The 57,671-nt window shown below is 43.6% G+C and carries 41 protein-coding genes and 5 pseudogenes (1 of these 46 running past the window's edge); 22 read left to right on the top strand and 24 right to left on the bottom strand.

Annotation, left to right across the window (positions count from 1 at the left end):
- From RIG27_RS28815 to RIG27_RS28785, 7 genes are all read left to right on the top strand, one after another.
- Window positions 1-207, top strand: partial view of a glycosyltransferase family 4 protein gene (locus RIG27_RS28815; RefSeq protein WP_446350559.1) — the final stretch only. It extends 1,059 nt beyond the left edge of the window; 207 of the gene's 1,266 nt are visible here — the last part of the coding sequence; the start codon falls outside the window, past its left edge; its stop codon occupies window positions 205-207.
- 94 nt (window positions 208-301) lie between these two features.
- Complete coding sequence (locus RIG27_RS28810) at window positions 302-1,498, top strand: O-antigen ligase family protein (protein WP_446350558.1); 1,197 nt, start codon at window positions 302-304, stop codon at window positions 1,496-1,498.
- Window positions 1,495-2,550, top strand: coding sequence for an NAD-dependent epimerase/dehydratase family protein (locus RIG27_RS28805; protein ID WP_446350557.1), 1,056 nt, complete (start codon window positions 1,495-1,497; stop codon window positions 2,548-2,550). The genes RIG27_RS28810 and RIG27_RS28805 overlap by 4 nt, the downstream gene beginning before the upstream one ends.
- Window positions 2,551-2,555: 5 nt before the next feature.
- Window positions 2,556-3,269: a glycosyltransferase family 2 protein gene (locus tag RIG27_RS28800; RefSeq protein ID WP_446350556.1), complete on the top strand. Its 714-nt coding sequence runs from the start codon at window positions 2,556-2,558 to the stop codon at window positions 3,267-3,269.
- Between the two features lie 308 nt (window positions 3,270-3,577).
- Window positions 3,578-4,879, top strand: a complete 1,302-nt coding sequence (locus tag RIG27_RS28795) for a glycosyltransferase (protein WP_446350555.1) — start codon at window positions 3,578-3,580, stop codon at window positions 4,877-4,879.
- A gap of 185 nt (window positions 4,880-5,064) precedes the next feature.
- The gene (locus RIG27_RS28790) at window positions 5,065-6,228 is read left to right on the top strand and encodes a glycosyltransferase (protein WP_446350554.1); all 1,164 of its coding nucleotides are present in this window, start codon (window positions 5,065-5,067) and stop codon (window positions 6,226-6,228) included.
- 17 nt (window positions 6,229-6,245) lie between these two features.
- Window positions 6,246-7,007 carry a WecB/TagA/CpsF family glycosyltransferase gene (locus tag RIG27_RS28785; protein WP_446350553.1) on the top strand — a complete coding sequence of 254 codons (762 nt, stop codon included), beginning with the start codon at window positions 6,246-6,248 and terminating at the stop codon, window positions 7,005-7,007.
- 19 nt (window positions 7,008-7,026) lie between these two features.
- Here the strand turns inward: RIG27_RS28785 and RIG27_RS28780 are convergent, their stop codons facing one another.
- From RIG27_RS28780 to RIG27_RS28770, 3 genes and pseudogenes are all read right to left on the bottom strand, one after another.
- A complete protein-coding gene (locus RIG27_RS28780; protein ID WP_446350552.1) occupies window positions 7,027-7,320 on the bottom strand; it encodes a hypothetical protein in 294 nt (97 codons plus the stop codon).
- Between the two features lie 267 nt (window positions 7,321-7,587).
- The gene (locus RIG27_RS28775; RefSeq protein WP_446350551.1) at window positions 7,588-7,749 is read right to left on the bottom strand and encodes a hypothetical protein; all 162 of its coding nucleotides are present in this window, start codon (window positions 7,747-7,749) and stop codon (window positions 7,588-7,590) included.
- Between the two features lie 7 nt (window positions 7,750-7,756).
- Window positions 7,757-8,323 (bottom strand): annotated as a pseudogene (locus RIG27_RS28770) (hypothetical protein); the annotation flags it as partial.
- A 366-nt stretch (window positions 8,324-8,689) separates the two neighbouring features.
- On the opposite strand from RIG27_RS28770, the gene RIG27_RS28765 reads away from it, so the two are divergent.
- The 3 genes and pseudogenes from RIG27_RS28765 (at window position 8,690) to RIG27_RS28755 (ending at window position 13,252) form a co-directional block, all read left to right on the top strand.
- Window positions 8,690-11,290 (top strand): DUF4114 domain-containing protein, encoded by a 2,601-nt coding sequence (locus RIG27_RS28765; protein ID WP_446350550.1) that lies wholly within the window; start codon window positions 8,690-8,692, stop codon window positions 11,288-11,290.
- A gap of 109 nt (window positions 11,291-11,399) precedes the next feature.
- Window positions 11,400-11,549 (top strand): annotated as a pseudogene (locus tag RIG27_RS28760) (IS5/IS1182 family transposase); the annotation flags it as partial.
- A 56-nt stretch (window positions 11,550-11,605) separates the two neighbouring features.
- The gene (locus RIG27_RS28755) at window positions 11,606-13,252 is read left to right on the top strand and encodes a glycosyltransferase family 39 protein (protein WP_446350549.1); all 1,647 of its coding nucleotides are present in this window, start codon (window positions 11,606-11,608) and stop codon (window positions 13,250-13,252) included.
- Window positions 13,253-13,465: 213 nt separating this feature from the next.
- Here the strand turns inward: RIG27_RS28755 and RIG27_RS28750 are convergent, their stop codons facing one another.
- From RIG27_RS28750 to RIG27_RS28725, 6 genes are all read right to left on the bottom strand, one after another.
- A complete protein-coding gene (locus tag RIG27_RS28750; RefSeq protein ID WP_446350548.1) occupies window positions 13,466-14,962 on the bottom strand; it encodes a sugar transferase in 1,497 nt (498 codons plus the stop codon).
- A gap of 154 nt (window positions 14,963-15,116) precedes the next feature.
- Window positions 15,117-15,341 (bottom strand): tetratricopeptide repeat protein, encoded by a 225-nt coding sequence (locus tag RIG27_RS28745; RefSeq protein ID WP_446350547.1) that lies wholly within the window; start codon window positions 15,339-15,341, stop codon window positions 15,117-15,119.
- A gap of 59 nt (window positions 15,342-15,400) precedes the next feature.
- Complete coding sequence (locus RIG27_RS28740) at window positions 15,401-16,192, bottom strand: DUF928 domain-containing protein (protein ID WP_446350546.1); 792 nt, start codon at window positions 16,190-16,192, stop codon at window positions 15,401-15,403.
- Window positions 16,189-18,567, bottom strand: coding sequence for a CHASE2 domain-containing protein (locus RIG27_RS28735; protein WP_446350545.1), 2,379 nt, complete (start codon window positions 18,565-18,567; stop codon window positions 16,189-16,191). The genes RIG27_RS28740 and RIG27_RS28735 overlap by 4 nt, the downstream gene beginning before the upstream one ends.
- Before the next feature lie 93 nt (window positions 18,568-18,660).
- On the bottom strand, window positions 18,661-19,929 hold the full coding sequence (locus RIG27_RS28730) for a DUF1822 family protein (protein WP_446350544.1): 1,269 nt from the start codon (window positions 19,927-19,929) through the stop codon (window positions 18,661-18,663).
- Window positions 19,922-21,766, bottom strand: coding sequence for an XRE family transcriptional regulator (locus tag RIG27_RS28725; RefSeq protein WP_446350543.1), 1,845 nt, complete (start codon window positions 21,764-21,766; stop codon window positions 19,922-19,924). The genes RIG27_RS28730 and RIG27_RS28725 overlap by 8 nt, the downstream gene beginning before the upstream one ends.
- 197 nt (window positions 21,767-21,963) lie before the next feature.
- Between RIG27_RS28725 and RIG27_RS28720 the strand changes: the two genes are divergently transcribed.
- Window positions 21,964-22,344 (top strand): hypothetical protein, encoded by a 381-nt coding sequence (locus RIG27_RS28720; RefSeq protein ID WP_446350542.1) that lies wholly within the window; start codon window positions 21,964-21,966, stop codon window positions 22,342-22,344.
- Window positions 22,345-22,666: 322 nt separating this feature from the next.
- On the opposite strand, the gene RIG27_RS28715 is transcribed toward RIG27_RS28720, so the two are convergent.
- Entirely contained in the window at window positions 22,667-26,515 is a 3,849-nt protein-coding gene (locus RIG27_RS28715) for a tetratricopeptide repeat protein (protein WP_446350541.1), read from the bottom strand.
- A 427-nt stretch (window positions 26,516-26,942) separates the two neighbouring features.
- On the opposite strand from RIG27_RS28715, the gene RIG27_RS28710 reads away from it, so the two are divergent.
- The 5 genes from RIG27_RS28710 (at window position 26,943) to RIG27_RS28690 (ending at window position 36,048) form a co-directional block, all read left to right on the top strand.
- Complete coding sequence (locus RIG27_RS28710) at window positions 26,943-27,215, top strand: mersacidin/lichenicidin family type 2 lantibiotic (RefSeq protein WP_446350540.1); 273 nt, start codon at window positions 26,943-26,945, stop codon at window positions 27,213-27,215.
- Between the two features lie 82 nt (window positions 27,216-27,297).
- Entirely contained in the window at window positions 27,298-30,681 is a 3,384-nt protein-coding gene (locus RIG27_RS28705) for a type 2 lanthipeptide synthetase LanM family protein (protein WP_446350539.1), read from the top strand.
- A 241-nt stretch (window positions 30,682-30,922) separates the two neighbouring features.
- Window positions 30,923-33,070, top strand: coding sequence for a peptidase domain-containing ABC transporter (locus RIG27_RS28700; RefSeq protein ID WP_446350538.1), 2,148 nt, complete (start codon window positions 30,923-30,925; stop codon window positions 33,068-33,070).
- 120 nt (window positions 33,071-33,190) lie between these two features.
- Window positions 33,191-34,699 carry an HlyD family efflux transporter periplasmic adaptor subunit gene (locus RIG27_RS28695; protein WP_446350537.1) on the top strand — a complete coding sequence of 503 codons (1,509 nt, stop codon included), beginning with the start codon at window positions 33,191-33,193 and terminating at the stop codon, window positions 34,697-34,699.
- A gap of 179 nt (window positions 34,700-34,878) precedes the next feature.
- Window positions 34,879-36,048, top strand: a complete 1,170-nt coding sequence (locus tag RIG27_RS28690) for a serine hydrolase domain-containing protein (RefSeq protein WP_446350536.1) — start codon at window positions 34,879-34,881, stop codon at window positions 36,046-36,048.
- Between the two features lie 129 nt (window positions 36,049-36,177).
- On the opposite strand, the gene RIG27_RS28685 is transcribed toward RIG27_RS28690, so the two are convergent.
- Window positions 36,178-37,743: a leucine-rich repeat domain-containing protein gene (locus tag RIG27_RS28685; protein ID WP_446350535.1), complete on the bottom strand. Its 1,566-nt coding sequence runs from the start codon at window positions 37,741-37,743 to the stop codon at window positions 36,178-36,180.
- 218 nt (window positions 37,744-37,961) lie between these two features.
- On the opposite strand from RIG27_RS28685, the gene RIG27_RS28680 reads away from it, so the two are divergent.
- A complete protein-coding gene (locus RIG27_RS28680) occupies window positions 37,962-40,820 on the top strand; it encodes a CHAT domain-containing protein (RefSeq protein ID WP_446350534.1) in 2,859 nt (952 codons plus the stop codon).
- A 234-nt stretch (window positions 40,821-41,054) separates the two neighbouring features.
- Here RIG27_RS28680 and RIG27_RS28675 read toward each other — a convergent pair whose 3' ends face one another.
- Window positions 41,055-42,110, bottom strand: a complete 1,056-nt coding sequence (locus tag RIG27_RS28675; RefSeq protein ID WP_446350533.1) for a tetratricopeptide repeat protein — start codon at window positions 42,108-42,110, stop codon at window positions 41,055-41,057.
- Between the two features lie 400 nt (window positions 42,111-42,510).
- On the opposite strand from RIG27_RS28675, the gene RIG27_RS28670 reads away from it, so the two are divergent.
- A complete protein-coding gene (locus RIG27_RS28670) occupies window positions 42,511-44,571 on the top strand; it encodes an elongation factor G (protein ID WP_446350532.1) in 2,061 nt (686 codons plus the stop codon).
- Between the two features lie 152 nt (window positions 44,572-44,723).
- The gene (locus RIG27_RS28665) at window positions 44,724-44,903 is read left to right on the top strand and encodes a hypothetical protein (protein ID WP_446350531.1); all 180 of its coding nucleotides are present in this window, start codon (window positions 44,724-44,726) and stop codon (window positions 44,901-44,903) included.
- A gap of 187 nt (window positions 44,904-45,090) precedes the next feature.
- Here the strand turns inward: RIG27_RS28665 and ctpC are convergent, their stop codons facing one another.
- The 6 genes and pseudogenes from ctpC to RIG27_RS28635 all read right to left on the bottom strand — a co-directional run bounded on the left by ctpC (window position 45,091) and on the right by RIG27_RS28635 (window position 49,916).
- Window positions 45,091-46,383 carry a carboxyl-terminal processing protease CtpC gene (ctpC, locus tag RIG27_RS28660; RefSeq protein WP_446350530.1) on the bottom strand — a complete coding sequence of 431 codons (1,293 nt, stop codon included), beginning with the start codon at window positions 46,381-46,383 and terminating at the stop codon, window positions 45,091-45,093.
- A 460-nt stretch (window positions 46,384-46,843) separates the two neighbouring features.
- Window positions 46,844-47,074, bottom strand: a pseudogene (locus RIG27_RS28655) (ABC transporter permease); the annotation flags it as partial.
- Between the two features lie 179 nt (window positions 47,075-47,253).
- Window positions 47,254-48,179 (bottom strand): annotated as a pseudogene (locus RIG27_RS28650) (ABC transporter ATP-binding protein).
- Window positions 48,180-48,306: 127 nt separating this feature from the next.
- Window positions 48,307-48,516, bottom strand: a pseudogene (locus RIG27_RS28645) (restriction endonuclease); the annotation flags it as partial.
- 126 nt (window positions 48,517-48,642) lie between these two features.
- Window positions 48,643-48,972, bottom strand: a complete 330-nt coding sequence (locus RIG27_RS28640; RefSeq protein ID WP_446350529.1) for a hypothetical protein — start codon at window positions 48,970-48,972, stop codon at window positions 48,643-48,645.
- Window positions 48,969-49,916 carry a GNAT family N-acetyltransferase gene (locus RIG27_RS28635; RefSeq protein ID WP_446350528.1) on the bottom strand — a complete coding sequence of 316 codons (948 nt, stop codon included), beginning with the start codon at window positions 49,914-49,916 and terminating at the stop codon, window positions 48,969-48,971. The genes RIG27_RS28640 and RIG27_RS28635 overlap by 4 nt, the downstream gene beginning before the upstream one ends.
- A 953-nt stretch (window positions 49,917-50,869) precedes the next feature.
- Between RIG27_RS28635 and RIG27_RS28630 the strand changes: the two genes are divergently transcribed.
- Window positions 50,870-51,229: a hypothetical protein gene (locus RIG27_RS28630; RefSeq protein ID WP_446350527.1), complete on the top strand. Its 360-nt coding sequence runs from the start codon at window positions 50,870-50,872 to the stop codon at window positions 51,227-51,229.
- Between the two features lie 427 nt (window positions 51,230-51,656).
- Complete coding sequence (gene hcp, locus RIG27_RS28625; protein ID WP_446350526.1) at window positions 51,657-53,306, top strand: hydroxylamine reductase; 1,650 nt, start codon at window positions 51,657-51,659, stop codon at window positions 53,304-53,306.
- 109 nt (window positions 53,307-53,415) lie between these two features.
- Here hcp and RIG27_RS28620 read toward each other — a convergent pair whose 3' ends face one another.
- From RIG27_RS28620 to RIG27_RS28595, 6 genes are all read right to left on the bottom strand, one after another.
- Window positions 53,416-54,075, bottom strand: coding sequence for a dual OB domain-containing protein (locus RIG27_RS28620; RefSeq protein WP_446350525.1), 660 nt, complete (start codon window positions 54,073-54,075; stop codon window positions 53,416-53,418).
- Window positions 54,063-54,509 carry a DUF488 domain-containing protein gene (locus RIG27_RS28615; protein ID WP_446350524.1) on the bottom strand — a complete coding sequence of 149 codons (447 nt, stop codon included), beginning with the start codon at window positions 54,507-54,509 and terminating at the stop codon, window positions 54,063-54,065. The genes RIG27_RS28620 and RIG27_RS28615 overlap by 13 nt, the downstream gene beginning before the upstream one ends.
- The gene (locus RIG27_RS28610; RefSeq protein ID WP_446350523.1) at window positions 54,445-55,134 is read right to left on the bottom strand and encodes a DUF488 domain-containing protein; all 690 of its coding nucleotides are present in this window, start codon (window positions 55,132-55,134) and stop codon (window positions 54,445-54,447) included. Before RIG27_RS28610 ends, RIG27_RS28615 begins: the two co-directional genes overlap by 65 nt.
- A 497-nt stretch (window positions 55,135-55,631) precedes the next feature.
- Complete coding sequence (locus RIG27_RS28605; RefSeq protein ID WP_446350522.1) at window positions 55,632-55,802, bottom strand: hypothetical protein; 171 nt, start codon at window positions 55,800-55,802, stop codon at window positions 55,632-55,634.
- A 158-nt stretch (window positions 55,803-55,960) separates the two neighbouring features.
- On the bottom strand, window positions 55,961-56,479 hold the full coding sequence (locus RIG27_RS28600; RefSeq protein WP_446350521.1) for a hypothetical protein: 519 nt from the start codon (window positions 56,477-56,479) through the stop codon (window positions 55,961-55,963).
- On the bottom strand, window positions 56,476-56,931 hold the full coding sequence (locus RIG27_RS28595; protein WP_446350520.1) for a type II toxin-antitoxin system antitoxin SocA domain-containing protein: 456 nt from the start codon (window positions 56,929-56,931) through the stop codon (window positions 56,476-56,478). The genes RIG27_RS28600 and RIG27_RS28595 overlap by 4 nt, the downstream gene beginning before the upstream one ends.
- A gap of 98 nt (window positions 56,932-57,029) precedes the next feature.
- On the opposite strand from RIG27_RS28595, the gene RIG27_RS28590 reads away from it, so the two are divergent.
- Entirely contained in the window at window positions 57,030-57,266 is a 237-nt protein-coding gene (locus RIG27_RS28590) for a hypothetical protein (protein ID WP_446350519.1), read from the top strand.
- Window positions 57,267-57,671: the final 405 nt, after the last annotated feature.

Here is a 57,671-nt window from a genome sequence, read left to right as displayed (position 1 = left end):
CAAAATGGCTACTTAGCCCAACCGGATAACGTAAAAGACTTAGCTCAGGGAATTGTCTGGGTCCTGGAAAACCAAGAGCGCCATCAGAAACTCTCCCAACGTGCCCGTGAGAAAGCCGAACGAGAATTTACCATGGAACTCCAAGCCAATCGCTATTTATCGCTGTTTACCGAACTTTTAGAAAGAGGTGATTATCTGACACACTGAACAGCTAGGAGTTTAACATTAATTTTTATTAACTGGAGGTTTACAATTGTCCCTTCGCATTTTCCGACGTTGGGCAGCCAAGTTAGAACCTTGGGTGGTTATTTTAATCCTTCTGGGTTTATTAGGGGTAAACGCTCACCCACTCATTGACAAAGCTCTTAAAGCTGGGAGTTATGCTATCTTACCCGTATTGATGATTGGGCGGTGGAAAAAATGGATTTATGTCGCGACTCTAGACATCCCTGTACTCCTCTTGTCATTGATGCCTGGGGTTTCAGCGATATGGTCTACCTCTGCAGATTATAGTATAGATGACTTTAAAGGGGTGCTACGGGCTACTCTTTTTGGCATATATTTGGCAGTTGGCTACAGCCTGAAAGGGCAGATGCAAGTTTTTAGTTGGGTGTTTGGCATCGGAACAGTCCTCAGTTTGGTACTTACTCTAGGGTTACCGGGTTACGGAGTAAGTGGGGATTTTTGGATAGGTATATATGAGTATAAAAACCAGGCATCTTTAATGATGGCTCTAGCTGCCATTCTTTTTCTCATCAAAGCCCTCAATCAGAAGCAAAAACCTTGGATATTTTGGATTTTGTTTAGCATGGCGCTGGTTCAGCTTGTGTTAACCCAGGGCAAAACTTGTTACGCCATATTTGCCAACTCGCTATGCTTGTTACCTCTCTATAATTCGGCGAAACAAAAGCACTATAAAATGCGAATGTTCTTCATTCTGATCATCTCTCTAGCACTTGGAATTTCAACTGTTCTACTCATTAATAACCTAGAGTTCATCATTGTGGATACTTTAGGAAAAAGTATGGACTTTAATGGACGCACAGAAATATGGACTTTAGTTATGGATAAGGTATATGAACGACCGTGGCTTGGTTATGGAGCTGGCGGTTTTTGGACGTCTAAGCATGCTTTGTACGTTATTCATAATACCTGGGCAGGAGGCGATGGAGAAATTGGCATTAGTCCAGGAAAAGCTCTCTTTAATGCTCATAGCGGTTATTTAGATCTTTTAGCTCAATATGGATTCATTGGATGTGGTTTACTTCTAGTTAGTTTGGTAACGATTCTCTTAAGAATAGTGGCTGTCTCAGCCTCAACCGCAGCCATCGAAACCTTTTGGATGCTCCAAACCTTAATTGCTCTATTTTCTGTTAATGTGACGGAAAGATTGGGACTTATCCACTATAATACATTATGGACTATCTATGTAGCCATTGCTCTATCAACGGCTCTTGAACACAAACGAATTGCCAACACAGTTAAAGGAAATCAATGAAAGTATTAGTTACAGGGTCAAGTGGCTTAATTGGATCGGAAGCGGTTGAGTACTACGATCGCGCAGGTAATCAGGTGATTGGTGTTGATAACAATATGCGGGCAGAGTTCTTTGGTTCTCCAGGCGATACCACTTGGAACCTCAGCCGCCTAAAGGAGATTACCAGCAACTTCCAGCATCATCACCTAGATATCCGCGATCGCTCCGGTGTGTTCAACCTGTTCCAAACTCACCCCTTTGACTTAATTATCCACTGCGCCGCGCAGCCTTCCCACGACAAAGCTTGTCAAATTCCTCTGTTGGACTTTGAAGTCAACGCTTTGGGGACAGTAAATCTCCTGGAAGCAACCCGCCAGTTTTGCCCGGAATCCGTGTTTATCCACATGAGTACCAACAAGGTTTATGGGGATGCGCCCAATGAATTACCGTTGATTGAGCAGGAAAAACGGTATGATTACGCCAAACCAGAAGATTATCATGGTATTTCTGAAGAATGCCGGATTGACCGTTGCCTCCACTCTCTGTTTGGTGCATCCAAAACATCTGCTGATGTCGTGGCACAAGAATATGGTCGCTACTTTGGCATAAATGTGGGTATCTTTCGCGGCGGTTGTCTCACGGGTCCCTCCCACTCTGGGGTAGAACTCCATGGTTTCCTTTCCTACTTAGTCAAAGTCGCTGTGACAGGGGGTACATATAAAGTTTTTGGTTACAAAGGCAAGCAAGTGCGGGATAATATCCATAGCTTTGATGTGATCCAATGCTTTGAGGCATTTCGTCGTAATCCTCGACCCGGAGAGGTGTACAATCTGGGAGGGGGGCGAGACAATAGTGTCTCTGTTCTGGAAGCCTTTGATATCGTTGAAAGTCTGACAGGGAAAACTATGAACTGGACTTATGTAGACCAAAACCGGATTGGGGATCACATCTGTTATATCTCCGATCTAGGCAAACTCAAAGCACACTTTCCGGAATGGAGGATTACTCGCAGTATAACCCAGATTTTTGAAGAAATCGTTGCCGCTGAGGCGGAAAAATATACAACTCAGTAATTAATATGATTGTATTTGTCGTCCCACTCAAAAGTGCAAAAGTTTCAAAATCATGGGATTATGTATCTTCGTTATTTGAAAGATGTTTAAAATCTCTATGTAATCAAACTTTGTCTAGTTTTAAGGTTATAGTTGTTTGTCACGAAAAGCCTAATATAAAATTTAATCATCCCTATGTTACTTACGTTGAAGTTAAATTTACTTCACCTAAGCCAACTGATTATGATGAAAAAAGACTTGACAAGATAAAAAAAGCGGTAAAGGGATTGACTTTAGCTGATGAATTACAGCCATCTCACACAATGGTTGTTGATGCCGATGATTGTGTTAGCAAGCGCTTAGCAGAATTTGTTCATCATAATTCTCAGTGTAACGGCTGGTTTATAGATAAGGGCTATCGATATGATGATGGCAGTGAACATATACTAACTGTCAATAAAAATTTTTACAAACTTTGTGCTACATCCATCATCGTTAGGCGCAATTTGTTGGAGCCGTCTCAGACTTCTAACTTTGAATCGCTGCTTAAACACCAAATAGACCATAGTAAGGCAACAGAAAACCTGGCAAGCCGTGGAAAACCCCTTGAAAGATTACCTTTTACTGGTGCCGTTTACATCAATGTTTCCAATGGAGACAATCTCATGTCTCAAAGGAGTTTTTATAATAAATTAAGTGAAAATCCTAGAATATTTTTGAGCCCTATAAAAAAAAAGTGATCCAAATAATCCAAAATAAACCGATTACAAAAAATATTCGTGATGAATTTAGCCTCTACAATTTAAATTGAATTTAATTCGTAGTAACTTTTCATAAATTAAACACTTAAACTTAAAGTTAGAGTGTAAAGCTATAGTGAGGTTGTTTAACCGGATTTGATATGAGGCAGTGAAATGATTATTCGGAACAGGATTAGGACTCTATAACATGAGTTTCTATCATTTGTTTGGCGGTGGTGATTTGTTTGACGGTGGTAATTTTGACTATAATGATCGGGTTATGCCATTTAATTTCACTTGAATAGACTATGTTCACATTTCGTCAAAGTACACAGGCTTCCTCAGACGATAAGAGAGATGGTGAAGATCAAAAGATTATGCTGTTTGAACTTGACACCAGAGGTCATCACCCAGGCTACGTTCAACATTTGGTTAAATATTGGTGCGAACAAAACTTACCTGGGCATTTGGATGTCCTTGTATCACAAAAGTTTATGCGGCAGCACTTCAATATTGTAGATATAGCTTTGCGTTGCCCTCAGAAGACTATTAAATTTGTGGCAATTACCCCCGAAGAAGAAGCTATGCTTTTTGATAGTGCGAAACTAGAAAATTCATTCACTGGTCGTATTCAGCGTGCCTTTCAAGAGTGGGACTTGCTCCGTAAATATGCAGTAGCATTAGGAACTACCCACTGCCTAATTATGTACCTCGACACTATCCTATTACGCTTTGCGTTAGGAACAAGATTTCCTTGCTCATTTTATGGCATTTATTTCCGACCCATATTTCATTACAATAATTTTGCCAATTATGTGCCTCATAGGAGAGAACGTATTTGGCAATTACGGGATAAAGTTTGCCTATCTCGCATCCTCTCCTATGCCAATTTCAAAACACTTTTTTGCCTAGATTCTTTTGCAGTAGAACATATTAATAAATTGGATAATTATTCTAGATCTGTATATTTGCCTGACCCAGTGCAAATTTATACTTACACTGAATCTCAAGTAGAAGAACTGAAAACTAATTTGGATATTGCTTCCGGCAGAAAAGTCTTTATCTTATTCGGAGTTCTAGGGAGACGTAAAGGAATTTCTCAGCTATTAGAAGCTGTTCAGATGTTACCCCCTAACCTTGCCCATAAATTTTGTATTTTACTAATAGGTCCCATAGGGCTTGAGGAAAAAGAACTGCTTCATACTCGAATTGCAGAGATTTCTCAGTCTCTGCCTGTGCAAATCATTTGTCGTCATGAGTTTGTTACCGATCAGGAAATTCAACCTTATTTCCAAATAGCAGATGTTGTCTTAGCCCCATACCAGCGTCATATTGGCATGAGTGCAATTTTGGTGCGTGCCGCTGCCGCACAAAAACCTGTGTTAGTCTCAGATTTTGGACTGATGGGAGAAATGGTTCGTCGCTACAAGCTAGGTTTAGCCGTTGACTCAACTGTACCCAGTGAAATTACTAAAGGATTCGAGCGGTTTATGCTTGAATCATCAGAAACTTTGTGCGATTATATTAAAATGAAACAGTTTGCCGAGCAAAATACGGCTGAGCAATATGCAAAGATAATCTTTTGTCATCTACAAGCTCAGTCTCTTTAATTAATGGGAGCATCCCATTTTGGAAACACCATTCCCAAAAGCAACGATATTTCAATGGTTTCAACCCTCTAGAAAGAGCTGACGCGCAAAATTGCGATGCTCCCTAATTAATGCCTTGGAGCAAGACATAAAAGTTAATTAATATCTTTTGATGAATTAGATTTATGGAGTATATGTAAACAATTATGAAAATTCTTTTTTTAACTACAGTTTTGCCGCGAAAGAAACGCATGGGTAGCGAGGTTGCCTCACAGTGCTTTATTGAGGGTCTCAACCAAAACGGCTATCAAGTTTCGGTCGTCGGATATATGCGAAAAGATGATGTCTTTGAGCTTACCCCAAAAGAAGTATTAGTAGGTCAACGATATATAGAGACAAAAAAAGCGAAATATTACCCACTTATTTGGTTAATCATAAGTTTTTTTAAAAGACTTCCCTATTCATCAGCAAAATATTATTCTAACTCCTATATAAGACTATTAAAAACGTTATTAAATTCTGATGAATATGATGTTGTTATCATCGATCATCCTCAAATCGGTTGGCTAGAGCATTTTCTAAACAATCCTGTAAAAATTATAATGATTGCTCACAACATTGAACAGGAAATTTATTTGCATAGCTTTAAAAATGCCAGCAACTTTATCTCAAAGTTGATTTATAGACGAGAAGCTTATTTAATCAAGGAAATGGAAGATAAACTTGCAACTACAGCTAAGCAAGTTTGGGTTCTAACACAACATGATGCAAAGTATTTTTCTAAGATTGAGGGAGTCGGTGCAGTTAAACTATTTGACTTACCTCCTGGCTTAGAAAAATTCCCCGAAAAACCGATAAAAAAAGACTTTGATATTGCCATCATCGGTAGCTGGGCATGGAAGGCGAATGAAGAGGGACTTCGATGGTTTCTGCAAAGTGTTTATCCTGACTTGCCTGTTCACTTGTCAATTCATGTTGCTGGTAGGGGTGCTGAGTGGATAACTGAAAAATACCCCAACATTCATTATCGGGGCTTTGTCCCGAATGCACAGGAGTTCCTGGCACAAGCAAAAGTTGTAGCAATTCCCATCCTCAATGGTGGTGGCATACAGATTAAAACCCTAGATGCCATTGCCTCAGGCTCAGAAATTGTCGCCACTCCAGTGGCTCTACGGGGAATTTCTCACCCTCCAAAAACAGTGCATTTTGCTGAAGAGCCCAAGGATTTCGCGAATCTATTAGTTTCTGCGATCGCTTCTCCATTTATTCAGCAAGCTTTTGACGAGGCACGAACTTGGTATGAGGATCGGCGAAATAAATTTATCAATGATATAGCGTTTTCGTTTGAGATGTGGAAATCACAGGGGTAAACAAAGGAGTTTTTTATATGAATGTAAAAAGTTTTGATGAAGTTGTTCTACTTCAAACCAGATTTCACAAGGTAACCGTTCAAGAGTTAATAGAGTATGTAGTTAAAAATGCCAAAATTGAAAAAAAGACAATTGTCGGCAATGTCAACGTCCGGGCGATGAACTTTGCTTATGAGTTGCCTTGGTATCGAGATTTTTTAAATAACGCTGACCTAGTTTTCTGCGATGGATTTGGCGTTTTATTGGGGGCAAACCTACAGGGTTACTCTCTTCAATCCATACATCGCATGACTTGTCCTGACTACATTGAAAACTTAGCATTGGCTTGTGAACAACAAGATGTCTCTATGTTTCTGCTTGCAGGCAAACCCGGTGTAGTAGATCAAGCTATAGCGAAATTAACAGCGATTGCACCTAATTTAAAAATACAAGGACACCATGGTTATTTTGATAAATCTGGTGCAGAAAACGATTCTGTGATTAGCCAAATTAATAAATTTAAACCAGGAATTTTGTATGTAGGTTTTGGAATGCCATCCCAGGAACGTTGGATTTTGGACAATATAAATCAGATAGAAGCTCGCGTGTTTTTACCTCTAGGTGCATGTCTTGATTTTTACACAGGCAGCGTATATCGGGGATCGCTTTGGCTGACTGATCGGGGCCTGGAATGGTTATCGCGATTAATTACTGAACCAAGACGTTTATGGAAACGTTATTTAATTGGAAACTCGCTGTTTTTTTATCGTGTTTTTGCCCAAACAAAACCTGACAAATGACAAATGACGCTCTCTGCACTTAACTGTTATTGTCCTTACCTACTGTTCTGTGTTCTCTAATGTAATCTATTAACAACCTTGTCCTATAATTAACACCTTCTTTAGTTAATTGATACGAAGTATTAAACATTAAAACATTTGACATGACAAATTCCTCAGGTGTCCCCAATAACACAAATTTTTTTTTCTTTAAATCAGTTTCAACTCTTGAAATTTGTTGCCTATTTTTTTCAAATGCGGATAATTGGTAACCCGGAAATGAAACCCACATTATGGCTCCTTTTTTTAATAGCTTTTGTTCAAATTCATACAATTCATTTACGACCGACATATTAAATGGCTGTAAGGATTCAGGTCTGTTTTTAGCTCATCAATCAGCCTGGGTGTACGAGCCTTTCCAAAGTAACGTGGGAAAGGAAATTCAGTCACATCGGCGAGTGCGCCCAGGCTCTTTTCCCCAAATAGGTCTTGCCTGAGACAGTTTGATGGATGATGGGTCGGAATGGAGCCTGGGCTTGCCAGTGTCCAACCTAGTCGAGTTTAATCGGGAACACAGACAACTGGGTTTCAAGGGACAGGTTCAGGCAATAATGATAGAGATTGCCCCGACTCGGTTTGAGCAATCAAAGAAAGAGGTAGAGTCTTGAGTGTGACGCCATTGTCGATGCTGGGCAAAGGCTTCCTCAATCAGTTCAATGAACCCTTGCCCTAAAGCTGGATTATTGCCATGGCTCAATTTCACGACACACCAGTAATGCTTGCAATTTCACACTCAAGTCTTGTCCGGGCACGATGTCTTTTGACCAAGCTGCCCCTGTGAGCTGACCACAACAGGCACAACGGCAGGTTTGCCTCTGGTATTCCACTATTTCAATCGGACGCGCTACCAGTTGGGCCACCTGCTGGCGCTGCACTGATACTGGATTTTCCTCAAATTCTACACAGCCACAGCTCGTACATTTTTGGGGTTTGAGAATGGAGTATCTATCGACTCGCCCAAAACCTTTCCGGGTCTTACCTGGGTGACCTGGTTGTCCTCCTGGCTTTCGTTTCGGTTTGTCGCTCTTTGCGCCAGCACTGTTGTCCCCACTACTGTTACTCTTGTCGCCAGCGCTCTTGTCCCTCGGCTGTTTTGGTTTTTCCGGTTTGAGAAGCAAGTCCGTTGAAGGGGGCTTTGAACTTGCTTGACTATCAAGTTTCTGGATAGCTTTGAGCCTATATATCTCTTGTTGCAATTTCTCAATTACGAGCTGTTGCGGCACGCCTTTAACCAACGAGTTCTTCGGTGGGCAACTGTTTGAGTTGGTTTGGGTCAAGCCATTACTCTGACAAGCATAAGTAGTCGGACATAAATACCATTATATTAGAATATGTAAAATCATTGTAACTTTATGACCATAATAGTTTGCAAAACCTTACAAAACCTTACATATCATCAAAAACTTTTTAGTACGGTGTAGTACAGTGACAATGAGATAGTGCTTTTCTCCTCTTGAAAAGGGTGTATCACATTGAGTCTGAAAACGCTGTCATTCTAGCCTAAATGTCAATCTCATGAAGTTTCCATAAAGTTATGGTAAAGTTTACCTAGCTTTTATGTAAAAACTTCATGAACTTCTCAACTTAGCATAGATCTGTTATTTATAGTTGTATTGGATAACTCGCAAAATTGGAGTAAAACTTTGAGTCAAACTATCACAGTTACCAATCTTGCCGACAGCTACTATCACGAGCCATTAGTTCCTGGGTCTTTGAGAGACGCGATAGAGACGGCTAATCCAGGTGATACGATTCAATTCTCTCCAAGTCTTGCCCAGGAAACGATTATCCTGGAGCGGCGGCTAGAGATTGAAAAAGACTTAACCATTGATGGTGCTGATGCTCCAGGGTTAAGGATTAGCGGCAATCGCAAACCTCACATTTTCCTATTATCTGAAGCCGCGACAGATGTGACGTTCCGGAATCTCACCTTAGTCGATGCCAAATCCGAAGTTGCCGGTGGAGCCATTTGGTCAGTCATTCCCAATGTCAAAATTACCGTAGAAAATAGTCAGTTTTACAACAACATTGCGGGACAAGGACCTGCCATTTGGGCAAAAGAAGGCGCTGATGTCACAGTTATTAACAGCAAATTTGAAGGGAATCAGGCAACTACTGATGTCGATAGTGCTGGTGGCGCAATTAGTGTATTTGACAAAAGTAAACTAACCGTTAAAGGCAGTGAGTTTACCAACAACAAGGGATTTGCGGGTGGGGCAATTACCACCATTTTTACTCCTCTAACCATAGAAGACTCCATTTTCCGTAATAATGAGAGCCGCAGTTGGGGTGGGGCGGTGAACAACGATGGTGCCAGTGTTCCATTTCAAGAGCGGTATTACGGTGGCGATTTACCCAGGGACAGGGAGGGTGGTGAAACGATTATTCGCAACACCGTTTTTGACGGCAACCGATCTGTTTTTGAAGGAGGTGGATTAGCTTTATATGGTTATGACCAAGACTACATAACGATTGAAGATAGCACATTTATTAATAACGAGGTCATTCAGAACCAAGAGGGAAAAGCCAATGGGGGTGGGCTGCGAGTTGGTGGTTTTGTAACAATTAAAAACACAACCGTTGCCAACAATCGCTCTCACGAAGAGGGAGGTGGCTTATGGTATCAAGGAGAAGTGCCAGTCTCGATTACGAACAGTACCTTTTCCGGGAACCAGGCAAAGGATGAAAATGGCGAAGGATTGGGCGGTGGGATTTATAGTGGACAATGGGGTTCACAGACTAATATTATTAACACCACGTTTGCGAATAATTACGCTGGCACTGAGGCGGGGGCAATTTATGCGACTAGCAAACTTCACACCCTGACGAATACGATTTTTTATAATAATACTGCCGGGAATAAGTCTCAGATTAAGCAACAGACTAACATTGAATTAATCGATGGCGGGAACAATCTCCAATATCCTGGTATTCTCACCGATAATCCCGATGACGTCAACGTAACCGCAGATATTCAAATCGCTGATCCCCGTCTGGGAGATTTACAAGAGATTGATGGTCGCTTAGTCCATCCTTTACTGGAAGGGAGTCCGGCGATTAATGCAGGGACTAAAAAGAATGCCCCCAAAACAGATCAACGGGGTTTACCACGGGATGACCAGTATGATATTGGCGCTTTTGAATTTGCCCCAACTCCAGTTCCTTCACGGGATGAGGATACCGCGACTGATGGTTCAAATAGCGGCGAGGATAATACCACTGAACCTACTCCTGTCACACCAGTGCTTAATCAGACTGCCAATGATACCCTCCAGATTACAGGTAACTCTGAATCAGCCCAATTGCAATTTACTTTAACTGATAACCGCTCGAATTTTGTTAATGAAATTGGTATTTTTTACCTAGATGATGAACAAGGTCGAGTCAATGGCATTGCACCTGGAGAGGATGGCTATCTCAACGCTGTCTTTTCCCAACCACAAGTTATTGTCTCCACGCTTCCCGACAGCCCCTTTCCAGAACTCAATCTCACTCGTCAATTGACCGTTGACGTGGGTTCACGCATTGGCTTTTACTTTGTCAGAAACAGCACCACTGATACAGTTCTGGCAGATTTAGCCACAGGACAAACACCGTCCAATGTGTTCTTTGCTTTCCCAGAAGCTAATCCAGATGGTTTTGACTATGGACAGGTATCCCAACAGGATGATGGCAGGTTTATCCTGCAATGGCAAGAGGTGCAGGGTGGAGGCAATACTGATTTTAATGACCTAGTTTTAGCCGTTGAACTATCCGACACCCTTCCCTCCCTAGGAACGACGTTCCAAGGACAGCCAGAAGGGGAACTGATTGACTTGACCGGAGTAACCAATACTGTATCGGCTGAATTTGTGGTTAATCGGGAAGCGGCTTATGATAATTCTTTTGGCTTGTATATTGTTGATGATGTTACAGGTTACATTGGCAATCTCGCTCCCGGTGACCCCGGTTATGCAGAGGCGGCGATTAGTCAGCGATTAGATATTGAGGCAAATACGTTGCCCGGAGATGTCATTGTCGCTCCCTTTCTGATTGCCCGTGGAACCCCAGAGGAGTTTCTGGCAGAGAATCCGGACAATCAGCCCAATGCAGACCCCTTAGCCTATTTTACCTATTCCAGCGCAAATCCGGATCGGATTGACCACGTCCGTTTGCTGGGAGACAACACCTTTGCGTTTGAAGATTTATTCGGCGGTGGTGATTTTGACTATAATGATCTAGTTGTGCAGGTTAATTTTACTTAACAAATCCGAAACCTTATATCAATCAATCTTTTTAGGCGTATTGACAGTTGCTTAATTTCAAGTCAATCTGGCAAAATTACTTAAAACCCTTGCACACCAGATCAGGTAGATGTACCGAAAAGTTGAGAATGCCCCCAGGCAAGGGTAAGATTGTGAACAGCCATTTGAGGGAAAGTTAGCACAGGAGAACCATTTTGTAATCATTGCGGCTTTGGTTCCTTGGGATGAATTTCAGCAGGAATATGCCCAAAACTTTTCTATTTTATAGGAAAATGGCTGCGCCAGACCTACAGACTGTTGAAATATAATTTTGCCATGACTAAAAATGCGAATAAAAAACATATAAAAAACAGAGGTATTTATAATAATTTGTTAAAATCATTAATCATTATTTTGTTGCTTTTAGGTGTATTTTTTCGTTTAGTGAATCTTGATCGCAAAATATATTATGGTGACGAAATATATACATCATTACGAATTTCTGGCTACACCTATTTAGAAATGAACCAGGAACTCCGGAATGGTTCTGTCGTTAGCCCCAAAGATTTGCAAAAGTACCAATTCCCTAATCGAGAAAAAAATGTTGTAAATACCATCAATGGTTTAGCCCTGGAAGAATCTCAGGTTACACCACTCTATTTTATACTCGCACGGTTTTGGGTACAGTGGTTTGGTAATTCCATAACTGTGACGAGAAGTTTCTCAGCCTTCATCAGTCTTCTAGCATTTCCAGGTATATATTTGCTCTGCAAAGAATTGTTTGCGTCGCCGCTAATCGGATGGATTGCTATGGCACTGATTGCGGTTTCACCTGCTCATGTAATCTATGCACAAGTCGCCCGATTTTACAGTTTATGGATTTTACTCATCTTACTATCAAGCGTTGCTCTACTAAGATCGATACGAGTGAAAACCAAGATTAGTTGGGGTATTTATTCAGTAACCGTAGCATTAGGACTTTACACTCAATTATTCTTTGGCTTAGTTGCAATTGGACAGGGAATTTATGTCGCAGTAATCGAACATTTCCGGTTCAGTCGAACATTAATCTCTTACCTACTCGCATCTCTGGTAGGACTGATAACGTTCTTTCCCTGGATCTTACTCATATTTACCAGTCCTAATCCGGAAACAGTCAGTTGGACACAGACTCAGCAAACACGATTAACAATAGCAATCAGATGGGCTGGTATTGTCAGTCGTACTTTTCTAGATATAGGAATGAGTCCAAGTAGTACATTGATACTTAAGCTGGCATTAGCTCCTTTGATTTTAATTGTGTTAGCTTTAATTGTTTACTCGATTTATTTTATTTGTCGAAGTAATCCCAAGCGGGTTTGGTTATTTATTTTAACATTAATTAGTTCGGTAGGACTTCCATTAATTCTAGAAGATTTGATTTTTCAAAAACGCTACGGTACGACCAGATATATCCTGCCCTCCATCTTAGGTATCCATCTAGCTGTGGCTTACTTAATTTCTACGAAACTCAAAGATAATTCTAGTCAATTACGGCAGAAAAATCCGTGGATAATTTTAGCCTCAATGCTAACGTTGATGGGAGTAATATCTTGTACAATTAGCTCTCAATCCGAAATTTGGTGGAATAATAGTCCAGAAAAAAACCAATATATTCTCCCAGCCTCTAGTTTAGTGAATAAATCTCCTCAACCACTGGTGATCAGCGATGAGGAACTGATAGATATCCAAATACTTGGTTATCGACTGGAACCAAAAGTACGACTTTTGTTGGTAGAAAAACCAAACATACCAGATATTCCCAGAGGTTTTAATGATGTGTTTTTATTCGAAGCCTCTGAATCATTAAGAGCTGGACTAAGTAAAAAATATAATACACAGATCAAACAGATTTACCCCCCTCTCTGGAAACTACAACATCATACTATAGCAGGTCGCGCTGGTGTATTTACAAATCCCGTACCTGAAACTGAGTCCAGATGAGATGTTCGTAAAAACAAAGTGTAACTAGACCAGCGCGAAGCGCTATATCTATTAATATTTCGCTCTTTATCAGGACTTTGCTAGTGAACGTTACAAAAGAACGCTCAAAGCAAATAAAAGCGTTAGCGTATCCAAAGTATTTCGGTCAATAAGAGAGCAAAATATTAAATTCGCCAGCAGTATCCTGATCAGGAGCTGTTGGCGATGGAAAACTTAATAAGCTCCCTCATGGAAAAACACGACTCTCACCGTCTCAAACAAAATCCGAATATCCAGCGACAGTGACCAATTCTGAATATACGTCATATCAAACCGAAACACATCCTCAGAATCCTTCACATTGGACCGACCTGAAATCTGCCACAACCCAGTGATTCCGGGCAACACCTCATGGCGTATCTGATGATGTTCCTCAAACCGTTCCACATCCCGTAACGGTAATGGACGTGGACCAACCAAACTCATTTGCCCGAACAACACATTAAATAACTGAGGTAACTCATCCAAGCTATACCGCCGCAAAAACAGACCTACGCGAGTAATCCGGGGATCATCTTTCAGCTTAAACAACACCCCTCCAGGCATCTCATTTTTTGCTTCTAACTCCCGTTGCAATTCTGCCGCATTGGCAACCATGGTGCGGAACTTCCACACCTTGAAGTGTTCTCCTTTCAACCCTCCCCGTTCTTGCTGATAAAATACAGATCCTGGAGAATCTAACTTAATTGCCAGCGCTATCCCTAACATCAGTGGACTAATGAGCAGCAAAATCACCACTGACGCTATCAAATCAAAACAACGCTTAATCCAAAAATCCCCACCAATAATCGGCGGAGTCCGAAATCGAATCGTGGTCAATCCATCAATCATTTTAATTTCCGACCACTGGCTGGGAAGCTCTAACCGAATTGGTAGAACTCGTAAATCAATCCCCGCATCTCTCAATTGCCAAAACAGAAAAATGGGGTTTGTAACCGATTGCCAGGAACAAATAAACACTTCATCAATTCCTGAATTTTGCAGCATTTTCAACGTCTGTTGCCATTGTTCAGGATTGTTCCTTACGGATAGATCAGCTTCTCCCTGAATCTTGAATTGATCAAATTGCTCGAGCCGCTGTCGTGCTTTTTCCAGATCCTCTGGATTTCCCAGCAAGAAAACCGTTTGACGTAATTTGCCACCGCGACGTAAGGAGACAATGATGCTATGAATCAGAAATCGTTCGCTAAAGACCAAAATGAGAGAAAAAATCCAAGCCAGCAAAAATGTGGAGCGGTGTAGGACTAATTCCGGTTCATAGATAAACGCGACATTCAAAATAATAATTTGACCCAGAGTTAGCGCTTTGATCAAATTCAAGAAACTACGCCGTCTATCATCGGTACTATAGAGTCCTGATGCAGCTAAAATTCCCAGGTATAAGGTAACTATTAGTAATAGTAAGCCCTGTGACTGGTGAAAGATATCCCCTAGCTGATTAAAAGCATGAATCGGTTGCCCTAAGTAATCAGCTAAGAGCCATGCCAAACATAGCATAGTACTATCCAGAAAAACTAAGACGAGTACTCGTAACCAGTTAATGTAAATACCTTGTCGTAGCTTGGCAATTAGAGGTGCACGGAGATCGAAATGCCTCATTTGAGGAGCTTGTAGAAGTTTAGGCTCCTCTAAACATTTCATTTTCTGATTTTGATTCATGGTGTTTACCATGATTACGATACCTCTCTTATTTGGAAACACACTATAGCAACCCTAAAGAGGATGGAACCAATGAAAATCCTGAAGCCTAGGTATAGCAAGGATTTCATTTAAAAAAATTGCCACACCCCATACCAATTTAGAATCGCTATATAACTGTCTTGTATCATGGAAATTTTACGATAGGAGTATTCGTGACAATTTTTAACGAAATGAGTGGGGGTTTGGTTACCAAACCCCTACGGCGTGGTATTGACCCTAGATTATAATAAGCTTCTGGATATTGGGGGCTGATTGTGATGGCTTGCTCAAATGCGGCTTTCGCCTGATCAAGCTGCCCCTGTCGCAGATAAACCAGTCCCAAATGATACGCAGGTTGGTTCTGGTGCATTGCTGCTCAACTGCATCGCTTTCTGGAACGCCGCGATCGCAACTATTATGGTGTGGGGTTTACAGCTCCCCCAAACTCCTCGGTTCGTTAAAGATAACATAACCCATGTTTAATTCTTGGCTGGGCAGTTCTAAGTTAACCCCTTTCCCTTGCAAGAGGTTGCGCCAGTCTTTATCCGTAACCTGGGGTGAGTTAGCCAAACGAAGATTAGCTACATGAGTTAACGCATCAAACCAAATTCGATTGGCGACATAAACCTGATCTTCGCGGGGTTTAGCAGTATTGAGTTGACGTTCTAGAGTGGGAGTTAAAGGAATTCGCTGTATCCATCCTTGGGCAAAAACTGGACTAGCAGATTTGTCGCGATCGCAATACAGTGTAAAGTACCAGCGATACCAGTTACCAATTTTGAGCGGTGCTTGAGTATCCGGAATGCTGAGGCGAACCAAACCCGGTGTTTGGGGTAACTGAAACGGAAGTCGATAGACATCATTACCCGCTTCATCCTGCAATACAAATTCTCCCACAGGAGCTTGTTCAGGAGAATAAGGAACATAAAACCACAATGTCGGGTGTGCTTCAAGAGTCTTTCCCCAGTTCGATTCAGGCACTAAAGCGGTTAGGGGAAAATCCATCGGGGGACACTTGCTACGACTTCCGCCTCCGCTGCGATTTCCACTTCTACCATCAGATTGAAAGTCCACATTATCGTCATTCTGATTATTCTCCTGGGCAAACACACCAGCCATGAGTAGTGCCGGAATGCGAGGAGACTCGGAGGTTAAACTGGAGGGAATATAGTTCCAACTTATACTGTAGGCTAATGGAATTAACCAGTGTTTAATATTCATACAGATCGGCAGAAATAAAATATCCCGACAATGGCGAAAGCAACTATCGACGGCACCAACGGTAACCAAAGTCCGGTTTGCCACAGGAAAACAAAGCCGCATCCCCCCAGTGCGGCTAACGTCACACCCCCAGCTGCGATGAGATAGAGTCGCCCCTGATGCCATCCTCCCATGCATACACCTGGGATTCCAGACCAAGCCCAAACCCAAAGCACATCACCCCACTGTGGAAACCACCATACCACAGGTCGCTGATTTAATACCGCACTGATGATGTGACTCACCATCTGCGCCTGGATTTCCACCCCGGAGAGTTCTTGAATCGGCTCAAACGCGGCACTGTAGGGAGTAAGATGATAGTCTCCATAGCTGTTATCGATTGTACCAATTAGTACAATGCGATCGCGGATTAAGGTTGCCAATTCCCCATCTTTTGACCCGTTTAAAATCTGCTGTAGAGGTACTTTTGGGGCAATTCTCTGTGTTGCACGGTAATTCAGCAACACTTCAAAGCCACCGGAATCCAGATTATGATAGCCTCCCCTGTGGCGTTCCGATTTGGGGAAGATACGGGTGCCGATTTGAAACCGGGTGCGGGAAAGCCGTTTAAATTCTATATCCTGTGACCCTAAATAGTGACGGGCAATCTGAAAACTAAAGGATTGCTGAGTCTGACAGTGGGTTCCCGCCGCCATGCCAAAAATTTGGCGTCGGATGACTAAATCTGGATCATTGGGTAAATCACTAAACCCTACCTGCTGCACCCGAACGCCTGATGGCGGGGGGATTTCCGGGGATGTTCTTACACCTCCCCCGATTTGGCAAATGTCGATAAATCGCTGATCTCGCTCACGAATTGCTTGTTTGGCGGCGTCAGGATCTAATCTGAACGCCACCGGATCACGATAAATGTCTAAACCAATGACGGCGGGTTGGTGGGGTTTAATTTTGTCCAAGAGGTTGACTAACGCCCGATCCGCCAGTGATCCTTGGCGTTTCATTCCCTGTTGATCTTGATATTGAATATCGGCGGCGTCTATGGTAATAATCAGTAGGCGCTCATCGGGTAGTTCTGTCGGGCGCATTCGCATTAGAGCATCAAACACCCACAGTTCTGAAGATTGCAGGAACCCCAGCCACCGCACTCCCATCACCAACCCTGTCGCGATCGCACTGCTTAAGAGGAGAGTTTGCCAATGGGGGCGTCTGGCTCCCATGATAGAAGGTTTAGGGGCAGGTTTTGGCTGTTGCCGCCAATTCTGCCAAGTGGGTGCGATCGGTGTCGGCGTTTGCACAATGATCGGTAACCAGCTTGCACCGGGAAATTCCCCCTCTAATCCTTGCAATCGTTCCCGCGCTTTCCGTACCGCTAAATCGAAGCATCGCCCCCCAGCAAACTCGATCAGAAAGTATTTCAGGAAGGCTTGAGCTACATTATCCGGCACCGGTTCGCGCATGACAATAATGTGGGGAATCTGTAGATCCGACAGTTGTCGCGCTAATCCCAACCCATCACAGGAATTAAAAATTGCTAATTGTAACCCCCCCGCGATCGCTTCATTGAGGGCGTATTTTAATTGAGGAATAGTTAAACGCTCATGGGGGTTAATATAAATCTCCCCGGAATCGCCATCCCCTTGGCTAGAACTATGTCCGGCAAAAAATAGAATTGTCCATCCCTGGTGATGCCAAAGCTGTTCATTTAACTCCTGTCGGCGGGGTTCCACTAAAAAGACGGTTTCGGCACCATCCAGACTGGCAAGGTATTGCCGATCCACGTCAATATCAAGTCCCGTTGCATCGCCGAGAATTGCCAATATTCTCACAGTTTTAGTTGGCGTTTGAGTCGTTTTTATCGGTTCAACGTTGAGAGGACTCAATGATACTTCGGCGTGGGGATAATCCCGAAAAAATCGCCAGGTATACCAGGGTAATTTTCTCAGGTTACTGTCTTCGGTTTGAATAATGACGCGAATGTCTTGATTCGGGGTAAATTGCTGATAAAGTTGACGGCATATCGGACTAAAGTCTGGGGAATCGAGCCAGGTATCTATCTGCTGTTGTAATTCCTGACAAACCTCAGCAAAATCCGTTTCGCCAACGTGAGTTACATCAGTATCATCAATTTGGATATCTTCATCGATATCAATGGGTTGAGGATGAGAGCGATGGATAATGAACGAACGAGCCTGATAGAGTAAATCGTAGAGTAATTGCCAGTGGCGGTAAAGTTCCACCAGATGAGGTGCGGCGGGTAAACTGCCGATTACCTGCCGATTTTGGGGTTGATCTTGTACCTGTAACTGAGCCGTTACCCAGGCAAAGCCATTGTACAAGTCTCCTCGTCCTAGGTTCAAGATCACGAAATTATTCATCAGTAGCAAATGATGCGATCTCGTTGCCTCTAATCGGTGATTCTGTGGACAAAGGTTGAAAACTAGGCATCTCTAAAGTGTTGGTATTGGTTGTCAATTACTGTCCACTGTTCGACGGATCGCAAAATCTTCGGTAATGCTAAATTCACCCAGCGCCACCCGAATGCTGAACTGTTTCCCGACGGGACAGGTGAATCGTTTGAGTTGAATTAAATTATCGTGTATTCGGGCTTGGTATTCCTGAAGTATAGCACCCGATTGAGAGAGTAAGGCAACGCGAATATTAGGTGGCAAGATAGGGGTTTCTCCCACCGGATACAGTTGTACCCGAACACCGACTCGTTCGTCTGTTTCTCGGGCTAAACCCACCAGCAACGCCACGGATTGATTGTTGAGTTCTATACCCAAATCGATTACCTTAATCCCTTCTACATAAACCTGTCTCTCTTGGTTTTGTTGAGATCGTCTATGTCTAAAACTAACGGCAACTTGAACTGAATCTCGGCTTAAAAAGGCGTCCAGGGATTGCCAACCCGACTCAAAGATATTTTGCCACCATTGTCCTAGATTAATCCGAGGTGGATCAGATTCTGCCACTCTTTTAAATTGTCTTAACCGTCTTTCATATAAGTCTTGACGCCATTGTTCGTTTGTGACAAATGCAGCCCATTGCTCATAAGGAACCGCAAGACGTGGGGCGGAAACGGAGGATTGACTCAGTTGTGCCAATAACCGTTCAGCGGTTTCTTGGGTTAAAGACGGTACTGATTTAACTTGTACATCTTTCGGGAAAACGGGTTCAGGTTGAAGTAACATCAGAGTCAGATCTGGAGTTAAATGTTGTCCTGAAATGTAGTAGGCGCGATCGCTTTCTTCGTATATCCCTCTTTGCTGCAAATTTTGATAGCTAATATATCCCCACAGCCGCATCCAGGATGTATCTGGATTATCCAGGTTTATCTGTACAGCCAGATAATAATCGGCTCTCCAACTGGTAATATCTACCCACTCTTGAGGAACACAAACCTCATCTACATCGGTGCTATCTGTAGGAATAAGCGCCAGTCGAATGTCGCCGAAGTTAATTATAGTACCATTAATGAATTCCCAGAGACTGGGTAAGGATGATTCTATAAAACTATTAATTCGAGTCGATTTGTCGTTCTCTTGTCCTTCTTGACACCATCCCTCCAGCCAAGGAATAAATGCCGTTAAACAGAGTTCATTCAGGTAGGCATTACAACGAGTCATCGCATTAGCATGATTTTGCGATCGCTGCCAAGCTTCTTGTTGTTGTTTCTCTGAAAGATTTAACCAAATCTGATTGGGATACGTCCGAGATAATTCCAGTAAATTAAACATTATACTGCTCTCCACTATGAAGTTCATTTAAATCTAAACAATACAACTGGTTTAGCCAAGTTTCAACAGCTTGACTAATCTGGTCTTTTTCCGGATCTAGAGAAATCCCATACGTTCCATAACTCCACTGGAGTAAAGCCTGCTGTAATTGCTGCTTGGCTTGGTTAATGGCTTGACTTACGTTTTCTTTAGGCAGAAGTCGAGCAATTTTTTCTTCAGGCATTCTATGAGCATACCGCATTTTCATAATTTTTCGGGATTTAATTTCCGAGAAAGCCGTCACGAGTTGGTCAGATATAACTTGCTTATAGTGGTTTTTGATTAATTGCTCAATATAACTTATCTTGAGTTGATTGAGTGTTTCAATAGCAGCTATTTCTAAATTATGCCGAATGAGGTTTAATTTTTTCTCAATTGTATCGCTGGACTCATTCTCTAAATAATCAACAATAGTATCAATGCTATATTTTTGACCATAGCGCAGTTTAAGAAGCAATTGTAAATGGGGAGCTAGAGATTCAATCGCAACCATTAAAGCTTTATCAACTTCCTGACTTTGATTAGGATTAGCAAATCTCTTGGACAAAAACTCTGTTACATAGTTTTGACTCCAAACATCCAAATCATTATCTAACTGAGTCCGAATCAGACTATCCATTTGAGTTAACAGGGGAGATTTGTAAGTGTTGGCGATATAACGAGCCACTGTTCCCTGATTGACTCCCACTTTCTTAGCAAACTGAGCTTGAACTAACAGGGAAAGTTCGTGAGGATAGCACAAAGGCATAACCGCCTTACGGAATTGCAGAGGAATTTTACTCCGAATTTTGTCTAGATTTTGCTCAATACGCTGAAGTTGTGCCTGTAAACTGGGAGTAATTTGATTAATAAATTCAGCAGAATATTGGGCAGACTCCAACGTTTGCCAAGGATTAACCGACTGATCATAGTGTTTTTCATAGCTATCGGCATCCCTAGACAGTTCCACCAGTTTTTGAGAGTTGCGTAACGCCTGGATACAGGTATTCATCCACTGTTGAATCATCTGTGCCGTTACGTTTGAGCCAGACGAAACTTGTAAAGGAGCATCAGCAAGGAATCGATTAATATTATACTCTCTAGCCGTTTCCTCAAAATCCGTCTGTTCAGGTTGAACCCACGTTCTGCTTTTTCTTTGACTCGGATGATAAAGCCGATTATTTTTATAGATAGGAACGAAATAGTGCCAAGCAAAGCAATAGTGAGACACCAGGGGTTCAGTTATCCCTTGTCGGAATAAAGCCTCTCTCAATTTTTGCGCGGCATTATTAAATTTGCGGCGACTGGTGAGATCCACATTGCATAAGAGATGCCAGTCGGATTCCCAATTGATTTGCTCTAGAATAATATTCTTGAGTGCGCCTTCACAATAGGTTTTTAAATTAGCGGCATTGCTCGTATTTGCATTATGTCCATGAATAATTTTTTTTAACTGATCGCGATTATAGAGAACGTCAGTCGTCAGGTCAAAAAAATGGAGACACGTCGCTAAAGGAAAGGGAAATTTTCGAGCAAACTGGCGGATAAAATGACAGCGAGAGGCATCCAAATAAGCAACCAGATGGAGATGGGCGAATTGTTGTTCCGATTCAGGTAATGATTCCTGGTTGATGAGACTCCAAAAATAGTCAACATAATCGGAACTGTGCCACTCTGGATGTAACTGAACCAGTTTTTCCATGCGGCGTTTCAGACGCGGCTGAAGCGAGGGTTTGAAGCCGGGATAACCATGGCGGCTGGTTCTCTCGTATAAAATACAGAATTGATTAATAATCTCCTGAGGTTGTCCATTTGACATGGTTACTGGCTCGTGTAGAACGTATAATTATGATAAGCTAGTGTTGCACTAATTTAACTGTATCAGAAATTGCTCCGAGAGAACTTACGCAGCGACTCCAGGTTAGATCGTGCCATGTTTTCCCGTTAACTGCATAAACCGAAAAACTCAACCCTAATAAGGAAGGTGCATCGTTTTAAATCATTAAAGGAGACAAAATGGATCAAAATAATTCTTCGGAAAGCATCATCAGTCTCAAGTTTGAGGCAACTCGACTGGCAGTAATTTCTAAAATTATTGTCTTGATACTTTGGGGAGGTGTATTCGGATACGTTTTCTCAAAAGAGGCGGTCAGAGACTTGGAACAAGCGGAGGCAATTTCAATTGAAAAATGTTCTAAGGAAATATGTATTGAAGAGGTTTTAGCCTATAAAGAGAGCTTATCGGATAACTCCAATAAGCTGGCTGTGAAGCCTGCTTATGCTATTCCGCTCATGACCGTTTCCTTCAGTATTCTATTTGGATCGTATGAGTTACTCGCCCTAATAATCAGACTGGTGCTCAAAAAAATGATTACAGGATTTTCTAATCATTCATAAAACCCAACCCCTAGTCAACACCTTGTGCTTTCACACGCCAGGGTTCTGTGCGATCGCCTGTGAAGTGGGTTAAGCTAAAACGCATTTAAATTGTGTATTCAGGCGTTGCCTGTTGCCTGTTGCCTGTTGCCTTTCAGGGTTTTAGGTATCCTAATTTAAATGCCGAACAGCTTAATAGGAGGAATCGCACGCTCAGATGAGGCTGGTGGGCAGTGCCCACCCTACGGTATATCAAGGGTGGAGGCGATCCCCAAATGCACGCTTTTCAGTGCCATTCAACTTAATAGGGTTGAGTTTATTTCCACTAACCGACTGAACCTTCCTACAACCCATTTCCAATCAGGATAAACGGTGCCCAGTAGTAAGGGTGAGAAAAGCGATTAAAACCCTTTGGTGTGATAGTATCGCTAACGGCTTCTATCCCACTCATCCCCGTGTCTCCACCTTGCGTTCCCATCGCTTTATCGTCACCAGTAATGAGAGCCAGTTGCGCCTGTCGCAGGGCTTCAACTTTGGTGAGATTGTCACTTTGCCAGACTGAATAAAAGGCATTCATCAACCATTGAGTACCGCCATCATCCACCACCCACAACGACGCGATCGCAGCCCTTGCTCCTGCTCGTTCAAGCTGGTATCCTAAACCGAGAATCTCTGCTCCTGTACCTAATTGGTAATCCACTCCCGTTTCACAAGCTGACAGAACCACCAAATCAACACCATTGAGGTTTAAGGTTCGCATCTGTGATACCGTTAGGGGAGTGCCATCACCAAAGAGAATAAATGACTCTTCCGGTGTGCCGACGACAAACGCGCCATGGGTGGCAAAATGAATCACAGTATAATTTCCTAGTTTGGGTATTGTCTCCTCAGGATTGAACGCCGCATCAAAAAGTGTGGTTGTACCGGGAACAGTTTTGGCTAAGGTTTCCACTTCAACGCCAGCATAAGGTAAACCCCCTAATTGAAACCGTTGTCCAGCAACGTTAACATTGTAAAATCCATTGGCAAAAGCAGCGGCTAATAGCTGAATTTTGGGTTGGGGTTTGCGGTTGAGATTCGTTAGGGAAAACGCCGTAATATTATTGATACTATAGCGCTGCACTAGCCATTGTTCTCCGTCGTGTAATGCTGCCAAAGGAATGTAGCGCAGTTGTCCATCGGCAGCATAGATAATGGTTTCGGCGGCGGCAGTAGTTAGGTCATTTTCTAAGGGTTTAATTAGCCAATTGTAGAGTTGCTGGGCTGGAATTTTGGCATTTAATGTCGGATTTTTTAAGGCTCTGCGGAAGTCAAGAATTGTCTGATTGAGTTGCGCTTTAGTGACGGATACGGTGCGGCGAATCGGGGGAGAGTCAGGAGTGGTGAGGATGAGTTCAAGGCGATCCTCAAGAATCAGAGGGTAGAAAAGGACGGCATTTTGGGGCAAATTTCTCAGATTTTCTGGTAAGCCGAGGAGTTTGTCGAGTTCGTCTACTAAATCCGGGGTTCGGGTTCGGGGACTCAGTTGGTCAACCAGTGCCAAGACATCCTCACTATAAATAAAGGTATCAAAATCATCAATAATTTGAGCTTGGGCGTTTACCAGTTGGGTGATGCGCTGTTCATCTTGAGGAGTGAGATTGTTTTTTTGTCGCAGTTTGCTGAGTTCTTGACCCAGGGAAATAGCTTGATCCAGAATCCTTTGGTAGCCATTTTCAATCTGCTGTTCTGGCGGCAAATGTGGCACACCTTGGGCAGTTTCTTCATTTCCGCGTACATTACGGAAATAATCGTCAAGTTCTTGAACTTTGAGTAAATCAAGAACCCGTTGCGCTTCCAGAATACGGTTTTGTTGTAATAATAAATCGGCTAAATGACGATAATCTTCAGTAATAGTTTCAGTGTAGGATTGCTGTTGGTCTTGAGGAAGTCCCTTGATGCTTTCCCGAATGGCTTCTCTAAGGTTAACAGATTGTTTGAAGAAAATAATGGCTAATTCAGGCTGGTTTTGTTTTTCCAGTAAGTAACCTATATTACTCAGCGTTTCTCCAGAGTTCGCTCGCTCACCGATGTCTTGGCTGATGGTTAAAGCTTGCTGGTAATAAGCTAAGGCAGTTTTATCCTCTCCTAACTGAACGTAAGCTTCTCCCATATTGTCGAGAATTACGCCTTTTCCACCCGGAGAGCCTAATTGTTTTTGGATGGCTAAGGCTTGCTGATATAAATCTAGAGCAAATTCGTATTTTCCCTGGTGGCGGTAAACTTGTCCAATATTATTGAGTGTTGCTCCTTCCAGCAATTTTTTCTCAAATTCAACGGTGTTGAGAACGGCTAAGGCTTGCTGATAGAACTCCAACGCTAAGTCGTACTGTCCAAGTTTGGAGTGAACATTACCGATGGCGTTAATAATTCTCACTTCGCCTGATTTGTAGCTACGTTCTTGGGCGATGGCTGAAGCTTTTTGATAGAAGTCTAAGGCTTGGTTGTAGTCGCCTAATTGACTGTAAACTCGCCCAATGTTGTAGTGAATTGCCCCGGTGTTACCCACAACTTGTTCGGGAATGGCTAAGGCTTGCTGATAGAAGTCTAACGCTTTGGCGTACTCTCCCACGTTGCTATAGACTAACCCGATTTGGTTCAGAGTAGTCCCTTCCTCTGCTTTATTGCCATTTTCTTGATGAATAACCAAGACTTGCTGAAATTTTCCCAAGGCTTCTTGATAGTCACCTTTTTGGGAAAGTTGCCTCCCTTCTTGATACAGTCGCACTTCTCGCTTGACGGGGAGTGGCGCTTTATAGAGCAGCGGATCAAGATTTAAAGTAACGGGGAAATTTGGTGTTTTTTCAGTTAATCTATCGCCATTACCCAGGTCATAATCGAAGGCTTGACCCGATTTTATCCGAGTTAATTTAATATTGTTGAACGTTAATCGTACCCAATCTTTTGCGCCCAGTTCTCGGAAAATTGCCAAAGCTTGTTGGTAGTATGGCAATGCGTTATCAATTTTCCCCAAATCGTGATATAGTGCTGCCAAATTATTCAGAGTGACGCCTTCTCCTTTAAGGTTATCCTCGTTCTGAAAAATAGCTCTAGCTTTTTGATAATAGTCTAAGGCTGGCTGATAGTCTTTGAGTTCGTGGTAAAGTGTGCCAAAATTATTCAGAGTAATGCCTTCTTGGTTCCCTAATCCTTGGGAACTGGCTAACGCTTGTTGGTAGTAATCAATTGCTTGCTCATACTCTCCTAGCTTGTGGTAAACGATGCCGAGATTATGGATATGTCCGGCGTGATGAAAACCGCCCATTGGCAGATTCAGTCTCTGTGCTTGCTGGAAGAAATTCAGCGCTTGTTGATACTCCCCTAGCTGGCGATAAACGACTCCCATCCGGTTTAAGGTTGCCCATTGGGACTCCAGTTCGTCAAGTTCTTGAAAAATGGCTAAAGCTTGCTGGAAATAATCGAGTGCTTGCTGATACTGTCCCAGATGATAAGACACTAACCCTGTATTGAATAAGATAGTTGCTCCTTGATTTCGGAAGAGGCTTAAGGATTCATCACCACAATCGCTGATTTCCCCGCGAATTGTTAAAGCTTGTTGGTAGGAATCCAACGCCTGCGAATAGTTTTCTTCGGTTTGGTAGAGTCTTCCTATTGCGTTGAACGCGACACCTTGCCAACTGCGATCGCGACAAGCACTGCTTCCCTGTTTCCCCTCACCGACGTCAGGTGGAATTGCCGCCGCTTGCTGGTAGTAATCCAATGCCAGTTGTTCCTCTCCAAACCTGTCGTAAATTTTGCCGATCTGAAAGAGAGTTAGTCTAGCGCCTGCTCCATCACGAATATCTCGTTGAATTACCAAAGCTCGCTGGTAGGAATCCAACGCCTTTTGATACTCACCCATACTTTGATAGACTAAACCAATTTTTTGCCGACTTGTGCCAACACCGGCTTGGTCGTTAATATCTTGATAAATTAACAATGCTTCCTCAAAGCTGACTAGAGCTTTTCCCAATTGAAAATCGTCATACAGTTCGATACCAGCTTCTAGCCGTTGATCCGCTTCAGCTTTCTGAGTTTCATTAGAAAACGTCTGGGCAACCAACGGCGAGAGTGTGAAGCTAGGGGGTAAGAATAGAGTCGGCAGCGAAAGCAGAAAAATAACAAAGCTGAAGCTAACTAAACCCATGTTCATGGATACGTTCTCGACTAAGGGGAAGTGCAGATTCCATTATTGTAGCTAGATTTTTAGTTGCCCTGTCTTCGCTATAAGCGGAGGGCGATCCGAGCAAATTGAGTGGACGGGTATTGTTCATTAGTGCAAATGGGTTGCCCCTACACGGAGACTACAGGTGTTTCGGCTCATCCATGACGGGTGCGATCGCAGAATTTTTGCCAGTTAACTGCATAAATCGCCAAACTCGATCCTAATAAGCCAGTTATAGGGTTTGAGGCGTTAGACGCACAGCACTTTTATTGGAGTGAGCTGCTTTTGGGTTGTATTACAACACCTTTTCCCAGATAGCTCTGCCAAAGTGCATAAATCAGAAAACGCCACCCTAATAAGCCCAACTGTAAGGGGTCAAACCCGAATACACCAATAAAACTTAAGGAGAAAAAGCATGTCAAACATTGACATCATTCGCGCTTGGAAAGATGAAGAGTATCGCCAGAGCCTGAGTGAAGAGCAGCGATCGCAGTTGCCGGAGAATCCCGCAGGTTCCCTAGAATTGGCGGAGCAGGATATGCAAAACCTTGTTGGTGGTGCATCAACATCTTTGAAGAATGGCTCCCAACCTCTTCAGTTAAGCTTATGGTCGTGGCTTTCCAATTGTAAGAACATTAGCAACGCCATGTCATCAACCTCAACCTGTTGCTGTTACAGCATTCCCTAATTTCACACATCTTCATCCATGCCATTACATGGGTGAGATCATTGAAGCTTAGGGTATTTTGCCATCAGCGGAGCCTTCGCTCATGACATTGGGTGAGCGCTCATTGCTCACCCAACTTGACCAGAAATTACTGTCGCCATGGAGGTATACTATGACGCCATCAGAGGATACAAGCAACTCGACAATCAAAGAAAATCCATTTCCAAAAGTCCCTGTACCTCGCTCCTCAAGTCCATCCACCGCTTGGTATTACGCCCTAACGTTAACAGAACGGATAGTATCGCTGCGTACTTGTGCTGATCATAAACCCAAACATAACATAGATTGGAAATTGGCTGAACGTCGTCTAGAACGCTGGCGTTCCCAATTTTCAGAAAAAACGTTTTTTGAGCAACGTCTAGCACTCGATGGTATTAATGAAAAAGAGTTTTTGCAGTTACTCGGTGAGCCGATAAATGCCGTTCAGTATCGCTGCTCTATCCCTCCCAAATGGGTCAAACATCTTACCCAAGCCTTTGCTCGTCCCATGTCTTTCGATGCAGTAGCGCTACTCAAACAATGGAACAAAAAACCCGAAGTCGGATTTCTTTATGTGATCGAGCCTTTGTTGCGCCAAGGCATTGACAATCTCCGGCAAGGAATTCAGAAGCTAGTCACGGCACACGCTTCCCTACCGTTTGACCCAGACACCATCGAAGCCATACTTTTGGCAAATTGGTCTCAGGAATTACTCCATCTATTAAACCGCACCCTAGTCCTAGAACTCAACGTGGCTCGGTTACAGGGACGGCTCAAAGGGGATACCCCTCAAGAGCGCTTTGAGAGCTTCATTCAGCGGCTACGTCAGCGGGATGTGGCGTTTACCCTCCTCGAAGAATACCCGGTTTTAGCTCGCCAACTCCTGCTCCATATTCATCATCTCAGTTGCTTGAGCCTTGAGTTTATTACTCACCTTTGTCAAGATTGGTATACCCTGCAAACAACTCTAGGAAGCAACAAAACATCGGACAAATTATCCCAGTTAGAGGGGAACTTAGGAGACAAACATCGGGGCGGACGGTCAGTACTCATTGCCACATTCACCTCTGGATGGAAAGTTGTTTATAAACCGAAATCATTAGGCATTGATGTCCATTTTCAGGAACTCTTATCCTGGTTGAACCAACGTGGTAACCACCCAACCTTGCGAACGTTAAACGTTCTCAACCGGGGTGACTACGGATGGGTTGAATTCGTCACAGCACAGGAGTGTAAGACAACGGCTGAACTGGAACGATTCTACGAGCGACAAGGTGCATACCTGGCAATTTTATATGCCTTGGGCGCCACTGATTTTCATTTCGAGAATCTGATTGCAGCGGGAGAACATCCGATACTGTTGGATTTAGAAGCCCTGTTTCATCCCCCCAGAGAACGCAGAGACGAAAACAATACGGAACAACTCGTTGTCAATAGACTCCTCCAGTCAGTATTGAAAGTTGGCTTATTACCCATGCGCCTTTGGTTCGATGCTCAGTCAGAGGGCTTAGATATCAGTGGGTTGGGTGCCACAGCGGGTCAGCTATCTCCTGATCCCCTCCCCTACTGGGAAGGAGCAGGTACAGATCAGATGCAACTCAAACGCAGCCGATTTCCGTTGAAAGCAGGTGATCATCGTCCCCAGTTGCAGGGACAAGAGGTGCGTCTTTTGGATTATATTCCATCCCTGATCAAGGGTTTCACCGCGATGTACCGATTGCTCCTGAACCATCGCGAGCAACTCCTGTGTGACTCAGGATCTCTGGCGGCTTTTCGTGAAGATGAAGTGCGTGTGATTCTGCGTCCAACTCGGTTCTATGGCATGTTACTCCATGAGAGCTTTCATCCAGACGTTTTACGTGACGCCTTAAACCGCGATCGCATGTTTGATCAACTCTGGAGTGAAGTCAAAAATGACTCGGATCTGGTTCGGGTGATTCCTGCGGAGCGAGAGGATCTAGAGCAAGGTGATATTCCGGCATTTTTTACCCATCCCGGTTCACGTCATTTGTGGAGTAGTTCCGGGAAACGGATTGACAACTTTTTTGATGAATCGACCATGTCCTCTCCGGAACGGCGTTTGCGTCAGTTGAGTGATCAGGATCTGGCTCAACAAACCTGGTATATTCGGGCATCGTTAGCAACCACCGTAACTGGAGATGAACGCAAACACGGGTCAGTCTCCCGACCGATAATTTCTCATCCCTCAAATACTAGTGTTGATCAGAATCAGTTTCTTGCTGCCGCCTTAGCCGTGGGAGAGCGACTCGAGTCCTTGGCAGTGCAAGGTGAAGAAAATGCTACTTGGGTTGGACTGACACTGGTTGACCAACGGAATTGGATGCTGGTTTCCTCTGGACTAGACCTTTATACTGGGCTACCCGGTATCGCCTTTTTCCTTGCCTATCTTGGTACCGTGACCAACCAAAAACGTTACACCATCTTGGCTCAAGCGGCGCTAACAACGGTACGCCATCAAATAGAACAGATCAAGTCAGTAGTTACCTCGATTGGTGCCTTTACTGGATGGGGCGGAGTAATCTACACCCTCACTCACTTAGGAGTGCTGTGGGAACAACCCGAACTAATCGCTGAAGCCGAGCAAATTGCTGCATTACTCCCCAATTTAATCGAATCCGATCAGCAGTTTGATCTGATTGGTGGTGCAGCAGGATGTATTGCTAGTCTAATGACTCTACATCACCATTCCCCGTCTCCGTTAACGTTGCAAACGGCTGTCCAATGCGGTGACTGGCTTCTGGCTCATGCTCAACCAATGGAACGGGGTTTAGCTTGGATGGCGAATGGATTTAGTCAGAGTCCACTTTCCGGCTTTTCCCATGGTGCAGCTGGTATCGCTTGGACGTTGTTCAAGTTAGCAGCATTGACGGGTGAGCAGCGATTTAACCAGGTTGCTCGACAAGCCATTGAATTTGAGCGCACCCTCTTTTGCCAGGAGGAAGGTAACTGGTTTGATCGGCGTGATGCGGAGATACCGGGACAGGGAACAGAGCAATCCTCGGCAAAGTTTATGAATGCATGGTGTAATGGTGCACCTGGAATTGGACTGGCTCGTCTGGGGTGTCTTCCCTATCTGGATGATCTTCAAATCAGAGCCGAGATTGACATCGCACTCAAAACCACTCTGGCTGATGGTTTTGGTGGTAATCATTCCCTGTGTCACGGTGATTTAGGCAATCTGGAGTTACTCCTACAAGCCAGCCAAATCTTGGATGAACCCCAGTGGAAAACCCAAGTTGACCGCCTTGCTGCCATTATCCTTGACAGGATCAATCAACATGGTTGGCTCTGTGGCGTTCCTTTAGAAGTTGAGACTCCCGGACTCATGACTGGACTAGCAGGGATTGGTTATGAGTTACTGCGACTAGCCGCACCAGAGCGTGTTCCCTCGGTGCTAACTCTGGAACCGCCTCTTATATCAAGTTAAACCGTCTTGGGTTGTGTCGCCGATGGGAAAGGTGAGGAAGGTAGGGGCGGGTTTTAATGTTATCGTTTCTTTTCTCACCCAGATGTGACTAAACCCGCCCCGGTTCCAGACGTAGCTTAAGGCTGGTGGGTTGAGCGAAGTCGAAACCCACCCTACGGTATATCAATGGTTTTGGTGATCCAAAATTATAAATTTTCAGTGCCATTCGTCCTATTTCCTTGAAATGCCACTCGGTATAACCATGAAATTCCAGCTTATTCAACAGCATAGCGAAGAAGACTGCGGTGCGGCTTGTCTGGCTTCTATTGCTAAATATTATGGTCGTACCTTCACCCTCAACCGAATGCGGCAAGCTGTGGGAACTCGACAGGATGGAACCACTTTATTAGGGTTGAAACGGGGCGCTGAAGTTCTCGGTTTTAATGCCCGGGGGATTAAAGCGCCTCTCGATGTTGTGAATAAAAAAGCCGTACCTCTGCCAGCAATTATTCACTGGAAAGGCTATCACTGGGTAGTTTTGTATGGCAAACGGAATAATAAATACGTTGTTGCTGATCCCAGTGTCGGTATCCGTTATCTTTCCAAAAAGTGGCTCATGGAAGCCTGGACGGGTGGGGTTATGCTGCTGCTTGAACCTGATCCAGTCCGCTTTTTTGCCCAACCCGATGAACAAGAGAAAATTGGCGGATTGGGTCGCTTTCTTCGGCGTATTTTACCCTACCGCGCCCTGCTTGCCCAAACTTTGTTGCTTAATGTTGTACTCGGTTTACTCTCCCTAGCTTCTCCATTCCTGCTACAACTCCTCACCGATGATGTCCTTGTGCGAGGGGATACCCAACTCCTAACCAGTGTCGCGATCGCAGTCATTGTTATGCACCTGGTTAGCAGTAGTTTACGACTTGCCCAATCTAACCTAATTGCCCACTTTGCCCAGCGTCTGGAATTAGGACTCATCTTGGACTTCGCACGGCAAATTCTGCGCCTGCCCCTAGATTACTATGAATCCCGTCGCAGTGGCGAAATTGCTAGTCGATTGCGGGATATTCAGGAAATTAATCAGTTGGTTGCTCAGGTGGTTGTTTCCCTACCGAGTCAGTTTTTTATTGCTCTGATTTCGGTGATTTGCATGGTATTCTATAGCGCTAAACTTACCGCTGTTGCTGGTGTAATTGCTCTGTTTATGACCCTCTCAACGGTCATATTTATGCCCACGTTACACCAAAAAACTCGTTCTGTCTTAGTCACTGAAGCCGAAAATCAAGGGGTTTTAGTCGAAACCTTTAAAGGCGCTCTCACTCTAAAAACCACAACAGCCGCACCTCAATTCTGGGAAGAATTCCAAGGTCGCTTTGGTCGTCTGGCGACTCTCACTCTGGGGACAAATCAAATTGGCATTATCAATGGAATCTTCTCTAATTTAGTCTCTAGTATCGGTAGCATTACCCTACTCTGGTTCGGTAGCACGTTGGTGATTCAACAAGAGTTAACGATTGGGATGCTCTTGGCGTTTAACAGCATGAATGGTAATTTTACAAACTTAATTGATACCCTAATTCGCTTTGTCGATGAATTCACCCGCGCCAAAACTGCCACCCAGCGTTTTACTGAAGTAATTGATACGCCACCGGAAACCAAAGACGATAGTCAAAAACCCTGGGTTCGGATTCCTAGTAATGCTGACATTATCTGCACTAATCTTAACTTTCACCACGCGGGTAGAGTGTCTTTGCTGCAAGACTTTTCCCTAAGGTTTCCTGGGGGTAAAGTGATTGCCCTAATTGGCAAATCTGGCTGTGGTAAAAGTACCCTGGCTAAACTCATTGCTAGTCTATATCCGCTCCAGTCGGGTAATATTCGCTTTGGTATTTATAATCAACAGGATTTGTGCCTCAATGGTTTGCGACAACAGGTTGTGCTAGTTCCCCAAGACGCCCACTTTTGGCGTCGCTCAATTGTGGAAAACTTCCGCCTCGGTGATCCTCACGTTTCTTTTGAGCAGATTGTACAAGCTTGTCAGATTACGGGGGCTGACGAGTTTATCAGTCAATTGCCAGATAAATATCAAACCGTATTAGGAGAATTTGGGGCAAATATTTCCGGTGGACAACGACAGCGATTAGCGATTGCTAGAGCAATTGTTAATCATCCACCCGTGCTGATTTTAGATGAGTCTACAGGCGCTCTTGATCCGGTTAGCGAAACTGAGGTTTTGACCCGATTACTAGCTCATCGTCAAGGTCAAACAACGATTTTGATTAGTCATCGTCCTCGAGTGATTCAACGGGCAGATTGGATCGTTATGTTGGAGTCTGGAACATTGAAATTACAAGGTTATGTTGATAATTTACAAAAACAAACAGGTGAGCATTTAGATTTTTTAATTCCTTAATTGGGGCGGGTTTAGTTACATCTAGGTGCAACCGAAAAGATATTCGTGAAACCCGCCCCTACAGAGGCACTACATACTGTAAAAAGTCAGATTTATCCGCTCATTCTACTCATTATTACCATGGTCAGTACTCCTATCCCAGATTTTTTACCGCTTCTTCAAAACAATGAATTTCTGCCACCAATAAGTCGTTGGACAAGGTGGGGCGGACTATTCATGGTTGGTGCGGTGGGTGTCGCGATCGCGCTTTGTTCGGTAACGAAATATAGAGTAACCGTAAAAGCTCAAGCTCAGGTACGTCCGGCTGGAGAGTTGCGGTTAGTTCAGACGGCTACACAGGGTTCGGTTATTAGTATCTCCGCTAGGGAAAATCAAGAGATAAAAAAGGGAGATATTATAGCTACTCTTGATGATTCTAACCTACAAACTGAAAAACAGAAAGTGCAAATTAATATTCAGCAAGCACAACGCCAAATGGTTCAAGTTAGCGCCCAAATTAGCGCCCTAAATCGTCAGATTCAGGCAGAAACGAATCGAATTAACCGCGCTGTTGCTTCAGCTAATGCCCAACTGAGTCACCGTCAACGGGATTATCGAGATTTAGACATTACCAGTCATGCCCAATTCCAAGAAGCTGAGGCAAATGTGAGCAGCGCACAGAACGAATTACAAAAAGCGCAAATTCAATTAACATCAACTCAAGCCAACTTAAAATCTAGTCAAGCGGCGTTAAATGCTGCCCGTTCTAAACTCAACCGTTATCAACCGATCGCCCAATTGGGTGCCCTTTCTCAGAATCAATTGGAAGAAGCCCAACTGTCGGTTGAGCAGCACAAACAAACCGTTGAGGCACAAAAAGCCACTGTTGAGGCACAACACCAAACCATTGAGCAGTTAAAACAAGCAGTTAAAGCGGCTCAAGCCAAACAGCAAAGCGCCAAAGCCAGTCTCAATCCCAGTGATGCAGACGTTGCGATCGCAGCTTTGGCTATCGCTCAAGAACAAGCGACGGGTGAAGCGAGTCTCGCCATATTAGCGAAAGAAAAAGAAGCCTTGATTCAACAGCGCATTGAAATCCAGAAACAGCTAGAACGAAATAACCAGGAACTCCAACAAATTGACCTTGATTTAGAGCAAACCACGATTAGAGCCACGGCTGATGGGATTATTTCCCAGTTTAATCTACGCAACCCAGGTCAAACGGTGCAACCTGGACAAAACATTGCCCAAATTGTTCCCAGTGATGTGCCTTTAGAAATAAAAGCTGCTGTATCTCCGGCTGATATTGGTAAATTAGACGTCGGTCAAACTGTGCAAATGCGCGTCTCGGCTTGTCCCTATCCCGATTACGGTACACTCAACGGTGTAGTCAGGCAAATATCTGAGGATACGATTCAATCGAACCCAAATCAGACATCTGCGATCGCGACAGTAGCTGCTAGCCAGAAGACGGCAACAATTGCAGCATTCTACCAGGTAACCATTGAGCCAGAACGCCTGTTTCTCAGTCAAGGCAACAATAAATGCGTCCTTCAATTCGGGATGGAAGGCAAAGCTGATATTCTTGCACAAGAAGAGACAGTGCTTACCTTTTTGCTCAGGAAAGCAAGGCTAGCCGCCAATTTTTGAGAACCATAAAAAGCAGGATGTGACTAAAATTTAGCCCTATTCAGTTTGTTTTAACTGAAGAATATTACAGTAATTTATCACATGATATCGCTCATCTGGTTCACTCAAATTCATAATTTTAAAAACCCACCCCTAATAAGTCAATCAAAGAGTTCACAAGCTAATGCTGAAACAGAGATATGACTTATAATACCCACTGTCGTCGCCCCAACGTTCCGTTTCCTGAAGAATTAACGAATGCCCGAATTGAAGCAGAAGATATCGAAAGCTTTGTCCCAAATGTGATTTTTGGGATTCCTCAAACGGTCTATCCTGCCGGATCAGCATTAATACCCGAATTGAACTTGGGAGCATTGCCCAGTTCTTTCGATCCCCTAAAAATGGCGGCTAACATTGAACAGGCAATGCCTCAGTTTTCCTTTGTTGGCTATTCTTACGCGATCGCACTGAACGGTCAGCTAGCCGCCTCAAAAGGTCTAGGTTTCGCCAATGATAAAGTCTCCCAAGGCGTTGGTGTGTTCAAGATGAAGCCGACGAGTCGAGTGCATTTAGCTAGCCTGACCAAACCCGTCACGGCAATTGGGGTGTTACGTTTGATTGAAATGAACAAGGACATCACCCTACAATCTGGCTTTTATAACTTCATCGAACGTAAATATCCCAATGCCGACAGCTTATACAGAAATATTACGCTTGAGCAACTGCTAAGTCACTCTGGCGGAGTTGATACTGCCCAAGAGTTTTACTGTAGCGAAATCGAAGCGGCGTTGAACACTAAACCCGATGCGCCAGGAGCCTACAACTATGCCAACATGAATTACTGCCTCCTGCGCGAAGTGATTGAGAGTGTTGCCAAGGAAGACTATCTATCCTTCATGCAGAAAAATGTGTTTGATCCCGCAGGGATTCAGAATGCGTCCTGTGAATGGAACGACTCAAGTGCCTATTCGTGGCGATGGCAATCTGGCGGTGGGACACCGATGCCAGATAATGATTATTCTTCCGTTTGCGGAGCCTACGGTATGTATCTATCTGCCATTGAATATGTGCGCCTCATGGTATTTTTGCGGTTTGGTAAAATTATTGATCGTGACACAACTTTGGTAGATATGCTCAATGAAGGTACCCGAAAATATCGCCTAGGAGTTGCTCCGATTAAGTCAAATTTAAACGGTCGTAGCTATTGGGGACACTCAGGGCGCTGGACTCAAAACGGTTATGGAACCCGGACAGGTATGTTCCTAACCAATGATGGCGTCGATGCCGTTATTCTTTGTAATACAGCGATTCAGAAATCCCCATCCTTGGTCACTATCTTACGTGATGCCTACGAAGCCGCTTTTGATTGATACAGCGCTTTGATCTGTAAGTGAGGTACAAAGATCCCCGACTTCTTTAAGAAGTCGGGGGCACGTATTGCTCCCATTTAAACTCCAGTTAAAATAGGGTTATCACAATCTCACCCATCAAGCGAGTTCTCAAAAATAGCAAATATCTGGAGGACTGACTGGGCAAATTGGTTGCGCGTTAGCGGAGCTATCCGAAGGAATCGCATTGCCTGTAAGGTACAGCACTTCCAGACTGGTAAGTCCCGCTAGAGAACTGATATCCGTGATTTGATTGTTTGTTAGGTCAAGTCTCTCCAGGCTTGTGAGTTTTGCCAGAGGGCTAACATCTTTGATTTGGTTGTCGTAGAGGTAAAGCCAGTTCAGATTTTGTAGTCGGGAAAGAGAACTAATATCTTCGATTTCGTTGCCGTTGAGATTAAGCTCAGTCAGGTTTATGAGTTCTGCTAGAGAACTGATATCTGTGATTTGATTGTCGGTGAGGATAAGATGCTTCAGATTGGTGAGTCTGGCTAGAGGACTGATATCTGTAATTCGATTGTCTGTTAGACCAAGTCTTTCTAGACTTGTGAGTTTTGCCAGAGGGCTAATATCTGTGATTGGGTTGCTGTCAAGGTTAAGCCATTTCAGGTTTTGTAGTCTCGAAAGAGAACTAATATCTGTTATTTGATTGTTTGTTAGGTCAAGGCTCTCCAGGCTGGTGAGACTTGCCAGAGGCAGAGAGCTAATATGTTTGATTTGGTTGTTATCGAGGCGAAGCCATTTCAGGTTTTGCAGTCTGGAAAGAGGACTAATATCTGTTATTTGATTGTATGTGAGAATAAGACTCTTCAAATTAGTGAGTTTTGCTAGAGGACTAATATCGGTGATGTGGTTATCTTCTAAGAGGAGGGCGTCCAGATTTTTTAGTCCTGCCAGTGGGCTGACATCTGTGATTTGGTTGAGAGTGAGAAAAAGCGTCTCCAGGTTAGTAAGTTTTGCCAGAGGACTAATATCTGTAATTTGATTGAGGGTGAGGTCAAGCTCAGTCAAGTTTGTGAGTTCGGAAAGAGGGCTAATATCTGTGAATTGGTTGTCTTCTAGGTTAAGCTTGTGCAGGTTGTGTAATCCTGCCAGAGGGCTAATATTTGTGATTTGGTTGCTGTCAAGGTAAAGCCAATGCAGATTTTGTAGTTTTGCTAAAGGACTGACATTTGTAATTTGGTTGTGGCTAAGGTAAAGCCCAGTCAGGTTTTGTAGTTCTGCTAGAGAGCTAACATCAGTGATTTGGTTACGGCTGAGGGAAAGCGATTCCAGGTTTTGTAGTTTTGCTAGAGAGCTAACATCAGTAATTATGTTGTTATCCAGGGAAAGCCGAGTGAGATTGATGAGTTTTGCTAGAGGGGTAACATCAGTGATTTGGTTGCCGCTGAGAACAAGCTCCTTCAAGTTGGTTAGTCCTGATAAAGGACTCAGATCACTGACTTCTTCGTCATTGAGGATAAGCATAGTGCGATTTGACAGATTTTCGGCAGCGAGTTCACAATCATTGGTGTCTACTTCTGCTAACAGCACCTGTACGGTTAGTCCCGCCTCAACTGACAAACTGGCTTGCTGTTGACATAACTCTTTAAAAGAACTCCCCTGACTCGGTTCAGCCGCTTGAGTGACTTCCCATTCCCAACTACTGAATGCCCATAAATTTATCAGCAGAGCCATTGTGCTAGTCAATTTCATCGTTAGTAAACTTCTCATAAGTACTGTCTATATTGTTATCGAATTGCCAAGCAACTATCTGAGTTGTACAACTGAATTAGACGTGCTATTGTACCTATTACTGTTTAACACAACAAGAAAGATACTGAATGTCTCCCTGACCGATGAAAGATAGATAATTGACCAGCTATCTGCACTTTCCCGTGATCGAGGACTGAACCATGCGTCTAAATCTAGTCAGTTTCAGCTTTGCCACGCTGCTGCTTACGCTAACTTCTGCCTTCTTACTACCTACCTTGAGTCTTCCGCCTTCAGTCGCGCAGACTCTTTCCGAGCAAGACCAAGATAAGAAAAATCAAGCTGATCGGCTGTTTAGAGAAGGGTTCCATCGCCAGGTCAGGGGTAACTTTGAAAGAGCATTAGGCAGCTTCAAGGACGCCTTATTAATTTATCAAGAAATAGGCGACAATGCGGGTATCGGAGAAACCCTCTACCATATTGGGCAAGTTTACGAAGAGATAGAAGACTATGATCAGGCGTTGAATTACTATCAGCGATTTTTGCTAATTAGTAGCGAAGTCGGAATTGACTCTAGGGATAGACAAGCCCTCATTGTGATATCAAATCTGTATTATACCCAAGCTCGTCAGCTCATCGAGAAAAATCAATATCGAGAAGCCCTAGATCAATTCCAACAAACTTTGACTATTGAGAGAAAACTTCGTCGAAAGGAATCGGAAGGATACATTCTCTATCGAATGGGCTTTGCTTACAGAAGCTTAGGAGAGTATCAATTAGCGTTGGAATCCTATCATCAATTGCTGTCAATTCGTAAGGAATTTGCTTTGTGGGGTTTGCCGAACGTCAATTTCGAGGTCGGGGAAATTTATGAGTTACTCGGACAATATGACCTAGCTTTGGAGTCTTATCAGAAAGCCCTAGAACTTGCCAAAAGTATAAGCTATAGACTACCTAACGGTAGGGTTGTGAACTATCCGAATGCAGTGAAAGCACTCAATGCTATTGGGGATATTCACTTCCAGCTCAAACAGTACGAATTAGCCTTAGATTTTTACCAGCAAGCTTTAGCCGACCTCAAAACAGTTAGCGACAGGGATAAAGAAGAAAAAAAATTGATGGAAGGATTGACACTCAATAATATTGGGGTGGTTTATCTCAAACAGGGAAAATACGAATTAGCCTTGGAGTTGTTGCAGCAAGCTTTAGCCATTAGCAAGTCATTTGATAACCAGCCATTAAAAGAGTTGTTTCTCCGCAATATAGGCAGAGTTTACTTTGAACTAGAGCAATACGGATTAGCCTGGAATTTCTACCAGCAAGCTTTACTAATTGCCCAGGAAACGGGTGACAAAGGAGATCAAGGACATACGCTCAATAATATTGGTTACTTGCTAGAGGCACAGAATCAGCCAGAATTAGCGATTATTTTCTTCAAGCAGTCGGTCAACGTGAGAGAAGCGATTCGGGATAATATCAAGGGACTTTCCCAAGACCAACAGGAATCCTACACTGAAACCATTGCTGAAGATTATCGCAATTTAGCAGATTTATTATTACAACAAAACCGTATCCTCGAAGCCCAACGAGTCCTCGATTTACTCAAAGTCCAAGAACTCGACGATTATTTTAGAAACGTGCGCGGTACAGGAAATACAGCCAAAGGCGTACCCAATTTACCCCCAGAACAACAAGTTACAGAAAACTACCAAGCCATTCTTGATCAAGCCATTACTCTGGGGAAAGAACTGACCCAATTGCGACAGAAAAGCAATCGCACTCCCGAAGAGGAACAGCGTATCGCTCAACTCGTGAACGCCCAAGAAACAATTCTCGCCGATTTCAACACTTTTATCGAAAGTGACGAAGTAGAAGCCCTGATTGCTCAACTCACTCCCAAGACACGCAAACCGGATTTAGTAGACGATTTAGAAGACTTGATCGGCTTACAAGATAACCTCAAGAATTTGCACCAAAATGCCGTCCTTTTCTATCCCCTAATTCTAGATGACCGCATTGAACTTATCCTGACTACCCCTGACTCTCCCCCTATTCGCCGTACCGTTGCCGTTACTAAAGAACAACTTAATCAGGAAATTTTAACGTTACATCAAGCCTTACGAAACCCTACCTATAATGCTAAAGCTCCAGCCCAAAAACTCTACAACTGGTTGATTAAACCCTTAGAAAATGACCTTACCGCAGCAGATGCCGAAACCCTGATCTACGCCCCCGATGGACAACTTCGCTACATTCCGCTTGCGGCTTTGCACGATGGTGAACAATGGTTAGTCGAACGCTACCGCATCAATAATATTACGGCGGCTTCTCTGACTGAACTCAACACAAAACCCCAATCCCAACTCAAGATTTTGGCGGGGGCATTTACCCAAGGACACTACAGCTTTACCATGGGTCAAGAACAGTTTGAATTTGGCGGTTTGCCCTATGCTGGAGTGGAAGTGGAAACGTTAGCCGAAACGGTTCCTAATACCACTCAACTCTTTGATAACGCCTTCAATCTTGAAGACACGAAACCGAAAATGGGTGATCATACTGTCTTACATTTTGCCACTCACGGGGCAATTGTAGTCGGCACCCCGGAAGAATCGTTTATTCTCTTTGGTGATGGGACTCCTGTTACCATTGCTGATGTCCGCAACTGGAACCTAAATAACGTGGATTTAGTGGTTCTTTCTGCCTGCGAAACTGGACTTGGTGGCAATCTGGGTACAGGTGCAGAAATTCTCGGTCTAGGCTATCAGATGCAGAGGGCTGGTGCTAGGGCTTCTCTTGCTTCATTATGGACGGTGGATGATGGCGGCACTCAAGCCTTGATGAATGCCTTTTATGCGGCATGGCAAGGTGAGGCTATCACGAAAGCTGAAGCCCTGCGACAAGCCCAAATTGCTCTGATTACGGGTGATTATACGGCTTTGGGAGAACAACGAGGTGCTAGGGTAGCCGTGCGGGTGCGGAATGGGCTAAAACCTGAAGTGGTGAATCGTCTTAGTCATCCTTATTATTGGGCACCGTTTATTTTAATTGGCAATGGGTTGTGATTTAGCCTGAAGTTTCCCCCAGCCAAAAACTCTCCCACAGCCTCACCTTTCCACGATATATAGCAGTAGACACATCGATTAGGACTTTCGGCACCATTGTAGAGACGTTACATGCAACGTCTCTACACACATAAATGATGTGTCCTAACAGCTATGGCGGTTGCTATATATCGTTGCTTTTGGGAATGGTGTTTCCAAAACGGGATGCTCCCGTTTTTTGCTACTCGGTATTGGCTAACGATTAGGATAGCGAGTTTGCTCCAACAGTTGTTCGGCAGAGGCTGCCCACTGAGCGTTACCTTGAGCCTGATAAAGGTCTCTAGCATATTGTAGAACTTGCTGGGCATCACGTAATCGATTCTGGCGCAGAAAGACTAACCCTGCCCCATAATAGGCATTGGCATAATTAGAGTTACTTTCGGCGGATTGGCGGAAGGCTTCTAGTGCTCCGTCTAAATTCCCCTGTTCAAATAAAATTGACCCTAGATTATAATAAGCTTCTGGATATTGGGGACTAATTTTGATGGCTTGCTCAAATGCGGCTTTCGCCTGCTCAAGCTGCCCCTGTCGCAGATAAACCAGTCCCAAATGATACGCAGGTTCTGGCGCATTGCCGCTCAACTGCATCGCTTTCTGGAATGCCGCGATCGCAACCTCATATTCTCCCAATTCAGACAGGACTAACCCATAATTATAATGGGCAACTCCCAACTCCGGATCAAGTTCGATCGCCTGTCTCAACGCCTCCCGTGCTTGGGGCAAATTCTTCCCTTCCAACAACGCCGCGCCTAAATTCGCGTAAGCTAGAGCAAACTTGGGATCGATCTGAGCCGCCTGGTAAAACGCATCTGCAGCGGCTTGTAACTGTCCCGCTTGACGCAAGGCTAATCCTAAATTGTAGTGCGCTGGGGCAAGCTGGGGGTTGAGTTGTGCCGCTTGACGAAATGCTGCGATCGCGTCGGCGACATTCCCTTGCTGAATTAACCTCAATCCCTGATTTAGCTGTTCTAGTGCAGCGGGTTGGGTTGGCTTCAGAGGAGGGATAGATTGAGCCAGATAGTCAGTTGGTTCTGTCTGGAATAGCAGTGCAGGGGTGCAGGGGTGTAGGGGTACAGGGGTGCATGTAGAGACCTGCCATGGCGCGTTTGGGTTCATGGGAACGTTTCCCACCCTATCCGACGCATGAGAATGATTAGCAGCAATTGCACCGACGCTAATACTCAGCAACAGTAAGCTTAATTGATAGTACAAGGCAGAAGGTTTTTTACGGGTACGTGGGTGTTTCATCATTTAGCTGAACCTGATCTCAAACGTTTTCCCCGGCTTCCCTACCCAGCAAGCTGTCATTGTTAAAAAAATATTAAGCTGATGTGGCGATAAAATTATACCATTTTTCCACAAAATTAGCTGTCAAGCGAGAGGATATACATAAAACTTAGAAGTCATTAATGAGGAGCAACCGTACTTAACTTAACAGTAATTTTCCTGACCCAACCTGGCGAGATGATCAAATTGAGGACAGAACGCGCTAATTTGATAAACAGAGAGTTGCTCATCTGCTCCATATCCATAATGCGATAAATGCCACAGATGGGCAGATTAAGAGGTGAGCCAATCGCTTAACTTAGAGAGGAGACAAGACCTCACTCCCTTAACCGATCACTTGATTAACATTAGTCTGGGGGAAAATATGAACCAAAACGCCGTAACCGCCACCCGTAATGTGGCAATTGTTGGTCCCTATTTGAGTGGTAAAACCAGCCTGTTAGAAAGTTTGTTGTTCGTTACCGGGGCGACATCTCGGAAAGGGAACATCAAAGATGGAAATACCGTAGGCGATGCCATAGCCGAGGCTCGCGATCGCACGATGACGGTGGAGATTAATGTCGCCAGTACCGAATACCAGGGGATTCGCTTCAACTGGATTGACTGTCCGGGTTCGATTGAGTTTGCCAAAGAAACCTATAATGCGCTCATGGGCGTCGATGCGGCTGTTGTCGTCTGCGAACCCACGAGCGATCGCGTGCTGATGCTCGCCCCCTTATTCAAGTTTCTGGATGACTGGAAAATCCCTCACCTCGTCTTTGTCAACAAAATCGATCAACTTTCCTGTGACGGGGGAGCCTGCGGTCAATCCTATCGCCAGATTTTAGACGCCTTGAAAGGGGTATCCTCCCGCCCCATTGTTCCTCATCAGTACCCGATTGGCAAAGCAGAACAGCTAATCGGGTTTATTGATTTAGTCACTGAACAAGCGTTTCATTATCATACAGGCGCTCCGGCTGACCCTGTACCCCTGCCCGACTCCCTCAAAGACGCCGAACATGCCGCACGGGAAGAAATGCTGGAAGCCTTGGCAGATTTTGATGACCACTTACTCGAAGAACTCTTAGAGGAAATTGAACCGCCCCAAGAGGAAATTGTCAAGGACCTAAAAATGGAATTGGGGGCGGATTTAATTGTGCCTGTATTTATCGGTGTCGCCGAACAAGATTATGGGGTGCGCCACCTGATTGATGCCCTATTACGGGAAGCCCCCGCCCCAGAAGCCACGGCGGAACGTCGGGGATTGACGGGTAAAGGTAGCGCAACCGTAGCCCAGGTGCTGAAAACCTATTACACTCCCCAAGGGGGCAAACTTTCATTGGCACGAGTTTGGACAGGTCAACTCACTGATGGTTCAGTTCTCAATGGAATTCGGGCTGGTGGATTATACCATATCTTTGGTCAGCAACAGCAGTCTACCCCAGAAGCAAAGGCAGGTGATATTGTTGCGATCGGACGATTAGAGGGGATTCACACCGGTGACACTCTGAGTACAGAGGAGAAGGGAGCAAAAGAATTACCCAAAGCCCCAGCAATGAAACCCGTCTATGGCTTAGCGATTACCGCCGAACAGCGCAAAGATGAAGTTAAGCTCAGTGGGGCGCTGACGAAGCTTTTAGAAGAAGATCCATCATTGTCCTGGGAGCAACATGAGGATACCCATGAAATTATCCTCTGGGGACAAGGTGAAATACACCTAAAAGTGGCGTTAGACCGATTGCGGCGCAAATATAATTTGCCGATGGATACTCACCTTCCCCGGATTCCTTACAAAGAAACGATTCGTAAATCTACGTCCTCTCACGGGCGCTATAAGCACCAAAGTGGCGGTCATGGGCAATTTGGGGATGTGTACCTGGATATTAAGCCCATGGAGCGCGGTGAAGGCTTTAGCTTCTCGGAAACGATTGTCGGTGGTGTTGTCCCGAAACAGTATATTCCGGGCGTTGAGACGGGGGTGCGGGAGTATTTGCCCCAAGGTCCTTTAGGCTTCCCTGTCGTCGATGTAGAAGTCACCTTAACCAATGGGTCTTATCATTCCGTCGATAGTTCGGAACAGGCGTTTAAACAAGCCGCACGAGTGGCTATGACGGAAGGAATGCTCAAGTGTAATCCGGTTTTATTGGAACCGATTATGACAATTCAGGTGTCAGCGCCAACGGAATTTACCTCGAAAGTGCTGCAACTGATATCCGGACGTCGGGGACAAATTCTCAACTATGAACCCGTTTCGGGTTGGAACGGATGGGATCGAGTGTCTGGGTATTTGCCTCAGGCGGAAATGCATGACTTTATCATAGAGTTGCGATCGCTCACCTTAGGGATTGGCTTCTTTAACTGGGAGTATGACCATCTCCAGGAAGTTCCGGGTAAGTTGGCTGATCATGTCCTGGCGACTACGGGGAATGGGAATGGCAACGGATAAACCCTGAGTTTAAGCTAGGTTTGTAGTTGCGCTCTCTTCGCCATCAGCACTTGAGCGCTGACTACAAACAATTTTAATTTTTGTAACAAAAATAGGTCTTCTGCGTAGAATTCAATTGCCGGAAACGCTCCAAGCTGCTGTACAGCGTCCCTATGTCTGATACACAAAAATGGTATATTGTCAAGCACAAAAATGGACAATGCGAAATTGTTCCCAGCACTCAACTCGAAGGTGAGGAAGAATCAGAACGCTGGGGACCTTTTGCCTATCCACAAGACGCGATCGCACGTCGAGTTGGACTGATTCGGGCAGGAAAATGCCAACCTGCCTAAAACACTGATTTCACGGATTAGACAGAGAGATTGGGGTGGGGGTGGGGGCTTTCTGTCGCACTGATGGCACTGAGAAGTTAGTCGTCAATGGGTAAATGGGTAGAGGATGATCAGATTGACATGACTTTCGTTTTCGCCAGATGTGTGATGGTACGTCTAGAACATGCATCGTCTACATCCCTACTACCTATGGAGTTTGAACTGATGCCCGATCATTGGGTTCCTCGGCAATTGCCTGGTTGAGAACGTCTAGGGCTTTTACATATTGGGGATCGTCTGGCGTACCAATTTTAGTCCGATCCTTCTGTAATTCCTTGCGCTGTTCCTCAGTTAGTTCTATGACAATATCTGGCGGAATTCCTTCCTTATTAATATCACGACCACTGGGCGTCAGATACTTAGCAATAGTCACCGCTAAACCAGAACCATCTCCGAGTCCGCGTACCGATTGTACCAAGCCTTTGCCAAAGGTCTGAGTTCCGACTAAAGTGGCTCGTTCGTTATCTTGTAAGGCACCCGACAGAATTTCACTCGCACTAGCTGAACCGCCATCGACTAGGACAACTAACGGTTTATCGGTCAAGGCTCGATTTCTAGCAATCTCTTCATTGGAACTACCCTGACGATTCACGGTGGATACAATCTTCCCTTTATCGAGCCACATACGGGCAATCTCAATACTGGAGTAGAGTAATCCACCAGGGTTAGAGCGCAAATCTAGGATGTAGCCATTAACATCCTTTGTCTCTAACTCCTTAATCGCCTCTCGCATTTCCTGTGCCGCGATCGCGCTAAACTGATTCAAGCGAATATAACCAATCTCACCCGTGGGTGTACTCCGATAACTGTAGCGTACTGGATGAATTTCAATCCGCGCCCGTGTGATTGTATAGTCGATTTCCTCCTCGTCGCGTTGAATGGTAAGGATCACATCAGTACCCGGTTTCCCGCGAATCAGTTGTACGGCGTCATTAACATCCATGCCTTCGGTACTCTGACCGTCAATCTTGACGATTAGATCCTTTGCTAGGATACCAGCCTTAAACGCTGGTGTATCCTCAATTGGCGAAATCACCACCAACTTTTTCGTGTCCTCATCTTGGGCGATTTGAATCCCCACACCCGTTAATTCCCCAGAGGTATCAATTTGCATGTTTTTGAACTCTTCGGGGTCCATGAATCGGGTATAGGGATCGTCCAGTGTCTTGAGCATTTCCCGAATGGCTTCGTAAGCTTCTTCCTTGTCAGAATACTCACGGTTTAAATACTCATTCCGAATGCCTCGCCAATCCACCTGGTTGAAGGTAGCATCTACATACTGGCGATCGATAATTTGCCAGACTTCATCGACTAGCCCTTTGGGGCTTTCCTGGAAGAAAGCCTGACTTTGAGATAAATGCAGACCAGCCCCTGTAACTGCAACCGTTGTTAAGACTACTGCGGTCGCCCCGACTACGAGGCTACGTTTTGTAATTACCATAATCCTTTCACAAGCTGGAGGAAAACGACTGCAAAGGAATTACGCTCACTCTAACACAGGCTATGCCAGCACGCTCCTGTTGCACATCTTTGTTATCCATCCTAACTTGCTTGCCGTCCGGATGTAATGGCTGTTGAGTTTTAAATCGGGATAGGTAAAGGGTAATGGGGCGGTATTTGCCCTAATCCAATCCCTACAGTGTATATCTATCAGGGTTTCCAGGCATTCAATCGGTCACTGCTCCCTTCCCGCCACCAAACAAATTCAGTAGACCGAAAACTTTGCGGTTGAGATCGCCGGGGAGCAGAGGAACCGGGGAGCAGAGGAGCAAGGAAAAATTTCACCTGATTTTTCGTATTCTGGGATACATTTTTTAGGTTAAATTTTTTCAGACTCGAATGGCGATTCATCGGTTCGGACTTCGGCGTGAGCGCGGCTCGACTGAACTTCGACAGGCCGCCAAGCCAATTCCTATCATACCGGGGGCAATAAATTGTAAGTAGGGAACCGTTTCACCGTTGTAGGTAACATCACCGACTAACGGGCTAAGCCCATAGCCAAAAGCGACGAGATAAATGATTGGTTCAGAAAGCGGAGGTAAGCTATTTACTAACCAGGTTTTCTGATAAACCCTAGCATGACGATGCCAGACTGAGTAGACTCCCCAAGGGGTAATCGAAATGCCTTTCATTTTGATTTGCGATTTCAAAGATTTTGTTTTGAATGAATCCTTTGTGGCAGATCCCTTAGTTAACAGATGACTGTAGGGGCGGGTTTAACTCCAATCGTTTTTTGCTACCCAGATGCCAATAAACCCGCCCAGACGAAATGGGATAATTCTTTGACAAATGACGAATGACAAATGAAAAATTATTCAAGTGATGTACCTGTCAGATGCAAAAATACATCGTCTAAATTGGTATGGCGACGGGTTAAGCTAAAAGGATTGGTAGCATCCAGACATTCCCAAAGAGGGTGGGGGTTGTCTGCTGGTAAGCCAATCAGGTAACCATTGCCAAAAGAGCGATACCAGGTTTGATACTGATGGGCGAGTTGTTGGAGGATTTCTGCGGAAATGCCCTCAATTTCTACCACCTCTGTGCCAACAGTACGCTCAATCAATTCCTCAGGAGTGCCTTGGTCAATCATTTTACCCTGTTGGAGTAAAATTAGGCGATCGCACAATCGTTGCGCTTCATCCATATAGTGGGTTGTCAATAGCACCCCACATCCCTTTTGCTTAAGCTGACTGACTAACTTCCAAAAATCTTGTCGTGCATGGGGATCAAGTCCAGTTGTCGGTTCATCCAGAAATACCACTTGCGGCTGATTAATCAACGCCCGTGCCAACACCAGACGCCGCTTCATGCCACCAGACAGTTCATCATTTGCAACCCCACTTGTGCCAATAACTCCCCTGCCCGTTTTCGAGCCACTTTGCCGACAATCCGGTAGTGATGGGCAAAGAAAATCAAATTATCGAAGACACTAAAATCGGGGTCAAGATTATCGTCTTGAGTAACAATTCCCATCGAGGAACGCGCCAAACGTCCTTGAGATTGGATTTGATACTGTCCAAGTTGAACAAAACCCCGACTGGGAATTACTGCACCATAAAGCATTCCTACTGTAGTAGTTTTTCCGGCACCATTAGGACCAAGCAGACCCAAAATTTCTCCAGAATTTATGGTAAAGTTAACACCTTGAACAACATGGTTTGAACCATAAGATTTCCACAAGTCATAAGCCGTGAGTACCACGGACTGGGTTTGAGTTTGAGCCGTTGTCAGAGTCATAAATAATGGTAATTACACCGCCGATTGTTTACTTTATTGTCAAGAGAATAGAGTCACCTTCATTTAGTTTTTATCGATACCGGATAAATGCTGCAACTGCTTGTAATTTTCCACGTCAGCATTTATCAACAAAAATAGTATGTTGCATAGTTAGCCTAGCTGTACGGCTCTGGCTATTATCTGATTTTTCATAGACAAATATCAACAAGCTATATCCGAGACCAAAAATCTTCTGGCGGGCAGATTTAAATGGGCAGGATGACTGAGGTTGGCGGATACTCGTTACTTTCATATCCACCTGTAACCCTGGAAAGTCTATACCAGAAGCTGAACTACCTACTTCATAGCTAACTGCCATTTTTTGTTAGTAAAGATTGGGTTGAGTAAAGGGCGACCCGAGTTTATTAAATGGACAACATTGTTACGTTGTACCAGCGGGTCGCCCCTACATCCATCCTCATTTTTATAAATCTACCAGCATTGAGTTTGATTCACAAACACTGATAATTTTTAGAGGTGCTGTCGGATGAACCCGAAACCCCAGAAATCCATCAATTACTGTATCAGTAGGAACAATCCACAGCCGACTAAAGCCGATAAGCTGATTATCGGCATCTTGCCAAAGAAAAAGATCCCGTTCTTTATCGATACAGGGGTCATCAAAGGATTGCTTAAGTTCCGTGACAGATGTACCTTCCTCAAGCTGATCAACAGCTTCACAGGTATTGATCAAATTCGCGATCGCGTCTAAGTCGGTTTCCCCACGGTAGGGACGCCGGATAATACTACTCATCCTGCCATATCCTTAACATAAGCGATTTGAGTGTGTGTTGTCTGGAAACCCACAGACTCGTATAACCGCCGCGCCCCTGAAGGGTTTTCAGCATCCACATACAGCATGGCGGTTTCCATACCTTCTACCTTTAACTGCTGCATCACGGCTTGTAACATACTGCGTGCTACACCCTGCCTGCGGTAACCGCGTCGCGTACCCACCGGATTAATCCAGCCCTGATTCCCATCTTTGGGGATGTAACAGTCGCAAAATCCCGCCCAAGTACCATCAGGCGCGATCGCAACCACAGACAAGTCTGGTCGAAATTCGGGATTTTTCAGCTTATGGTTAAAGGCTGCAACGGTATCTGGGTGATAATTCCAGTGATCGATAAACGTATCGTTGAACAGTTCCACCCACGTTTGAGCATCCGGTTCACCTTGAATCGGGCGCAAGGTAAAACCATCAGGTAACTGGGGTTCTGGAATCGGTTCAGACAGTGAACGCACCATGGTAAGAAAATAGCGCTCAATCCGGAAACCACAGTTTTCCAGGAAAGTAATGCGTTTTGCTTGTTCAGCGCCAGCACCAGCCAGCAGTTTTACCGCCAGACAACGTTCTTGACGCACTTCCTGCATTCGTGATTCTGCCCAAGGGATAATGTCACTGTAGAGAATATCAAGGGGTTCTGTGGGATGAACACGAAACCAGAGAAAACCATCAACTGTTTCCCCAACTGTGGGAATCATTAACCCCGCCAAGACAATTAATTGACCCTCTGCATCTTCCCACAAGCAAATATCCCGTTGCTGATCCACTGAGGGTGCATCAAATTGCATTAATATATCGGACACTGAGGGGTACTCGTTAGGCAAATCAACCGCTTCACAGGTTTTTAGGAAGAGTGCGATCGCGTCGAAGTCGGCTTCAACCCTATGGGGGCGCATGGTGAGAGTTATCATAAAATTAAGCAGATGGGTTAGTTGCTGCAATTTAAGCAACTCGATAAGTGCTTTACTACATATATACTACAACTCGGCGCACAAATAGCACCTCATCCTGTCGATTCAGCCAACCGGGTGAACTCGTCGCCCAATCTGAAGCGGTTTCTGTCCCCCAATCAATTGACTACTGAAATTTGCACGTTAAGGATTGATTAACTTTGAGGATGTACAATAGTAATGTTCTGCTTACGATTCTGGATGTAGAATAGGCTGTACTAATTGACCGATCCTAGAAATTGATAAATGCTATAGTAAAACTATGAATATTGAAGCCAAATAACCCAAAAATATGGGTAGCATTTTAGCGGCAAGCAGCAAAATTGCTGAAGCGCTTACGTTGTTTTCAGAAGGAATTGATGATTAAGCTGTTCGGCATTCAAACCTTAATGTAAACAATGACGAAATCCTTGTAGTGCGTTAAGCGAAGCCATGCCGCAGGCTTTGCATCTTGCTCGCTACTAATACGCAATTTAAATGCATGACAGCTTACTGGGAATTCATTTCTTTGGAATCCAAAAAATCCATTAAAATTTTAGCCAAGGAAATGATTTTTTTGCCGACAATGTAAAAAAAAGCGAAGAGTTTAAACAAAACATAGAAGAGAACGATTGTTCTGCAAATATTGGTACGATTCAGCGTTGTGCTAGCTTTATTCTTTGGAGAATATCGTCGTTTGAGCAGAAAAGCGAAAATGAGCTGCTTTCCAGGAAAGCACAAGAAGTCACAGCCAGTGTTCATTCAGAACCGTTAACTGTAAAAAAGCCCAGCTTCTCTTACAAACAACTTTATAAAGATGCTAAAAATGCAGTAGATACAGACGACAAAGCAGAACTCATTGCTACTCTACGTTCCTGGCGTCAAGAGGACATGGATGAACTTGACAAGCTATCGGATAACTAGCCACCTAATCCATGAGCACATTAATTTTTCTTGATCCGGGTGTCATTGGTAAACTCATACATCCTCTAGTTGATCAAAGCAAAACTGGATTGACTCCAAACGCTGAAAGCAAAGTTAAGGAATCGATTAGAGAAGCCATTGAATGCAATGAGTGGTTAGAAAAGCTGATAAATGAAGGATATCCTATAGCTATATCCGAAATTGTTGACTATGAAGCAAGGCGCGATCATCTCAGACGCATCCGTGATAGAAAAGCTAGCCAAGCCGAGAAACAAATAGCGGGTAAAGCTATTCAACGGTTAGATGCGCTAATTACAAAAAAAGGAGTTGCATACTTTCCCGTTACCTGTGAAGAGGGAAACGTAATGTAAGAAGCGGCTGAATTATGGGCTTTTGCCCGCAATAATTCCTATGTAGCCTACGATGCAGACTTAATCATAGCTGCTCAAGCCGTCGTTATTAAGAGCATCGGAATAGACGTAATTATTGCCACAACGGATACCGAAGACTTTAACCGATTGATCAAACAGCATCGCATTGAAGCTAGACGCTGGAGAGACATTAAACCTTGGCTAAACAGTTGACAACTTAAAGTTCTACCTAAAGATAGAGGTAGATTTGAACCATTAGCCTTGTATTTGTAGGGACACCATCCTTGCGCCCAAAAAGCTGACATGAAACTGTAAAACTTCTTTACAAACTGCCGGAGATTACAAAAATTGACTTAAGTTAAAGCCTTATCTGCCAAAAATTTCCTAGAGTAGGGATAGAGAAACTGAATATAGGAAAAAGTAACTCATGTTTTGTGAACAGTGTGAACAAACCGCCAGTGGTAATGGCTGTCATCAATGGGGCGCATGTGGTAAAAGTCCTCAACTCAACGCCGTTCAAGATTTATTAGTCTACTGCTTGCGCGGACTTGCGCCAGTGGTGATTAAAGCTCGTCAATTAGGCATTTCTACTCACGATGAAGATGTATTCACCTGCGAATCGTTATTCGCCACAATGACGAATGTCAATTTTGACCGGAAACGCTTTACCAAGTATGTCCGTGACTGTATCGAGAAGCGAGATAATTTAAAAGCTAAAGTCAAAGAAGTTAGCCCAGAACCCGTCAAATGGACAAGAGTGTCTGGGTATCATCCTGACTTTAATGAGAGTTTAGTCGAACAGGGTCAAGATTTGGCATTAGGCTTCATTAGTGAATCGGCGCGGGATGTTGATATCTTCTCCCTGAAACTCACGGTTCTCTATGGGATTAAGGGTGCTGCTTCCTACACCTTTCATGCCCAAGAATTGGGACAAGAAGATGAGCAGGTGTATCACTTCATTCAAGAAGCCTTAGATGCCCTGAATCATCAAGATTTCACCTTGGATGATTGGGTTAATTTAGCCTTAAAGGTGGGAGAAATAAACCTGCGGGCAATGGAATTATTGGATGCGGGACATACCAATACTTATGGACATCCCACGCCAACCCCTGTTCCCCTGAATCCCCGAAAAGGCAAAGCTCTCCTGGTTTCGGGACATGATATCAGACAACTGGAAGCCATCCTGAAACAGACGGCTGATAAAGGGATTACCGTTTACACCCACGGTGAACTTTTACCCGCTCACGGTTATCCTTTACTCAAACAGAACTATCCCCATCTGTACGGGCATTATGGTACAGCTTGGCAGAATCAAACCAAAGAATTTGCTAAGTTTCCGGGGGCGATTATTGTCACTACCAATTGTTTGATGCCGCCCCATGAAACCTATGATGAGAAACTATTTACCATTGGTCCTGTTGGGTTTGCCGGCATTAACTATATTCCGGCGGAGGAGGGTAACATCCCCAACTTTAGCCCCGCGATTCAACAATCCTTAGATATGCCTGGGTTTGTGGAAGAGCAACCCCCGCGTCAGGTAATGACAGGATTTGCTCGGAATGCGGTGTTAAATGTTGCCGATCAAGTGATTGATGGGGTTAAACAAGGCAAGATTCGTCACTTCTTCCTAGTTGGCGGCTGTGATGGCGCGAAACCAGAGCGCAATTATTACACTGAATTTGTGGAAAAAGTACCGGAAGATTGTATCGTTCTAACTTTAGCTTGCGGTAAGTTCCGTTTCTTTGATCAACAATTGGGAGAAATTGGTTCTTTGCCTCGGTTGATGGATGTGGGACAATGTAATGATGCGTATTCGGCGATTCAAATTGCTTTGGGATTAGCGAAGGCGTTTGATATGGATGTGAATCAATTGCCTTTGTCAATGATTCTGTCTTGGTATGAACAGAAGGCGGTTGCTGTGTTGTTGACGCTGCTGTATCTGGGAATTAAGGATATTCGTTTGGGTCCCACGTTACCGGCGTTTATTTCTCCGAATGTTTTCAAATTGCTGTCGGAGAAGTATCAGTTGAAGGCGATTACAACACCAGATGAGGATTTGGCGGCTTGTTTGGGTTGAGTTAGTTAGGTGAGGGGGTGTGGCTTTTGTCGCGCCCCTTTTGTCTAGGTGTTGGGTTGGCTGGTTTTAGTTCGAGCTATGGGGATGGGCAGTCACATTCAAGTGTATATTATAGCTCTATTACACCTGATATTAATTTCCAGCACGGAGCTTCACCCTCCCACTCAGAATAAGGTGTATAAGGCATGCTGAGGCTCACTGTTAACAAACAGTTGTTTTTAGGTTGATATCCTGCGTTCAGTTTGTCAACAAAAACAGGATCTGTGATCTTTACATCTTTCAAACATTGACCATTAGTAGTTTGAAAAGTACCTCGCCACTTATTATACCCACTGTTTTTAGCAGAAAAGCTGACACTGTGAACTAACTGAATAGTACGACGTTGTTTAAATGGTAGAGACTGTAAGTAAGAAGGATTAACATATTTCCACGAATTATGAAGTATTTGTGTGTTTCCACAATACCTGAGTAAATTAGTTTGTTGTACTCTATCTAAACATTTCCAGTCACCATCTAAAACTGATAGGTTTTCACATTCAAAACCAAAATTATTGCCAGTATCAGAAAGTGGAATTTCTAGAACATCCAGTAGTTCTGGTTCTCTACCTTCAATAAGTCGAATACATTCTGGAATCCGACCATCTTCAGGATATCGATCATCGCAAACAGGACGAACCCATTTACCCGTATCGCGATCAATTCCAGCAATGCAACGTTCATCTAGTTTCCACGAATTGGCAAGGCAAATAATTTTCTTCATAGATGGCATATACTAATGTTGCCCCACTTTCCGTTGAGATACTCAGCAACTAACCGACGGTGACATAGATGAGGCTTGGCTTCACTACAGAGCAAACAAGCACCATCCATCAGATCCGGAGAGACTTTTTTTTCAATTTGACGATCAGCTATAAGCTGCAAAAACTTTTGTTCGTATGTTTCCCAATCTCTTTTCTTCTTCTTATACTCATCCAAAATATCTTTTGTTGGCGCTAAATCTAAAAGATGAACATAGTCTATATTTGAAATCGTCTTTAAAAAATACTCCAAATCTCTCTTTTTTGTAAATCCGGCTAGCTGAGAAATATTATTTAGACGAGTATCTATAACTGTCTTGATACCTGATTCTTTAAGGGTATCAAAGAATTTTTGAGCACTCTTTTGAGTAAACCCGATTGTGAAAAGATTGATTTGATCGCTCATGGTCATCATTCCTTTTCTCTACGTATGCAATTTCATCACCTTGAAGTTTATAGGCTTTTTCCAAACATTCCTCTCTTGATGGCAATTTACTCAATTCGTTGTCAAATAGAGAAAGTTGAATTGGTTGCCCATTAACTATAAAACCATGCTTCTTGAGCATTCTATCTTCTAGGTCAAAATGAGACTCTAGAATACCATTCTTCAAAATGTGATTAATCTGCAAATTAGAATGCCGTAAATGTTGACAAACTAAGATTGCTCTGTGACAAGTTAAAGGATCTTTTTCTGCACACATTAAGGCAATTCGGTGTTTCTCTAATTCCTTTAAAACTTTTTGAATTCCCTTTTGGAATGTCTCAGTTGCAGCAATCTTCTCATAAACAGCTTTTCCATTAACATAGCACTGTGGGTTGTTGGATCTTGCACCCAGTTCTTGTCCCAAGAACAGATAGTCAATTTTTTCCGTTGATAAAGCTTCTTCAAACTCTTTGCGTTTGAAGTGTGACAAAAAGCGGCTGTATGGATGTGAACGCACATCAACCAGAGCAGTGACACCATGTTGCTGTAGTAAAGAGATAAAACCTTCTATTGTGTGGTTAGAGTGACCAATAGTGAACAACTCCATCAATACTTGCTCCTCAGAAGGTTAGTCTATCAATTTCATCTTACCTACATCTCTTAGAGTATGACAAGCAAACTGGAAAGAAAATCCCGATTTTTGCAGATACCATCAAACCTCTTGTCTCGACAGGTGCTAAATTTTCGGCAAGTGTTACAAATGTTACATCGGGAGCCTGTCAGGTTTGTATATAACGTTCAAGCTAACCCGTGCGAGTTGGGTTACTCTACCCTTCGGGTTCTCCTACGGAGTACGAGAAGGCTTCGCCTACGTACCTCAACCCAACCTACTTGCTCATTAGTCGTTGCTTTACCTTATTCCATGTATTCGTCTGTGCAGTCTCGTGCGAGGAAACGCGATCGCGAACAATGTTAAGATCCCACTTAGGAACAAGCATCCGATAACTTTTGATAAATCTTATTGTATACTGAATTGATTATTTTTTCTTTGTTTAAAGACATTAATAGGTTTTCATTAAAATCTATAATAGAGATATTAGAACCTTATAATTGCAGGAGTTTAGATATAAGTTTATTGTCCCTAGATTCATCTAAAATCGTAGCTTCTTCATTAAGTTCTTCTGGCAGGGATGGCTTAGATGAACTTCCAGAGAAAAGTTCTTTTAAAGAAATATAAACTAATTTACACTCTATACTATATATTTTTTCAACCATCCATTTTCGGAAAACAGCTTTCTTAAAGTGCCATGTATAACTTTCATCAATGTTGTCAACTTTCTTGTCAAATCCTCTTGTTGACTCAACAAGGATATACTTATCTTCGTTTGTGCAAGCAAAAACATCAAACTCATGAGTATCTCTACCCAGTTCAGTTATACAGCATTTCTCAGTCTAGTGAGGTACAGTAACAAGACGAGGTTAGCCTCTGTGAGCGCAAAAGTCTTATTCTCAATGTACCTTACCAGCATGGAAAACGCTGTATAAGTATTAGGAAATATCAATTTGCAAGGTTTGATACTTCCCAGACAAACACAAATTAGTGCATTAAAAGCATTTTCATAATCAGCGTCATCTTCTTTTGTTATTAGGATTGTCAAAATCTCTAATGCTTCACTTGATATGTCTTCAAGTATATATCCAATATTATTGCCATTCAAAATTATTTGTTGAGTTTCTTTGGACAATAAAATATTGCTTATATCTGGCGTTGAATATTGTAAAAATATGATTGTAAAAATTTCATAAAATACATCAATTTTATTGATTTCAATTTTGTATGCAGAGTCAATCTTAACTAAATCAATTACACCTGTATTGATTAAATTGTCAATTAACCTGTCAAACTCAGTATTTCTATGAACCGTAAAAGGAAAGCGTTCTTTTGCATTCATAATTTAACTTCTTCACCAAATTGAGTATTCTCAAATTCTTTTGTACTGTACGCTAACTCTAATAATTTTCCCCGTTCTAGCTCTACTAATTGAGAAGTATATTTACTTATCTCATTTTTTTCATTCTGACTTAACTCACCCAAATAAGGTGTATCTTTCAATGTAAATGTATAGTAAGTGTTACCATTGACGCTGGTTTTTTTGCCAACTTCTACATAGCCCAAATTATCCAGTAAATTTATTGCTTCTTCTATATCATCTGAATAAGGTCCGTAGTAATAACTTTTATAAGTTGCTGTACTAAAATGTTTATTTCCTTTTCTGGATTGTATTATATCTAGCAAATAAACTATTTTTACAAGTTTAGTTTTTGAATAGGCATAACCTCCCATTAACCGTAAAACAAGAGAAATAATTTCAGCTATTCTTTTTGTATTTGACTGATTTTTCATTTTTACTATTTCCTTGTAAAAAGGTTATGTAAATATTTGTTAAACCACGTCCGCTTAGGGGTATAGCAAACTTGTATTTAATTTTATCGTACTTCTTAGTGATTTGCGTTCATTATACTTGCTCATTAGTCGTTGCTTTACCTCATTCCACGTATTTTTTGTGTGGCATCCTGCGAGGAAACGCGATCGCGTACAATTTCGAGATGCCATTCACCGAACAGGTATCTGCTCAGGTACAGCAATTATTAGATCCCAAAGTTGTTGAACGTAATCAATTTGCTGCTCCTTGCTTAACTGCTCGAATTCAGGTGGAAGAGCTAAAGGCTCAGAGATAGATATGGGTGACACGAACTAAGGGCTAGTCACCACCATAATAGCTTGGTATACCGTCTACGGTGCGATTGGGCAACTCCAGCATCTGAGACGCGATCGCACTTGGTTGTGTCCGGTATATTAACTTAACTTAAATGGCACACTCAGATGAGGCTGGTGGGCAATGCCCACCCTACGGTAAATCAAGGGTTTCGGTGATACCTAAATGCTTAAGCCGTTCGGCATTTAAACCTTAATGTTAATTATGGCGAAATCTTTGCCGTAGTAGTAGTGCGAGCATCTTGCTCGCTACATTGAGCATCTTGCTCGCTACATTGAGCATCTTGCTCGCTACATTGAGCATCTTGCTCGCTACATTGAGCATCTTGCTCGCTACATTGAGCATCTTGCTCGCTACATTGAGCATC

This window comes from Coleofasciculus sp. F4-SAH-05, assembly GCF_040222985.1.
GTDB classification, from domain to species: domain Bacteria; phylum Cyanobacteriota; class Cyanobacteriia; order Cyanobacteriales; family Coleofasciculaceae; genus Coleofasciculus; species Coleofasciculus chthonoplastes.
Note: the sequence above shows the minus strand (reverse complement) of the source record. Positions and strands in the feature narration are given on the sequence as shown.

Bases quoted from the DNA above. Each gene is read 5' to 3' on its own strand.
- RIG27_RS28805 (WP_446350557.1), top strand. From the start codon at position 1,495: ATGAAAGTATTAGTTACAGGGTCAAGTGGCTTAATTGGATCGGAAGCG.
- RIG27_RS28800 (WP_446350556.1), top strand. From the start codon at position 2,556: ATGATTGTATTTGTCGTCCCACTCAAAAGTGCAAAAGTTTCAAAATCA.
- RIG27_RS28795 (WP_446350555.1), top strand. From the start codon at position 3,578: ATGTTCACATTTCGTCAAAGTACACAGGCTTCCTCAGACGATAAGAGA.
- RIG27_RS28790 (WP_446350554.1), top strand. From the start codon at position 5,065: ATGAAAATTCTTTTTTTAACTACAGTTTTGCCGCGAAAGAAACGCATG.
- RIG27_RS28785 (WP_446350553.1), top strand. From the start codon at position 6,246: ATGAATGTAAAAAGTTTTGATGAAGTTGTTCTACTTCAAACCAGATTT.
- RIG27_RS28755 (WP_446350549.1), top strand. From the start codon at position 11,606: ATGACTAAAAATGCGAATAAAAAACATATAAAAAACAGAGGTATTTAT.
- RIG27_RS28750 (WP_446350548.1), bottom strand. From the start codon at position 14,962: ATGGTAAACACCATGAATCAAAATCAGAAAATGAAATGTTTAGAGGAG.
- RIG27_RS28745 (WP_446350547.1), bottom strand. From the start codon at position 15,341: ATGCACCAGAACCAACCTGCGTATCATTTGGGACTGGTTTATCTGCGA.
- RIG27_RS28740 (WP_446350546.1), bottom strand. From the start codon at position 16,192: ATGAATATTAAACACTGGTTAATTCCATTAGCCTACAGTATAAGTTGG.
- RIG27_RS28735 (WP_446350545.1), bottom strand. From the start codon at position 18,567: ATGAATAATTTCGTGATCTTGAACCTAGGACGAGGAGACTTGTACAAT.
- RIG27_RS28730 (WP_446350544.1), bottom strand. From the start codon at position 19,929: ATGTTTAATTTACTGGAATTATCTCGGACGTATCCCAATCAGATTTGG.
- RIG27_RS28725 (WP_446350543.1), bottom strand. From the start codon at position 21,766: ATGTCAAATGGACAACCTCAGGAGATTATTAATCAATTCTGTATTTTA.
- RIG27_RS28720 (WP_446350542.1), top strand. From the start codon at position 21,964: ATGGATCAAAATAATTCTTCGGAAAGCATCATCAGTCTCAAGTTTGAG.
- RIG27_RS28715 (WP_446350541.1), bottom strand. From the start codon at position 26,515: ATGAACATGGGTTTAGTTAGCTTCAGCTTTGTTATTTTTCTGCTTTCG.
- RIG27_RS28710 (WP_446350540.1), top strand. From the start codon at position 26,943: ATGTCAAACATTGACATCATTCGCGCTTGGAAAGATGAAGAGTATCGC.
- RIG27_RS28705 (WP_446350539.1), top strand. From the start codon at position 27,298: ATGACATTGGGTGAGCGCTCATTGCTCACCCAACTTGACCAGAAATTA.
- RIG27_RS28700 (WP_446350538.1), top strand. From the start codon at position 30,923: ATGAAATTCCAGCTTATTCAACAGCATAGCGAAGAAGACTGCGGTGCG.
- RIG27_RS28695 (WP_446350537.1), top strand. From the start codon at position 33,191: ATGGTCAGTACTCCTATCCCAGATTTTTTACCGCTTCTTCAAAACAAT.
- RIG27_RS28690 (WP_446350536.1), top strand. From the start codon at position 34,879: ATGACTTATAATACCCACTGTCGTCGCCCCAACGTTCCGTTTCCTGAA.
- RIG27_RS28685 (WP_446350535.1), bottom strand. From the start codon at position 37,743: ATGGCTCTGCTGATAAATTTATGGGCATTCAGTAGTTGGGAATGGGAA.
- RIG27_RS28680 (WP_446350534.1), top strand. From the start codon at position 37,962: ATGCGTCTAAATCTAGTCAGTTTCAGCTTTGCCACGCTGCTGCTTACG.
- RIG27_RS28675 (WP_446350533.1), bottom strand. From the start codon at position 42,110: ATGATGAAACACCCACGTACCCGTAAAAAACCTTCTGCCTTGTACTAT.
- RIG27_RS28670 (WP_446350532.1), top strand. From the start codon at position 42,511: ATGAACCAAAACGCCGTAACCGCCACCCGTAATGTGGCAATTGTTGGT.
- RIG27_RS28665 (WP_446350531.1), top strand. From the start codon at position 44,724: ATGTCTGATACACAAAAATGGTATATTGTCAAGCACAAAAATGGACAA.
- ctpC (WP_446350530.1), bottom strand. From the start codon at position 46,383: ATGGTAATTACAAAACGTAGCCTCGTAGTCGGGGCGACCGCAGTAGTC.
- RIG27_RS28640 (WP_446350529.1), bottom strand. From the start codon at position 48,972: ATGAGTAGTATTATCCGGCGTCCCTACCGTGGGGAAACCGACTTAGAC.
- RIG27_RS28635 (WP_446350528.1), bottom strand. From the start codon at position 49,916: ATGATAACTCTCACCATGCGCCCCCATAGGGTTGAAGCCGACTTCGAC.
- RIG27_RS28630 (WP_446350527.1), top strand. From the start codon at position 50,870: ATGAGCACATTAATTTTTCTTGATCCGGGTGTCATTGGTAAACTCATA.
- hcp (WP_446350526.1), top strand. From the start codon at position 51,657: ATGTTTTGTGAACAGTGTGAACAAACCGCCAGTGGTAATGGCTGTCAT.
- RIG27_RS28620 (WP_446350525.1), bottom strand. From the start codon at position 54,075: ATGCCATCTATGAAGAAAATTATTTGCCTTGCCAATTCGTGGAAACTA.
- RIG27_RS28615 (WP_446350524.1), bottom strand. From the start codon at position 54,509: ATGAGCGATCAAATCAATCTTTTCACAATCGGGTTTACTCAAAAGAGT.
- RIG27_RS28610 (WP_446350523.1), bottom strand. From the start codon at position 55,134: ATGGAGTTGTTCACTATTGGTCACTCTAACCACACAATAGAAGGTTTT.
- RIG27_RS28605 (WP_446350522.1), bottom strand. From the start codon at position 55,802: ATGGTTGAAAAAATATATAGTATAGAGTGTAAATTAGTTTATATTTCT.
- RIG27_RS28600 (WP_446350521.1), bottom strand. From the start codon at position 56,479: ATGAATGCAAAAGAACGCTTTCCTTTTACGGTTCATAGAAATACTGAG.
- RIG27_RS28595 (WP_446350520.1), bottom strand. From the start codon at position 56,931: ATGAAAAATCAGTCAAATACAAAAAGAATAGCTGAAATTATTTCTCTT.